Origin of the sequence: Kutzneria sp. NPDC052558, from assembly GCF_044547355.1 — a bacterium.
Lineage (GTDB): Bacteria > Actinomycetota > Actinomycetes > Mycobacteriales > Pseudonocardiaceae > Kutzneria.
The window spans coordinates 1-42932 of record NZ_JBIUAG010000019.1 but is presented as its reverse complement, the minus strand read 5'-3'; the positions used below and the strand labels follow the sequence as shown (position 1 = coordinate 42932).

35 protein-coding genes are annotated in these 42932 nt (G+C 71.0%); 19 read left to right on the top strand and 16 right to left on the bottom strand.

The genetic code is table 11. The annotated features are described in order from the left end of the window. Nucleotides 1-1358 (bottom strand): MFS transporter (locus ACIG5F_RS30065; protein WP_396523194.1); only part of this gene is annotated, 1358 nt, incomplete at its 3' end. 189 nt (nucleotides 1359-1547) lie between these two features. Between ACIG5F_RS30065 and ACIG5F_RS30060 the strand changes: the two genes are divergently transcribed. Then, nucleotides 1548-2684: a Fic family protein gene (locus tag ACIG5F_RS30060; RefSeq protein ID WP_396523192.1), complete on the top strand. Its 1137-nt coding sequence runs from the start codon at nucleotides 1548-1550 to the stop codon at nucleotides 2682-2684. Here the strand turns inward: ACIG5F_RS30060 and ACIG5F_RS30055 are convergent. The 4 genes from ACIG5F_RS30055 to mraZ form a co-directional block, all read right to left on the bottom strand. Further along, entirely contained in the window at nucleotides 2672-4627 is a 1956-nt protein-coding gene (locus tag ACIG5F_RS30055; RefSeq protein WP_396523190.1) for a peptidoglycan D,D-transpeptidase FtsI family protein, read from the bottom strand. The two genes, ACIG5F_RS30060 and ACIG5F_RS30055, sit on opposite strands and share 13 nt — an antisense overlap. After that, nucleotides 4628-5269 (bottom strand): hypothetical protein, encoded by a 642-nt coding sequence (locus tag ACIG5F_RS30050; RefSeq protein WP_396523188.1) that lies wholly within the window; start codon nucleotides 5267-5269, stop codon nucleotides 4628-4630. Further along, a complete protein-coding gene (rsmH, locus tag ACIG5F_RS30045; RefSeq protein ID WP_396523380.1) occupies nucleotides 5266-6258 on the bottom strand; it encodes a 16S rRNA (cytosine(1402)-N(4))-methyltransferase RsmH in 993 nt (330 codons plus the stop codon). Before rsmH ends, ACIG5F_RS30050 begins: the two co-directional genes overlap by 4 nt. A 197-nt stretch (nucleotides 6259-6455) precedes the next feature. Then, complete coding sequence (gene mraZ / locus ACIG5F_RS30040; RefSeq protein WP_396523186.1) at nucleotides 6456-6887, bottom strand: division/cell wall cluster transcriptional repressor MraZ; 432 nt, start codon at nucleotides 6885-6887, stop codon at nucleotides 6456-6458. 402 nt (nucleotides 6888-7289) lie between these two features. Between mraZ and ACIG5F_RS30035 the strand changes: the two genes are divergently transcribed. From ACIG5F_RS30035 to ACIG5F_RS30025, 3 genes are read left to right on the top strand one after another with little or no spacing between them, the layout of a single operon-like run. Next, a complete protein-coding gene (locus tag ACIG5F_RS30035) occupies nucleotides 7290-8372 on the top strand; it encodes an AAA family ATPase (RefSeq protein ID WP_396523184.1) in 1083 nt (360 codons plus the stop codon). Then, complete coding sequence (locus ACIG5F_RS30030) at nucleotides 8369-9643, top strand: DUF58 domain-containing protein (protein WP_396523182.1); 1275 nt, start codon at nucleotides 8369-8371, stop codon at nucleotides 9641-9643. The genes ACIG5F_RS30035 and ACIG5F_RS30030 overlap by 4 nt, the downstream gene beginning before the upstream one ends. Nucleotides 9644-9648: 5 nt before the next feature. Further along, nucleotides 9649-12123, top strand: coding sequence for a transglutaminaseTgpA domain-containing protein (locus ACIG5F_RS30025; protein WP_396523180.1), 2475 nt, complete (start codon nucleotides 9649-9651; stop codon nucleotides 12121-12123). On the opposite strand, the gene ACIG5F_RS30020 is transcribed toward ACIG5F_RS30025, so the two are convergent. Next, on the bottom strand, nucleotides 12120-12890 hold the full coding sequence (locus ACIG5F_RS30020) for an SAM-dependent methyltransferase (RefSeq protein ID WP_396523178.1): 771 nt from the start codon (nucleotides 12888-12890) through the stop codon (nucleotides 12120-12122). The genes ACIG5F_RS30025 and ACIG5F_RS30020 overlap by 4 nt on opposite strands. A gap of 104 nt (nucleotides 12891-12994) precedes the next feature. Here ACIG5F_RS30020 and ACIG5F_RS30015 point away from each other — a divergent pair, with 104 nt between their 5' ends. Then, nucleotides 12995-13843, top strand: coding sequence for an SGNH/GDSL hydrolase family protein (locus tag ACIG5F_RS30015; RefSeq protein ID WP_396523176.1), 849 nt, complete (start codon nucleotides 12995-12997; stop codon nucleotides 13841-13843). Here ACIG5F_RS30015 and ACIG5F_RS30010 read toward each other — a convergent pair. The 3 genes from ACIG5F_RS30010 to ACIG5F_RS30000 form a co-directional block, all read right to left on the bottom strand. Next, nucleotides 13836-14714, bottom strand: coding sequence for an alpha/beta fold hydrolase (locus ACIG5F_RS30010; RefSeq protein ID WP_396523174.1), 879 nt, complete (start codon nucleotides 14712-14714; stop codon nucleotides 13836-13838). The genes ACIG5F_RS30015 and ACIG5F_RS30010 overlap by 8 nt on opposite strands. A gap of 173 nt (nucleotides 14715-14887) precedes the next feature. Further along, nucleotides 14888-15274, bottom strand: coding sequence for a DUF3040 domain-containing protein (locus tag ACIG5F_RS30005; protein WP_396523172.1), 387 nt, complete (start codon nucleotides 15272-15274; stop codon nucleotides 14888-14890). 157 nt (nucleotides 15275-15431) lie between these two features. After that, nucleotides 15432-15821: a hypothetical protein gene (locus tag ACIG5F_RS30000; protein ID WP_396523170.1), complete on the bottom strand. Its 390-nt coding sequence runs from the start codon at nucleotides 15819-15821 to the stop codon at nucleotides 15432-15434. Between the two features lie 231 nt (nucleotides 15822-16052). Between ACIG5F_RS30000 and ACIG5F_RS29995 the strand changes: the two genes are divergently transcribed. Further along, nucleotides 16053-17024, top strand: coding sequence for a helix-turn-helix domain-containing protein (locus ACIG5F_RS29995; protein WP_396523168.1), 972 nt, complete (start codon nucleotides 16053-16055; stop codon nucleotides 17022-17024). Nucleotides 17025-17101: 77 nt separating this feature from the next. After that, on the top strand, nucleotides 17102-17785 hold the full coding sequence (locus ACIG5F_RS29990) for a hypothetical protein (RefSeq protein ID WP_396523166.1): 684 nt from the start codon (nucleotides 17102-17104) through the stop codon (nucleotides 17783-17785). Nucleotides 17786-17835: 50 nt separating this feature from the next. On the opposite strand, the gene ACIG5F_RS29985 is transcribed toward ACIG5F_RS29990, so the two are convergent. The 3 genes from ACIG5F_RS29985 to ACIG5F_RS29975 form a co-directional block, all read right to left on the bottom strand. Then, the gene (locus ACIG5F_RS29985) at nucleotides 17836-20673 is read right to left on the bottom strand and encodes a CARDB domain-containing protein (protein ID WP_396523164.1); all 2838 of its coding nucleotides are present in this window, start codon (nucleotides 20671-20673) and stop codon (nucleotides 17836-17838) included. A 140-nt stretch (nucleotides 20674-20813) separates the two neighbouring features. Further along, the gene (locus ACIG5F_RS29980) at nucleotides 20814-23789 is read right to left on the bottom strand and encodes a glycosyl hydrolase family 95 catalytic domain-containing protein (protein ID WP_396523162.1); all 2976 of its coding nucleotides are present in this window, start codon (nucleotides 23787-23789) and stop codon (nucleotides 20814-20816) included. Between the two features lie 223 nt (nucleotides 23790-24012). Next, a complete protein-coding gene (locus ACIG5F_RS29975) occupies nucleotides 24013-24753 on the bottom strand; it encodes a FadR/GntR family transcriptional regulator (RefSeq protein ID WP_396523160.1) in 741 nt (246 codons plus the stop codon). Nucleotides 24754-24830: 77 nt separating this feature from the next. On the opposite strand from ACIG5F_RS29975, the gene ACIG5F_RS29970 reads away from it, so the two are divergent. The 7 genes from ACIG5F_RS29970 (at nucleotide 24831) to ACIG5F_RS29940 (ending at nucleotide 32141) form a co-directional block, all read left to right on the top strand. Then, complete coding sequence (locus tag ACIG5F_RS29970; RefSeq protein ID WP_396523158.1) at nucleotides 24831-25934, top strand: enolase C-terminal domain-like protein; 1104 nt, start codon at nucleotides 24831-24833, stop codon at nucleotides 25932-25934. A 6-nt stretch (nucleotides 25935-25940) separates the two neighbouring features. Continuing rightward, on the top strand, nucleotides 25941-26978 hold the full coding sequence (locus ACIG5F_RS29965; protein WP_396523156.1) for a sugar ABC transporter substrate-binding protein: 1038 nt from the start codon (nucleotides 25941-25943) through the stop codon (nucleotides 26976-26978). 2 nt (nucleotides 26979-26980) lie between these two features. After that, nucleotides 26981-28042 (top strand): ABC transporter permease, encoded by a 1062-nt coding sequence (locus tag ACIG5F_RS29960; protein ID WP_396523154.1) that lies wholly within the window; start codon nucleotides 26981-26983, stop codon nucleotides 28040-28042. Continuing rightward, complete coding sequence (locus ACIG5F_RS29955; protein WP_396523152.1) at nucleotides 28039-28995, top strand: ABC transporter permease; 957 nt, start codon at nucleotides 28039-28041, stop codon at nucleotides 28993-28995. Before ACIG5F_RS29960 ends, ACIG5F_RS29955 begins: the two co-directional genes overlap by 4 nt. Next, the gene (locus ACIG5F_RS29950; protein WP_396523150.1) at nucleotides 28992-30497 is read left to right on the top strand and encodes a sugar ABC transporter ATP-binding protein; all 1506 of its coding nucleotides are present in this window, start codon (nucleotides 28992-28994) and stop codon (nucleotides 30495-30497) included. Before ACIG5F_RS29955 ends, ACIG5F_RS29950 begins: the two co-directional genes overlap by 4 nt. A gap of 61 nt (nucleotides 30498-30558) precedes the next feature. Then, entirely contained in the window at nucleotides 30559-31797 is a 1239-nt protein-coding gene (locus ACIG5F_RS29945; RefSeq protein WP_396523148.1) for a PepSY-associated TM helix domain-containing protein, read from the top strand. After that, nucleotides 31794-32141, top strand: a complete 348-nt coding sequence (locus tag ACIG5F_RS29940) for a hypothetical protein (protein WP_396523146.1) — start codon at nucleotides 31794-31796, stop codon at nucleotides 32139-32141. The genes ACIG5F_RS29945 and ACIG5F_RS29940 overlap by 4 nt, the downstream gene beginning before the upstream one ends. Here ACIG5F_RS29940 and ACIG5F_RS29935 read toward each other — a convergent pair. After that, nucleotides 32113-33207, bottom strand: coding sequence for an acyltransferase family protein (locus ACIG5F_RS29935; protein ID WP_396523145.1), 1095 nt, complete (start codon nucleotides 33205-33207; stop codon nucleotides 32113-32115). The genes ACIG5F_RS29940 and ACIG5F_RS29935 overlap by 29 nt on opposite strands. Nucleotides 33208-33393: 186 nt before the next feature. On the opposite strand from ACIG5F_RS29935, the gene ACIG5F_RS29930 reads away from it, so the two are divergent. Continuing rightward, nucleotides 33394-34008 (top strand): DUF6328 family protein, encoded by a 615-nt coding sequence (locus ACIG5F_RS29930; protein WP_396523143.1) that lies wholly within the window; start codon nucleotides 33394-33396, stop codon nucleotides 34006-34008. A gap of 337 nt (nucleotides 34009-34345) precedes the next feature. Here the strand turns inward: ACIG5F_RS29930 and ACIG5F_RS29925 are convergent, their stop codons facing one another. Beyond that, nucleotides 34346-37036: an ATP-binding protein gene (locus tag ACIG5F_RS29925; RefSeq protein WP_396523141.1), complete on the bottom strand. Its 2691-nt coding sequence runs from the start codon at nucleotides 37034-37036 to the stop codon at nucleotides 34346-34348. Nucleotides 37037-37232: 196 nt separating this feature from the next. Between ACIG5F_RS29925 and ACIG5F_RS29920 the strand changes: the two genes are divergently transcribed. Then, on the top strand, nucleotides 37233-37364 hold the full coding sequence (locus ACIG5F_RS29920) for a hypothetical protein (protein WP_396523139.1): 132 nt from the start codon (nucleotides 37233-37235) through the stop codon (nucleotides 37362-37364). 3 nt (nucleotides 37365-37367) lie between these two features. Here the strand turns inward: ACIG5F_RS29920 and ACIG5F_RS29915 are convergent, their stop codons facing one another. After that, nucleotides 37368-38633 carry a DNA polymerase IV gene (locus ACIG5F_RS29915; protein WP_396523137.1) on the bottom strand — a complete coding sequence of 422 codons (1266 nt, stop codon included), beginning with the start codon at nucleotides 38631-38633 and terminating at the stop codon, nucleotides 37368-37370. A gap of 173 nt (nucleotides 38634-38806) precedes the next feature. Between ACIG5F_RS29915 and ACIG5F_RS29910 the strand changes: the two genes are divergently transcribed. Then, complete coding sequence (locus ACIG5F_RS29910) at nucleotides 38807-40063, top strand: peptidase S8 (protein ID WP_396523135.1); 1257 nt, start codon at nucleotides 38807-38809, stop codon at nucleotides 40061-40063. Between the two features lie 22 nt (nucleotides 40064-40085). Here the strand turns inward: ACIG5F_RS29910 and ACIG5F_RS29905 are convergent, their stop codons facing one another. Further along, nucleotides 40086-40847: an SDR family NAD(P)-dependent oxidoreductase gene (locus ACIG5F_RS29905; protein ID WP_396523133.1), complete on the bottom strand. Its 762-nt coding sequence runs from the start codon at nucleotides 40845-40847 to the stop codon at nucleotides 40086-40088. A 98-nt stretch (nucleotides 40848-40945) separates the two neighbouring features. Here ACIG5F_RS29905 and ACIG5F_RS29900 point away from each other — a divergent pair, with 98 nt between their 5' ends. Further along, nucleotides 40946-41878: a LysR family transcriptional regulator gene (locus ACIG5F_RS29900; protein ID WP_396523131.1), complete on the top strand. Its 933-nt coding sequence runs from the start codon at nucleotides 40946-40948 to the stop codon at nucleotides 41876-41878. A gap of 437 nt (nucleotides 41879-42315) precedes the next feature. Continuing rightward, nucleotides 42316-42932: DUF222 domain-containing protein (locus tag ACIG5F_RS29895; RefSeq protein ID WP_396523129.1), on the top strand; the 617-nt coding region annotated here is incomplete at its 3' end.

Sequence of the window (42932 nt, the reverse complement as noted above, 5' to 3'; positions counted from 1 at the left end):
CCCTGACCCCCGCCTTTGACGCTTGGAAGGGGGGGGGGGGGCCCCCCGCGGGGGGGGGGGGCCCCCCCCCGCCCCCCCGGGGGGGGGGGGGGGGCGGGGGGGGGGGGGGGGGGGGGGGGGGGGGGGGGGGGGGGGGGGGGGGGGGGGGGCGGCCCCCCCCCCCCCCCCCCCCCCCCCCCCCCCCCCGCGACCAGTGTGCCGGTGACACCGGCACCGGACAACACCGTCGGGGCGCCGAAGGCCTCCGCGCACACGCCCGCGAGCAGCAGGCCCGTGCCCTGGGCGGTCCGCAACGCCATCACCGCCAGGCCGAAGGCCTGGCCCCGGCCGTGATCCGGCACCGACTGCACGAACGCCGAGCGGGCGACCATGTGGTAGGCCGAGCCGATGCCGGACACGACGAGCAGCGCGATCATCAGCGGCACGGAAGGACGGAAAACCGCCAGCACCAAAGGAAGACTGGCCAGCACGGCCAGCGGTCCGAGCAGCTTGAGCCGGCGGCCCGGCAGCAGGCGGCTGATCGCCCACATGCCGACGATCGCGCCCGCCGGGCCGGCGGCCAGCAGCAGGCCGACCGCGTCGTCGGTGCCGGTGACAGCCACCGAGTACGGGACCGCCAGCGCCTCGATCGTCACGTAGAAGCCGGCGACGCAGGCCAGCAGCACCAGCGCCCGCAGCTTCGGCGTGGTCCAGACGGTCACCGCGCCCGTCACCAGCGACGGCCACCACGGCTGCACCGGGTCCCGCACGGTCGGGAACGCCGGCACCGGGCGGTCGTGCACGCCGAAGCGGACGATCACCGCCGACACCAGGAAGGTCGCCGCGTCGATCTGGAGGCCCGGCCCCGGGCCGGTGGCCACGATCACCAGGCCGCCGACCGCGAACCCCAGCACCTGGGCCAGCTGGTCCACCATGTCCGCCGCGCCCGTGCCCAGCACGTAGCGGTCGCCGCGCAGCACCTGGGCCAGCGTCGCCGCCCGGGCCGCGCTGAACGGCGATCCCAGCGCGTGCACGCCCACCAGGAGGGCGCACAGCACCGGCAGCGGCACTCCCGGGAACGCCATCAGCGCCACCAGGATCGCGCGGGCCAGATCCGTCGCCACCATCACCGTGCGGCGGGGGTAGCGGTCCGCGATGCCGGCCAGCAGCGGCCCCGCGAACAGGTCCGGCAGGTAGGTCAGCGCGTAGGCCAGCGCCGTCAGTCCCGGCGACTGCGTGCGGTCGAACACCAGCACCGACAGCGCCACCCGGGCGAACTGGTCGCCCAGCACCGACAGCAGCTGGGCCACGAACAGCGCCCGGAACTCCCGTAGCGCGAAGACATCCGAATAGCGGGCCGCTTGCTGCTCGCAGACCATTCGCACCTCCCCGACTCCGGCAGTTCCTTCTACCTGACGCCGCGTCAACGGGCCGACCCCCATCACCCGAAGAGCCGAGCCCGGAGCAGCCGCGACTAGCCCGAAAGCCGCAGTCAACTAGGCCGTCCCACGGATTGCCGCAGGCCGGTCCCCCGGCCGTTATTGCTACGTCTTTGGTAGCATCGAAGGATGCTGGTAGCCACGCCCGGACTGACCGAGGACGACCGTCGAGTGCTGGCGGAGATCGACGACTATCGGCAGAAGCTGCGGTTCCAGGTGCGAGAGCACCGCCGGTGGGAGGGCCGCCTGCGGCGGGACCTGGAGGCCGGGGCGATCCGCGGCTCCAACTCCATCGAGGGCATCCACGTCAGCACCGAGGACGCCGCGGCGCTGGTCGAGGGCGAGGCCATGTCCGCGACCGTCGACGACGCGACCAGGCTGGCGGTCACCGGCTACCGCGACGCGCTGACCTGGGTGCAGCAGTCGGCCCACATGAAGAACTTCAGCTATCAGGACATGATGCTCAGCGCGCTGCACTTCATGATCCAGAAGTACGACCTGGGCAAGTGGCCCGGCCGCTACCGCGCCGGCGGAATCTACGTGACCGGCCAGGATCCCCTGCGCCCGGCCTACACCGGCCCCGACGCGGAGATCGTGCCCGGGCTGATGGCCGAGCTGGTGGAGTGGCTCAACACCGGCGACACCGACCAGCCGGCCCTGGTGCGCGCGGCGATGGCGCACGCGAACCTGGTCAAGATCCACCCGTGGCGGGACGGCAACGGCCGGACCTCCCGCTGCCTGCACACGCTCGTGCTGGCCCAGGACAAGGTGCTCGCGCCGGAGTTCTCCTCGATCGAGGAATGGCTGGGCGACCCGCACAACACCTTTCGCTACTACGACGCCCTGGCCACGCTGGGCCCGGTATGGAATCCCCAGCGGGCCGACGCCCACCAGTGGGTCCGGTTCTGCCTGCGGGCCCATCACCTCCAGGCGCAGATCGTGCAGCGGCGGGTGGACCGCGCCGCCCAGCTCTGGGCCGCGCTGGAAAGCGTTGTCGTGGAACACGAACTCCACGAGCGCATGGTCTCCGGCCTGTACGCCGCCGCCGTCGGCGAGCTGCGCCGATCCACCTACGCCAAGGACGAGGACCTGACCCGAGACCAGTCCGTGCGCGACCTTCAGCAGCTCCGGCAGCACGGCCTGATCAAGTCGATCGGGCACGCCCGCACCCAGCGCTACGTCGCCGACGGCGAGATCGCCGAGATCAACGGGGCGATCGTCGACCTGCTGCGCGCCCAGCCGTTCCGGGAGCCCTACGGGAGCTGAAGCTGGACGACGGGGGACGGGGTCGCCGACATCGGGATCTGGAAGTGCTGCACCAGGTAGGTGCCGAACTGGTGGAACAGCGGCGCGGCCGAGGTGCCGGCCTGCAGGCCGTAGGTGGGCTTGTCCAGCATGATGCCGACGACCAGGCGCGGGTTGTCGGCGGGCAGGATGCCGGCGAAGGTGATCCAGTACTTGGTCTGGCTGTATTTGCCGCCCAGCGCCGGGTCGGGCTGCTGCGCGGTGCCGGTCTTGCCGGACAGCTGGTAGCCGGCCAGCGCGGCCGGGTAGCCGGTGCCGTTCTGCAGGTAGTCCTTGGGGTCCTTCTGCATGACGGCCCGCATCATGTCCCGCACGGTCTTCGCCGTCTGGGGGCTGACCACGCGGACGGGGTCGGGCTTGGGCGTGGGCACGACGGCGCCGTCGGCCTTGGTCACCGACTTGATGATCCGCGGCGGCACCCGCAGCCCGTCGTTGGCGATGGCCTGGTACATGCCGGCCATCTGCAGCAGGGTCATGGACAGGCCCTGGCCGATGGGCAGGTTGGCGAAGGTGGAGCCGGACCAGGTGCTGCGCGGCGGCACCGAGCCGGCGCTCTCGCCGGGCAGCCCGATGCCGGTCTTCTGCCCGAGCCCGAACTTGGTCAGCAGGTCGACGAAGCGGTCCTGCCCGATCTTCTGGGCCACCTCCAGCGTGCCGATGTTGGAGGACTTGGCGATCACGCCGGCCATGGTCATCTGCACGTCGCCGTGCGACCAGGCGTCGGTGACGGTGCGGTCGGCCAGCTTGAACGACGAGGGCACGTCGATGACGCTGTCGGGCTGCTCGATGCCGTACTCGATGGCCCCGGCGGCGGTGACGACCTTGCCGACCGAGCCGGGCTCGAACGGCGTGCTGACGGCGGAGTTGCCGAGCTGGTCGTTGGACGTGACCTCGTTGAACTTGTTGGGGTTGAAGCCGTTGGTGACGGCCATCGCGTAGACCTCGCCGGTCTTGGCGTCCATCACGACCATGCTGCCGTCGGCGGCCCCGCTCTGCTTCTGGTAGGCCTCCAGCATCTGCTGGGCCTGGTACTGCACGTCGGCGTCGATGGTCAGCTGCACGTTCGACCCGGGCACGGCCGGCGTGCTGTCCCGGATGGTGCCGGGCAGCTCCAGGTCGTCGTTGCCGTTGGCGGTGTCGACGGTGGTGGTGCCGTTGACGCCCTTGAGGGTGTCGTCGAGCGAGTTCTCCAGCCCGGTCAGGCCGACCGGCGTCTTGGCGTCCACGCCCCACTGGGCGTAGCCGACGAGGTTGGACCCGACCGAGCCGTCCGGGTACACCCGCAGCTGCCGGGCGCTGGGGGCGATCTCGGCGTAGCGCTTGATGATCGCGGTGGCCTTGACCGGGTCGGCGTCCTTCACCAGCTCCACGTACGTCTTGTCGGACCGGATGGCGGTCAGCAGGTCGGCCGTCTTCACCTGGTCGCCGAGCTGCTGGTGGATGAAGTCGGCCATGCCCTGGGTGTAGGCGTCGTAGGTGTCGCCGTGGTCGAGGTCCTTGTAGACGGCGAGGTTCTTGGGGTCGGCCCAGCTGGCCTTGAGCTGCTTGGGGTTCATCGACAGCAGCCGGGTCTCCACGCTGAACGCCAGCTGCGTGTTGTTGCGGTCCAGGATCTGGCCCCGCAGCGCCTGCTGCACGGTCTGGGTGGCCCGCTGCTGCTCGGCCCGGGCCGACAGCTCCTCGGCCTGCACACCCTGCACGAAGACCAGCCGCACGGCCGCGATCACCAGCACGGCCACCATCACCATCCGGCTGACCACGATCCGCCGGGGGTGGTTGCCGACGCCGGCCGCCGCGCCGCGGCGGGGCTTGCGGCCGGCCGGCCGGGGAGCGGGGCCCCCGCTCCGGACGACGGGACGGGGACGCGTGGCCGGACGCCCGCCTGCGGTGCGGTTGGCGGGCATCTAGTGGCCTCCTCCGGAAGCGGGCGGCTGGCTGGTGGACGAGTTGGTCGAGCTGGTGGCCGGGGGTGGCGCGGAGGTGGACGACGAGGAGGGCGGCGGCGTGGTGGTCGTGGTCGCCGCGGTGGGGCTGCCGGTGAGGCTGACCGAGCCGTCCGGGTTGACCTTGAGCCGCCCCGGGTCCGGGGCCGGCACCATGCCCAGCTTGCGAGCCTGGTCGTAGAGCACCTCGGGCGACTCGCCCTTGGCCACGTCGGCCTTGAGCTGCTCCACCCGGCTGGTCAGGTCGGTGGTCTTCTTCTTGGCGTCCTCGAGCCGGTACGAGTCGGCGACCGCGGACAGCGACAGGAACAGCGTCACCATCACGCCCGCGGCCAGCAGCCCCATCACCAGCAGCACGAACGGGGTGCGGGAGGCGACCTTGAGCCCGGCGGCCTGCTTGGCCCAGGGCCAGCGCTGCTTGCGGCTGGCCTTGCGGGCGTAGGCGCGCTGGGCGGCGGTGGTCCGGCCGCGGGTGGCCCGGGTGCCGGGCTGGGCCGGATCGCGCTCGATCTTGCGTTCGCTGACCCGACTGCGGCGACGGGTGGCCGGAGTGGGCGACGGGGTGCCGGGCGTCTGGGCGCCCACACGTGCGGGTGCGCTCATGACGCCCTCCGGATCCGTTCCGCGGCACGCAGCCGCACGGACGCCGACCGCGGGTTGTCGGCGATCTCCTGCTCATCCGCCTGCTCGGCGCCGCGGGTGACCAGCTTCAGCTGCGGGCCGTGCCCGGGCAGCTCCACCGGCAGGTCCAGCGGGCTGGTGGACACCGACAGCTCGGTGAGCGCCCGCTTCACCAGCCGGTCCTCCAGCGAGTGGTACGACTCGACGACGATGCGGCCGCCGACGGCCAGCGCCGACAGCGCGGCCGGGATGGCCCGCCGCAGCACCTCCAGCTCGCCGTTGACCTCGATGCGCAGCGCCTGGAAGGTGCGCTTGGCCGGGTGCCCGCCGGTGCGCTTGCTGGCCGCCGGGATCACGTCGTGCAGCAGCTGCACCAGCCGCGGGCTGGTGGTGAACGGCTCCTTGGCCCGCTCGGCCACGATGGCCTTGGCGATCTTGCCGGCGAACCGCTCCTCGCCGTACTCGCGCAGGATCCGGGCCAGGTCGGCGAACGGGTAGTTGTTGAGCACGTCGGCCGCGGTCTGCCCGGTGGTCGGGTCCATGCGCATGTCCAGCGGCGCGTCCTGGGCGTAGGCGAAGCCGCGCTCGGCGACGTCCAGTTGCAGCGAGGAGACGCCGAGGTCGAACAGCACGCCCTGCACCTCGGGCAGGCCCTGCTGAACCAAGACCCGTGGCAACTCGTCGTACACGGCATGGACAAGACGCACCCGGTCGCCGAACTCGGCCAGGTGCCGCCCGGCCAGCGACAGCGCCTCGGGATCGCGGTCCAGCCCGATCAGCGTGAGCTGGGGATAGGCGGACAGCAGCGCGTGCGAGTGGCCGCCAAGGCCCAGGGTGCAGTCGACCAGGAAGGCCGGGCGGTCGGACAGGGCGGGAGCGAACAGCTCCACGATGCGGTCGAGCAGGACGGGCACGTGCCTGGCCCTGTGCTGGTCGAACTCGGGCTGGCCGAACTCGGGCTGGTCGGACATGTCGGTCACGGCCAACCCCCTTCCGCACGCGGTTGCCGCTCACTCCCCTTTCTCTGGTTGTGGTTCGAGCCTTGCCGGCTTCGGATGCGGTCAGGTCCCCGCCCGCCCGTCGAACCTGGCGCCGGGGAAGGTGCGCCAGGGCCGATAGCCGAGCGGACCGAGGCCAAACGGCACCCGGGTCGGTCATGACCCCTGTCTCAGAACAGTCCGGGAAGAACCTCCTCCCGAGCCTGGGCGTAGTCGTCCTCGTGCTCGTCCAGGTAGCGCTGCCAGGCCTGCGCGTCCCAGATCTCCAGGCGGGTGATCGCGCCGATCACCACGCAGTCCTTGGCCAGCCCGGCGTAGCGGCGCAGTTCGGGAACGATGGTGACGCGCCCCTGGCTGTCCGGCCGTTGCTCGTCGGTGCCCGCGAACAGGTAGCGCTGGTATGCCCGGACCGCCTCATTGGTCAGGGGAGCCTCCGCCACCTTGCGGGCCATCTGCTCGAACTCCGCGCGAGGGAACACGTAGAGGCAGTGGTCCTGGCCCTTGGTGACCATGAGACCCCCTGCGAGCGCGTCCCGAAACTTCGCCGGCAGCGTCAGCCGACCCTTGTCGTCCAGCTTGGGGGTGTGCGTGCCGAGGAACACCTCACGCCCACCTCCAACCCGAACCAAGTCCCCGGGCAGGGACCGGACCGGCGATGGGACCCCCGTTCGCCCCACCGGCCGCCACACTACCCCACTTTCCGCCACAGTCAACGCCGACAGGCCCGCCCCGACCCGTTTTTCTCGACGGTTTTCGCAGGTAGGAGGGGTAGGGGGCGGAGTGGGGCGGGATCGGCCTCACTCCACTCGGCGACAGCCCCGATGATCGACAGAACCCCCTGCCGGGGCCCGCGCGTCGGGTCGGGTGGGGCGCAGTGGGGGAAACCGGGGAGCGGGTGCGGAGGTGAATGCGCGGATCCCTTGGGACGCTTCGCCGCGATTTGACACACTGCAAAGAACGCTGATGCCACGCGAGACCCTCGCGTTGGCCTTTGGAGGGCGAAGTTGACGTCGAGTACCCCGCCTACCACGCAGGCCCCCGGCCCCGCCGCCGGCGCGCCGGAGCAGCCGCAGTCGGCGCTCGGCCGGCTGCACGACACCGCGCAGCGGATCGCGGCCAACGTCGAACACGTGCTGGTGGGCAAACCCGAGGTGGTGCGGGTCGCGCTGGTCACCCTGCTCGCCGAGGGCCACCTGCTGGTCGAGGACGTGCCCGGCGTGGGCAAGACCTCGCTGGCCAAGGCCCTGGCCCGGTCCATCGACTGCACGGTCAGCCGCGTGCAGTTCACGCCGGACCTGCTGCCCAGCGACATCACCGGCGTCTCCATCTTCAACCGCAACACCAGCGACTTCGAGTTCCGCCCGGGTCCGGTGTTCGCCAACATCGTGGTCGGCGACGAGATCAACCGCGCCTCCCCCAAGACCCAGTCGGCGCTGCTGGAGTGCATGGAGGAGCACCAGGTCACCATCGACGGGCAGACCTACGCGCTGGGCTCCCCGTTCATGGTCATCGCCACCCAGAACCCGATCGAGATGGAAGGCACCTACGCCCTGCCCGAGGCCCAGCGGGACCGCTTCACCTGCCGGGTCTCCATCGGCTACCCGGACCCGCAGGCCGAGCTGGCGATGGTCGACGAGCACGCCGGCCGGGACCCGCTGGAGGACCTGCGCCCGGTGTCGGACGCCGAGCAGATCAAGCAGCTGGTGGCGGCGGTCCGCACGGTGCACCTGTCGCCGGAGATCAAGCGCTACGCCGTCGAGCTGGTCTCGGCCACGCGCCGGCTGCCGGAGCTGCGGCTGGGCGCCTCGCCGCGGTCGACGCTGCACCTGGTGCGGGCCGCGCGGGCGCAGGCGGCGCTGGCCGGCCGCGAGTTCGTGGTGCCGGACGACGTGCACGCGGTCGCGGTGCCGGTGCTGGCCCACCGCTTGGTGCTGACCGCCGAGGCGCTGGCCGCGCGGCGCTCGCCGGCCGACCTGATCCGCAGTGTGCTGCAACGCGTCGTGATCCCCCACGGCGGCAACGGGCAGGTGGCCCAACCCGTGTCCGGCCCGAACGGCCGTCGGCTCGGGATGCGGCAAGGGCATTGATGAAGGTGCTGGCCGGACTGACGACCCGCGGACGCTGCCTGATGGCGGCGGGACTGGCGGCGGGCGTCTGCTCCCTCGTGCTCAACGAACGCGACCTGCTGCGTATCGCGGTGTTCGTGGTGGCGCTGCCGGTGCTGGCGGCGGTGCTCACGTCCCGGTCCCGGGTGGGCCTGTCGGCCACCCGGCAGGTCGCGCCCGAGCGCATCCCGGTCGGCGGCACCGCCGAGGTCCGCGTGGACATCCGCAGCGAAGGCCGGCTGCCGACCGGCGGCCTGCTGCTGGAGGACGGCGTGCCGTACGCGCTGGGCAGCCGGCCCCGCTTCGTGCTGGAGCGGCTGCCGCGCCACCACCGCATCCCGCTGCGCTACCAGCTGCGGCCGGTGCTGCGCGGGGTCCAGCACGTGGGCCCGCTGCTGGGCCGCATCACCGACCCGTTCGGCATGGCCGAGTTCGACCGTGAGCTGGCCGGCAGCACCCGCCTGGTCGTGGTGCCCCGCGTGCACAGCCTGACCGGGCTGCCCGGCGGCGCCGGCATGGGCGCGGGCGAGGAGGGCGCGGTGCGGCTGCGCTCCGGCCAGGGCGAGGACGACGCGGTGGTGCGGCAGTACCGGCACGGCGACGACCTGCGCAAGGTGCACTGGCGGTCCTCGGCCCGCCGGGACGAGCTGATGGTGCGCCTGGAGGAGAAGCCGTGGCGCGGCGGCACGACCGTGCTGCTCGACCACCGCTCGGCCGCGCACCGCGGCGCCGGCCCGACCAGCAGCCTGGAGTGGGCCATCTCGATGGCCGCCAGCGTCTGCCTGCACCTGCACCGGCACGGCCACCAGGTGCGGCTGGTCACCGAGGACGGCAAGGTGCTCGCCGGCGGCTACGCCGACGCCGGGCACAGCGACGTGGTGGTGCTGGACGCGCTGGCCGCGCTGCACGCCTCGCACCAGCGGGACCTGGTGTGCGGCGGCGACCCCGGCAACGGGCAGGAGCTGATCGCCGTGCTCGGCGCGGCCAACCCGGTGGCCGCCACCGAGCTGATGCGACACCGTCCGCGCGTCACGCGCAGCATGGCGGTGCTGCTGGACGTCACCGCCTGGGCCCCGGGCGCGGACGCCACCACGGCGACCGAGCTGGCCGACGCGGTCCGGCTGCTGCGCGGCTCCGGCTGGGGCGTGGTGGTCGCCAAGCCGGACATGCCGGTCAGCGTGGTGTGGACCGAGCTGTGCCGGGCCGGCACCCGTGGCGGCGCGGTCGCCGTGGGCGAAGGGGGTATCGCCTGATGACCATGTCGGACGTGCGGACGCCGCGGCACCGGGCGCCGGTGCCGCCGCCCGAGCCGGCCTGGACGCTGCCGACCACGCCGATCGCCGCCGGCTTCGCCGTGCTGTGCGCGGCGACGGCGCTCTCGGGCGTGGTCCAGGGCACGCTGTGGCTGTTCTACCTGCTGATCGCCATCAGCATGATCGTCGGCACCGGCATACTGCTGCGGCAGCTGCGCGCGCAGCCGCCGGTGGTCGCGCTGGGCGAGCTGTTCGTGCTGCTGTGTCTGCTGACGATGTCGTTCAGCACCAACGGGATCCTGCTCATCCTGCCCGGGCCGGCGGCCCTGCGGGACCTGGCCGACGTGCTGGGCCGGTCGGTCACCGCGGTGCAGACCGAGGTCCCGCCGGTGCCGGCCGACGCGCCCATCCTGTGCCTGATCGTGGTGGCCATCGGCCTGGTCGCGGTGGTCGTGGACATGCTGGCCATCGAGGCCAAGGCGCCGGCCGCGTCCGGGCTGGTGCTGCTGTGCGTGTACGCGGTGCCGGCCTCGCTGGCCGACGAGATGCTGCCGTGGTGGAGCTTCGTGCTCGGCTCGGCCGCGTTCGCCGCGCTGCTGGCCATCGACGGCCGGCAGAAGCACAAGGCGTGGCGGGGCCGGCGCAGCGGGGCCACCGGCTCCAGCCAGAGCCAGCCCAGCCACGAGGCCAGCGGCGTGGTGGCGGTGTCGATCATCCTGGCGCTGGTGGTCGGCGGCAGCTTCACCGTGATCGGCACGGTCGGCCGGCTGCCCGGCGGCGGGGCCGGCGGCGCCGACGGCGGGCCGTTCGGGCTCAAGCCGTACACCAAGCTCCAGGGCCTGCTGACCAGCCAGAGCAACCAGGAGCTGTTCCGGGTCAACGGCCTGAAGGACAGCGACTACCTGCGGCTGGTCACGCTGGACAAGTACGTCGACAACGAGGGCTGGCAGGTCGGCGCGCCCATCTCCGGCGGCGACCAGATCGGCCGGCGCGACCTGGACACCGACAGCGCCGTCGGCGGCCCGGTGACCACGATCAACATCGCGCCCAACCAGTTCAGCGACCAGTGGGCCCCGGTGTTCGGCCGGCCGGTGGCGGTGACCGGGCTGGGCTCGGACTGGCGCTGGGACCCGACCGCGCAGACCCTCTGGGCCCCGGGCGCCCAGCAGTTCGGCGCCTACGTGGAGCGGGCCCAGCTGACCCTGCCCACCCAGGAGCAGCTGCGCTCCGAGGGCGTCGTCGACGACACCCGGGTCGACTCCCGCTATCGGGCGCCGATCCAGGTCGACCAGCGGGTCAGGAACCTGATCAACCAGGTGACCGGCCGGCTGACCACCACCTTCGACAAGGTGCGGGCGCTGACCCAGTACCTCAACAGCGGCGAGAACGGCTTCAGCTACAGCCTGGACGCCACGCCCCAGGACCCGAACGCGCCCAAGCTGGACGACTTCCTGTTCAACACCAGGAAGGGGTTCTGCGAGCAGTACGCGTCGGCGCTGGCCGCGATGACCCGCTCGATGGGCATCCCGACCCGGGTGGCGATCGGCTTCACCCCGGGCGTGTCGGTCAACGGCGACGCCACCCAGCGCACGATCACCGGCGGGGACGCGCACGCCTGGGTCGAGATCCACTTCCCGGACTACGGCTGGGTGCGGTTCGACCCGACGCCGGCCGGCAGCCGGGTGGTGCCGCCGCCGTACATGTCGGACACCAGCCCGTCCGACAGCAACGACAACGGGCCCAGCACCTCCGGCTCCACCGGGCCGAGTGTCACCACCGCCCCGCACGCCTCCTCGTCGGCGGCGGCCGTTCCGGCCGACACCCGCGACGACGCGAACACGTCGGTGCTCGACCTGTCCTCGCCGCAGGTGTGGGCGATGGCGCTGCTGCTCCTGGTCGCGCTGGTGGTGTCCGTGCTGCTGGGCCTGTTCGGGGGGAAGCGGCCCGACGACGGCACGCGGGCCAAGCTGAAGCTGCCGCGCTGGCTGCCGTCCCAGTGGCTGCTGCCGGCGGCGGTCGTGGCCTGGTCGCTGGTGGTGCTGGCGCTGGCCTCGTACCTGTCGTGGTGGCTGTCCGGGTTCCTGGCCGTGGTGCTGATCGCCGTGTCACCGGCGGCGATCCGGGCCTGGCGGCGGCGGGTCCGGCTCCGGCAGATCGCCGCGCTCGGCTCCGAGGCCGCCGAGGCCGCGTGGGCCGAGGTGCTGGCCGAGTCCGTGGACCGCGGCTCGGTGGTGTCGATGACCGAGACCGTGCGGGCGACCGGGCGGCGGCTGGCCCGTGAGCACGAGCTGGACGAGCCCGGCCGGGAGGCGTTGCGCCAGGTCATCACCGCTGTCGAGGGCTCGTGGTACGGCGGCCGGGAGTCGGTCGACCCGTCGCTGGTGTCGGCGGTGTCCGAGCTGCGGGCCAGCCTGCACCGGACCGCGCCGCTCGCGTTCACCGCCCGGGTGCTGCCCCGCTCGGTGGTCAACCGGCGCTAGCGCCTGCGTCCCAAGCCCGCGTAGATGGCCTCGGATCCGGGGCCGTCCACCGGGTCGGGCCAGTGCGAGGCCAGCACCAGGCCCGGCGGGGCCACCTCGAAGCCGTCGAAGAGGGCGAGCACGTCGGCGTGCGGGCGGGCCTGGAACGGCGAGCCGATGCCGGCCATGTGCTTGGCGAAGGCCGCCACCTCCTCCGGGCGCTTGTCCTCGGTGAGGTGGGTCAACGCGAGCATGCTGCCGGGGACCACCGCGTCCCGGTAGCCGCGGATGACCGCGGCCGGGTTCTGCTCGTCCAGGATGAAGTGCGGCAATGCTGTCATCAGCACGCCGACGGGGCGGGTCAGGTCCAGGATTTCGCGCACGGCTGGGGAAGTGAGCACCCGGTGCACGTGGCACACGTCCGCGGTGAGCACCCGCACCCCGGGCCGGCCGCGCAGGGTGAGCTCGCAGTGCGCGGTGGCCACGTCGTCCTTGTCCACGTAGACCACGCGGCTGTCCGGGGCCAGCTCGTGCACGCTGCCGGCGGCGAGCAGCCCGCAGCCGAGGTCGAGGAACTGGTCGATGCCGTGGCGGAGCATGTGCAGGGTGGCCTCGCGTAGGAACCGACGGCTGGCGATGGCCGCGGCCCGCACGCACGGCGCGTCGCGCAGCACTTCGTCGGCCAGGGCCCGGTCGGCCTGGAAGTTGTTGCCGCCACCGAGCATCACGTCGTACAGCCGGGCGTCGGAGGGCCGTTCCGGCCCCGGCCGTCGCGCCGAATTGGTCACCGCGTCCCCCGAGTTCTAGCGAATTGCTCAGAATACGGCCGCTACCGCCGGCGCCGGCCGCCTGTCACCGTATCGGGACCGGACGGAGAGAGGGGACCCGTGCCATGGCGGTTCAGCGGTGGGTGGGGGCGGGCGTGATCCTCGGGGCCGCGATGGGCGCGATGCTGGCCTTGCAACCGGCCAAGGCGCAGGCGGCCGAGTTGATCCCGCCCGGCGCGAGGTACGTGGCCCTGGGCAGTTCCTTCGCCGCCGGGCCGGGCATCCCGCCGGCCGAACCCGGCGGTCCCGCCGCCTGCGGTCGTTCCTCCCGCAACTACGCCAACCTGGTCGCCGGGAAGCTGGGCCTGGCCCTGACCGACGCCACGTGCAGCGGCGCCACCACCGCCAACGTGCTCACCACCTCGCAGGCCGGGCAGCCGCCGCAGATCCAGGCGGTCACCGCGGACACCCGGCTCGTGACCATGACCATCGGCGGCAACGACGTGAACTACCTGGGCAGCCTCGGCAGCTACTCGTGCCAGGACAGCGGCGGCTCCTCGTGCGGCGCCGTCGACCAGGCCGCGATCACCGCCGGGCTCAAGACCGTCGGCTCCCGCATCGCCGCCGTGATCGACGCCGTGCGGGCGCGGGCCCCGCAGGCGCGCGTGGTTGTCGTGGACTACCAGACGATCCTGCCCGTCGCCGGGCCGCTGTGCGACGGCGTCCCGATGTCCGACGCGCACCTGGCGTTCGAGCGCGGTTTGCGAGTCCAGCTCGACGCCGCCACCCGGGCGGCCGCCGCCGACCGCCACGCCACCCTGGTCGACGTGGCGACGGCGAGCCTGTCTCACAACGCCTGCTCGGCCGAGCCGTGGATCGAGAAGTACGTGGTGCCGGCGGGCATTTCCGCGTACCACCCCAAGCCGGCCGGCATGGCCGCCATCGCCGCGATGGTCGAGGACCGGCTCAGCTAGCGGCGATGTGGTCGGCGATCCGCTGGGCCAACTCCGCCGCCAGCTGGCGGGGAACGCTGTGCCCCATGCCCTTGACGATCACGAGCTCGGCCCCGGGGATGGCCGCCGCGACCGCCCGGCCGCCGCTGACGTCGCACATCCGGTCGGCGTCGCCGTGGATCACCAGCGTCGGCACGGCCAGGTCGCGCAGTCGTGCCGTGATGTCGCCGGCGGCCACCTGGGCCACGGCGTGGCGCATCATCGCCTCCGGGTCGTAGCCCCGGTCGTGGTACCGGCCGGCCATCTTCGCGACCTCGACCGGATCCTGGGGGAAGGCCGCCGAGCCGAAGACCGGCAGGGCCCTGACGTACCAGTCGACGTAGCCGGCCCGGTCCCGCGGCTGCGGCCCCATCTCCCGGAACAGGGCCATGTCGGCCTGGCCCACGGTCGGGTCGCCGGTGCTCGTCATCATCACCGTCAGGGAGCGGACCCGCTCCGGATGCCCGAGCGCCGCCAGCTGCCCGATGAAGCCGCCCATCGAGGCGCCGACGATGTGCGCGGCGTCGACGCCCAGCACGTCCAGCAGGCCGAAGGTGTCGGCCACCATGTCGTCCAGGGTGTAGGAGGCGCTGCTGAAGTCGCCATTCAACGCGGCCATCACGTCGGCCTTGGGCCCGTCGTGGAAGTGCGTGGACCGGCCGGCGTCCCGGTTGTCGAACCGGATCACCTGCACCCCGTGGCCGGCCAGCTCCCGGCAGAAGACCTCCGGCCAGCTGATCATCTGGGCGTTGGCCCCCATGATCAGCAGCACCGCCGGGTCCCCCGGGTCGCCGAACCGCTCGTAGCAGACCTCGATCCGGTCCGGCCCGACCTCCGACGCCAGCTCCTCCACCGCCACCTCCACGAGTCGCGCTCCGGGACAGGGCGACTGTAGGTCGGCGGCACGGTCGAATGCCGCCTGCGCGTCGTACGTGCCCCTAAAGGGCGCCTGCTGGCAACGCTAAAGGGCCCCCTCAGCGGAGGAGGCCCTTGGAGCGGGTGGAGCGTCGAAGGGATGTGTCGGGGTCACTCCTCTTCGAAGCGCTTGCGGAAACGATCTTCCATGCGCTGCGCGAAGCCGGAGCGGTGCGGGGTGCCGCCGGATTGCCCGGAACCCTCGGCGGAGGCGCCGCCCTTGGTCAGTGTTGTCAGCGTCAGCAGAGCACCGACGAACATGACCAGGAAGCCAAGCACGCTGACAATGGGGATGCTGGCGAGCTTGAGCGGCACGATCACACCGAATACGAGCAAAGCCACACCAACAAGGAAGGCGACGATGCCGTAGAGCCGACGCCGTCGGGACGGCCGCCGGAGACGAGCACCACGCACAGTGGAGGCGAACTTCGGGTCCTCAGCGTAGAGCGCACGCTCGATCTGGTCGAGCAGTCGCTGCTCGTGCTCGGAGAGTGGCATGACTCCTCCTCCGGCACAGTGGGGTCGCGGGCGCCAGGGTCTCGGTTGCCGCCGAACCCGGCGGACACCCGCTTTGGGGCGTCACCGTCCAGGATACGATCCGCGAGGCTTGTCCACTAGCCGGTCCGCCCGCCAGAACCGGTGGTCTCACGCACGATCATCCACTAGGGGTAGCGCAGCGCCGTTCGGCGGACGCCCCGGACGGCGGTTCGGCGGCCCGCAGCCAGCGCGGCGCGACCATCAGCGCACCCGCTCCCACCAGCGCCAACACCGCCAGCAGCACGATCATGCCCGGGCTGGGCGGGGCGGGATCGCCGGTCGGCGGCGGATCCTCGCGACCGGAATAGCTGGCGTGCACATCGGCGCCCGGGTTTGGCGATCCGGGCAGTCTCAGGAGGTATCTCTGCGTCACCGCGACCGGCAGCGCGCCGGCACCCTTCCGCCCTTCGAGGGATTGTTGGCTGGGCCGGGCGGGGTGTAGCGCCGGCGCGGCGGCCGGCGCTGCCACCAGCGCCGCCGCGACGGCGGTGGCCGCGAGTGCGTGCACGGGGCCTCGACCTCCTGGCGGGGAGACAACCTTCGGTGGCGCGCCGGTCGCGGGGTGCAGGGCACCGCGACCGGCGGCTGCGATGACTGTGCGTGACCTCACAGTGGCGGACAAGAGTGTCCGGTGACCGAGCGGAGCGTTCCCCGCCGATCAGGGCCTTCCGCCGCGGAGCGTGGCCACCTACGGTGAACGTTCACACGCCGTTCACACCCTGCGAACGCCCCTGGACGGATGAGCACCGAGCCGACAACCCCCGTTGGGCCCTCCGGGTCAGAACTCGACGCGAACCTCGTCGAGGCCCTGCGCTACGGCCCGTTCCCGCGCGCCCTGCGCACCGCCATCGCCCACCGCGGCCTGTCGCTGGCCCGGCTCGGCGCGCACCTGGACCGGATGGGTGTGCACGTCGGGCAGTCCACCCTCAGCTACTGGCAGCGCGGCCTGCGCCATCCCGAGGTGCCGCGCGCCCTGACCGCCTTACGCGCCCTGGAGCGGGTCCTGGCGCTGCCGCCCGATTCGCTCGTGGTGCTGGTGGGCCCGCGCACCCGGCCGACCCCCGACCGCCAGCCGGTCGGCTCCTTCATCGAGCTGACCTCGTTCTGGTCCGGCTCCGCCGCGCTGCTGAGCGAACTGGACGTGTCGGAGGAGGCCACCCAGTGCAACGGGGAGCTGGGCACGCTCTCCGTGCACGACATGATCACCATCGACCAGCGCCGCTCGCAGCGCTCGTCCACCACCCGGATGGTCGTGCAGGCCACCACCGCCGGGCCGGACCGGTACATCGCGATGTACCACGCCGACGACGGCAGTTCGGTCGAGGACTGCGTGATCCGAACGGCCGAGGGCTGCCGGACCGGGCGGATCAGGCGACATGCGCAATCCTCGACGATGGTCGCCGAGCTGCTGTTCGACCGCCGGCTGACCGAGGGCGAGCGGCACGTGTTCTGCTTCAGCCTGCACAGCGAGCCGGCGCGGCCCACGCCCGGCACCAACCGCACCTTCCGTGAGCCCTCCGGCGAGTACCTGTTGCAGATCGCCTTTCACCGCAAGGCGATGCCGGCCCGCTGCACCAGCTACTTCCGCACCCGGGAGGACTCCGAGCCGACGCTGTCCGAGGACCTGGTGTGCGGCATCGGCGGCGTGGCCAGCGCCTACTTCTCCTGCGTCGGGCGGGGACTCGCGGGCATCGCCGTCGACTGGGACTAGGGACCTTGGACCCTTGACGGTGATCATCCGGCCGATAGGTTCCGGGCACAACCGTTGACCGTCAAGGACATTCACACATGCGGACGAGAGTTCTCGCCGGGGCGGCCGGCGTCGCCGCCCTGGCCGTTTTCGGCGCGGCCGTGGTCGTGTCCGCCCCGCCGCAGCGCATCGCCGGCGTGTCCATCGCCGGGGCGGCCGGGCCTCCGATCATCGGCGGCGCAACCTACGTGACCACCACGACCGCCCCCGCGCCCTCCACCACCCAGGCCCTCACCGCGCCCACTGTCACCACCTCCGCGGCCAAGCCCACCACCACCGCACCCGCCGCTCCCTCCCCCACCAGCACAACATCGCCGCCAGGCCAGGACACCTCCGGCCAGATCACCTTCTACGGCGCGGCCGACAACGATCCCCCCGGCAGCCGCGAGATCGCGTACCCCGACGTGCGGCACGGCCAGGCCGGCGGCTCCGGCACGTTCGACGACCCCACCACCTTCGCCGCCCAGCCGGGTCGTTTCGCCCCCGGCACCAGGATCTACGTGCCCGACGTCCGGCGCTACTTCATCCTCGAGGACAGCTGCGCCGGCTGCACCGGCTCCCACATCGACCTGTGGACCGGCGCCGCCACCGACCGCGGCCTGCAACGCTGCGAGGAATCCTTGACCCGCAACGGTTCCCGCCCCTACACGGTCAACCCGCCCGCCGGTCTGCCGGTCTCGGCGGGCGAGCTCTACCACAACGGCCGCTGCTACCGGGGCTGACAAAACGTGGGGCCGGCCGAATCGGCCGGCCCCACGCTTCCGGTGAGGCCTTACTCCACGGTGATCGTGAACGTGCTCGTGGTGTTCTTGACGTCCTGGGCGTTGTCGCACAGGCGCAGGTCGTGGAACGTCACGGAGCCGACGGCCGGGCCCTGGCCCGGTTCGGGGAACTCGTTGGCCCACAGGCCGAATCCGGACTTCGCCTCGAAGGCGTCGCCGGACAGCCGGGCGCCGCTGATCGAGACCCGGTCGAACTCGGTGTCGGTGATCGGGTAGGCCGGCTGGCCGTTGATGTAGTCGGTCTGGAACATCACGCCGCTGTATGTCGGCTCGGTGATGTCCACATCGGACACCCGAATCGCCTGGAACTTGTTGGTGGCGGAGAACACCCAGATCGCCGGGAAGGTCTGCCCGCCCCAGAAGTGCCCGCCGGAGCGCACGACCGAGAAGTTGTGCAGCGCGGTGGTGTCCGGCCCGAAGTCCCGCATGGTGACGCCGAAGTTCAGCGAGCTGATGGTCACGCCGCTGCCGGCCAGGGTGTCGGCCACGACGACGTCCTGGAAGGAGTTGGCCTGCCCGCCGTAGACGGCGACACCGGCGGCCCGCCACGGGGTGAGCGCGGTGAGGTGCTCGAACAGGTTGTCGCGCTGGTCGCCGTCGTGCAGGTCGGTGGCGGCCCACAGCGCGAAGCTGTCGTCACCGGTGCTGCGCGCCTCGTTGTTGACAACGTGGTTGCCGGTGCTGCCGTTGGTCAGGTTGACGCCGTCGGCCATCAGGTCCCGCGCCCGTGAGTTGGACACCGTCAGGTTGTGCACATTGGTGCCCCACACCATGACCACGGAGTGCTCGACCCACACGTTGTCGATGCTCAGGTCCGACACTCCTGCCAGGTCGAAGACGCGGCCCTGGCCGTCCAAGCGGGTGTCGTAGTCGCCGAAGTAGGAGAAGCCGGCGAAGCTGGAACCGTTGGCGGAGCTGTCGATCCGGAAGCCGACGTCGACGTTCTTCTTGTCCTGCGGGGCCAGGAAGCGGGTGAACCACGGGCCGGCGCCGACGATCTTCACCGCGGTGCCGGTGACGGTGAACTTCTCGGTGGTCTGGTAGTTCCCGGCCGGCAGGTAGACGCCGGTGTAGGCGCCGGTGATGTCGGTGCGCACCTTGTCCAGCGCGGCCTGCACGTCCTGCTGGCTGAAGCCGGCGGGGGTGACGAAGTGGGCCGGGTCGGGGTTGGCGACCGGGGTGGCCTGCTCCAGGCTGACGAAGTCGATGGCGAAGGAGCCGGTGTTGGCGGCGTCCTTCTGCAACCGGATCTTGCTGCCGGCCGGCACGGTGGCGCCCAGCAACAGGTTGGCCTCGTCGTAGATGTGCCGGGCCGGGCCGGCGGCCGGGTCGTTGCTCGGCGACGCCTCCGGGCCGTACAGCCAGACGTACTCGGGGTCCAAGGTGATCGGCTTGAGGAACTTGCCGTTCACGTAGACGTCCAAAGTGGACGCCGTGCCGTCGGGCACGGAGAACCGGGTGACCAGGGTGTTGGTCGGCTCCTTGGTGGTGAACTCCACCGAGGCCCCGGTCTGGTTCAGGGTCACGGCCTCGCGGCCCGACGCCTCGCCGGCCAGGTCGCCGATCGTCCGATTGGGACCGACAACGGCGGCCCCGCCGGACAGCACACCGTTCTCCGCCTCATACGTGCGGTACGGCATCGCCGCGCCGCGGCCGACGTAGAGGTCCTGACTGCTCACGTTGTTGGTCCGCTTGATGGCGACTTCGTTGCCGTCAGTGGAAAGTTCGGCCTTGACGGTGTAGCGGCCGTCGGCAGCCGGCGCCCAGACGCCGAGCTTGACCGTGGTCGACGCGCCGGGCGCGAGGACGCCGACCTGGGCGCCGCCGAGGATGGTCTGGAGCCGGCCGGTGTTGGTGTCGGTGATCGTGACCTTCACCGTGTGAGCGCCGGCCGCGGACGGCTTCGTGCCCTGATTGCGCAGCGTGGCAACGAAGTTCACCGGATCGCCGGCCGAGGGCTGGTCCGGCGTCGGGCTGACCGTGGCGACCAGGTCGGAGCTGGCCACCGGGGCGATCGCCAGCGGCGTCGGGTCGGCGAAGGCGTTGTTGGACTCGTCGGACTCGATGATCCGGTTGGCCTCGTCGACCTTGGCGGTCAGCCGGTACGACCCGGCGTCGTGCCGGCCGATCCCGGCCGAGACGGTGGCGGTCGCGCCGACGGCCATGGGTCCGACCTGGGTGGTGCCGACCTTGGTCGTGCCCAGGTAGAAGCTGACGTTGGTGGTGGCGGAAGTGGCCAGCTGCCCGATGTTCCTGACAGTCGCGGCGGCGGTGACGTCGTCGGTCTCGGACGGCGTGCCCGGTGTCCAGGCCGCGTCGGTGACGGTCAGGTCGGGGTTGGGCGACGGGGTGCCGTAGACGCCGAACTCGGAGATCTGGCCGCCGCCGGAGCCGGTGTTGCCGGTGATCCTCAGCTGCACGTCGGCCACGCGGGCGGTCACCGGGATGGTCACGGTGTTGCCGGTCGCCGGGTCGAAGACGTAGGGGGCGCTGGCGACGAGGCTGGTGAAGGCGGTGGCGTCCTGGTCGCGGCCGAGCACCTCGATGGTCTGGGTGCGCGCGCCCCAGTCGGTGGAGGGGTTGAGGCGCAACACGATTGACGTCACGTCAGCGTTGGAGCCGAGCGAAACCGCCAGCGTGTTGGGAAAACTGTTGCCGGCGGCCTCCCAGTAGGTCGTCGGGTCGCCGTCGTCGGCGTTGCTGGCGGCGAAGTTGCCGACCACCGAGGACGCGGTGATCGGCTTGCCGAGAGCGAGGTTGGTGGCGTCGGCCGCGTGCGCGACCACGGCCGGACCGCTCGCGAGGAGCAGTCCGGCCGCGGTCACCACGGGCAGTACTCTGCTGAGGAGCATCGGGGGTGCCAATCTGCTGAATTTGCGCCCTATCAGCGGCAATTCTGCGTCATGGCGTCCAGATTTTGCGGGTCTGAGGACCCTTCACCGGCAGGGTGTGCACCTTTGACCACCGCTCAGCCCCTGGCCATGGCGAACACGTGCAGCGACGGGGTGCCGGCGGTCGCGGCCCCGCTCACCGCCGGCAGCCGCACCGTGGCCGCGGTCTTGCCGGCCTGGAGCGGCACGCCGACGTAGTAGACCACGGCGTTGGCCTGGAAGGTCGTGTTGCCGGCCCGGTTCTGGTACGTCCCGGTGATCGCCGCGTCTCCGCTGCCGCCCCACCAGTCGGAGCTGGACACCGTGAAGTCCTGGGTGCTGCCATCGGTGTAGGTGACGGTCCCGGTGCCGCTGGCCGGGCCGTAGGTGGCGGTCACCAGGAAGCCCAGCGTGTTGCCGCTGCCGGTCAGCGCGATCGTCTGTCCATTGGAGACGGTGTTGTCCGCCGTGCCGGTGCCGGCCTGCGACGGCCAGGTGAAGGTGAGGCCGGCATGGCTGACCGTGCCGCCCGGCCGCGCGCCGGCGTTGGCCATCGCGGTCGCCGACATGCTGGCGCCGCCGCCGTCGATGTTGCCGGGATTGGTGTTGTTGTCCGCGGTGACGCCGACATTGTTGTACGTGGCGGACAACGACGACGCCACGACCGCCTTGTCCAACCCGATCTGCACCGGCCCGAGGTGCTTGGCCGAGGTCGCCGCCGTGCCGGTGACCTGTGCGAACGGCAACTGCGTGAACGGCGCGGCGGTCTTCTCGATCAGGTACTTGTGCCCCTGGGCGGTGTTGACCGTGAACTGCCCGGCCGTGGTCGGCGCGACCACGGTCGCCCCGGTGTTGGCGTCGATCACCTCCACCGACTGCCCCGACCACGGGCTGCGCACCGCCATCGCGGCATTGCCGCCGGCCTCCAGCACCACCGTCACCGGCACGCCGCCGCGCACCTGCACGTCGACCTTGCTGTTGTTCTGCACCGAAACCGTGCCGTCGCCGTCCCAGTCCGACGGCCAGGCCGGGGCGATCCGCAGCAGACCGTCGTAGTCCTGCGCCAGCGCCTCGTTCATGCTGGCCGCGACGATGCCGGTCTCCTCGTTGTAGAACTCGTCGCCGACCGAGCCGAACAGGCTGGCCATGCCGTTCGGGTACAGCTGGTACTTCTTGACGTTGTTGACGAGGTTGGTCTTCACTTCGCTGGCCAGGTCCAGCCGGGCCGCGTAGAGGGCGTCATAGTCCCAGTCCGCGTTGTTCTGGAACAGCCGCGAGTTGTAGGAACGCTTGGCCAGATCGGTCAGCGAGCCGGAGTTGTCGCCGATCACGCCGTAGGAGAAGGTCGACTCCAGGTCCAGGTTCTCGCCGTTGTTGAGCTGGGCCGCCGGCTGCGTGGAGAAGGCGATCACGTCCTGGCCGCCGGCGTCGTCCGCCGCGGTGAGCACCTGCTTGTGCGTGGCCGCGTCGGTGCGCGGCAGCGGCGGGATCTTCGGCAGCGCCGCCTGGAGCTGGCTGACCAGGGCCGGGTCGGCGTTCAGCGTCTGCGCCGCCGAGATGACCACCGGGAACAGCGCCTGCATGGCCAGGATGTCGGTGACCGGGTCGGTCACGTTCCACTGCGTCTCATGGGCGTTGGCCGTGGTGTGCAGCTTGCCGTCGCTGCCGGTCTTGGCGATGGACAGCAGGAACTGCGCGGCCGCCTTCATCAGCGGATAGCCGCTCTGCAGGAACGACTGGCTGCGGTTCTGGAGGTAGGTCTGCCAGATCCACAGGCTCACCTCGGCCCCGGTGGAGTAGTTCATCGAGTTGTACGAGGGCGCGATCGTCGAGTCGCAGGAGGCGTTGCTGGCCGCGCTGCCGCCGCCGTAGTAGCCGTTTCCGTTGAAGCGCATGGTTTCCGGCACGCACGCGCCGGTCGAGCCCGGCACGTGGGCCTGCGTCCAGGCCTGGATGTTGGCCAGGTTCGACGTGTACAGGCTGAAGTAGCTGGTGTTCAGCGCCGGCGCCCCCGAGCTGAGGTTGGCCGCCAGCTGCATGCGCAGGTTCCAGAACCAGTAGTCGGCCGGCACCCAGTCCTGCGTGTCCTTGGAGAACGCGAACAGGTCGGCCACGCCGGCCTGCGTGCCCGGGTACTGGCCGCGGTTGAGGCTGGCCTCCTGGTAGAGGTAGATCGTCCGCAGGTTCTCCAGGTACTGGCCCGATCCGTCGGCCGAGTTGGCCTCGATCAGGTTGGCGCCGGTCCAGAAGTCGTGCCACCAGTTCAGGTGATTGGTGTCCACTGTGGACGCCGTCGCGTCGGCGCCGAGCAGGGCCGAGGCCGTGCTCTGGGCGTTGCCGCCGGTCCAGTGCGGCACGCCGACGACCACCCGGAAGGTGCCGTTCGCGTTGGGGTTGAAGGTGGTCCGCACGGTCTGGCCGTCCACCACCGTGGCGCTGACGTTGCGACCGCCGGCCGTCACCGCGAGCAGGCTGCCGAAGGTCTGGCCGGTGCCGCCGGTCGGGTTGTCCACCCACGTCTCGGCCAAGGTGCCGATCGCCCCCGACGCCTGGGCCTGCGGCGACCGACCCGACCACAGGTAACCCTGGGCCGTCTGCGTGCTGTTCGGATCCGCGCCGGCCACGTCGACCACCAGCTCGTCCTTGTCGGCGCGCAGGTAGACGCGGGCCGTCAGGCCGCCGCCGGTCTCGGTGAGCACGCCGTCGTAGAGGTCGAGGTGGGCCGCGAAGTCCGCCGCCGAGGTCAGCTTGGCCAGGCCCGGGATCGTCACCTGGCCCGGCGACTTGCGGTCCGGGAACGTGTCGTCCCGGTTGAGCTGCGCCGTGAACCCGTTGGCCGCCCACACCGCCGCCCCCGCCACGCCGTTGCCCAGCGGCAGGGACTGGGTGGCGGCCGTGTTCGGCGCGCCGAGCACAATGTTCGAGCGGCTGACGACCGCGTGGCGGTCGAGCTGGAAGGCCCCGTTCTGCCACGCTGTGGTGAGCGTGGCCGCGTCGGCGGCTGGAGTTGCGAGGCCCGCTACGGTCAGGGTGGTCGCCACGAAGGCGACTCGTAAGCGGCTGCTGGTTGACACCGTGTCTCCCTTGACAGGTGGGGACAGCATTCATCCGAGGTATGATGTTACCTCGCAAATAGTGGACAACATCCCGCAAGGACCTGTCAACGACAGAATCCCCCCACCCCCCGCCCGGCCCCGCCCCGCCTCTTCCGCTTGGAAGGGGGCTTTCCTCCACTCGGAGTGGAGGAAAGCCCCCTTCCAAGCGCCGACGGGTGGTCAGCCAAGCGCCGACGGGTGGTCAGCGCTTGCGGGGGCGGCGCTTCTGCCAGCTTTGGCCGATGTGGTCGTTCATCGCGCGGGCGGCGCCGTCGGGGTCCTGGGCGATGAGGCGCTCGTAGATGGCCCGGTGCTCGCGGTTGGACTGCTCGAAGTCGGCCAGGGTGGGCTCGCCGATGTAGCGCAGGCTGCGGAACGCCTCCTCGTTCACGGTGCGGATCACGGCGCGGGCCAGGCGGTTGCCGGAGGCGGCCATGATCTCGTCGTGGAACTCGAGGTCGGCGCGGTAGAAGCGGGAGGCGTCGGCGGTCTCGTCGGTGACGTGCCGCAGGGCGGTGCCGATCCGGCGCAGCTGCTCGGCGTCGGCCCGCTCGGCGGCCTGGCCGGCCATCTGCGACTCCAGCGCCCGCCGCACGTCGACCAGGTCGGACAGGATGGCCAGCTCGGCGTCGTGCCGGATGCTGGCGGCCAGCACGGCCGGGTCGAGCAGGTCCCAGTCCTCGGTGTCGCGCACGGTGGTGCCCTGCCCCTGCTGCACCTTGACCAGCCGCATGCCCTCCAGCGACTTGACGGCCTCGCGGATCACGGTGCGGCTGACCGAGAACATCTCGCACAGCACCGGCTCGATCGGCAGCGCGCTGCCGGGGGAGATCTCGCCGCCGACGATGCGGTCGACCAGGTCCTCGACCACGGCGGTGGCCAGTCGTCGGGGCCGGCGCGGCCACCCCGGCAGCGGTTGCGCCGCCTGCTCGTCCAGGCTCACAGGAGTCCGTTTCGTCCGCGGGCTGTCCCGCTGATCCTACCCTTGACGACATTCATAGTACGAATTATGTTGCGGCCGTGCGCATCACCGACGTGGCGTCGTTCCGCATCCCGCTGCCGGGCGCGAAGCCCGCCTTCGTGTGGCGGAAGGGCCTGCTGGGCTCCAGCCCGGACGGCGAGGCGGCGGTGCTGCGCATCGGCACTGACGAAGGCGTCGCCGGCGTGGCCCTGGCGACCCGGCCGGGCATGGCCGCGGCGGTCGAGGACATCGTGACGCGGGTGCTGCGGGACGCCCTGATCGGCCAGGATCCGTTGCAGCGCGAGAAGTTGTGGCACCTGGTGTGGGAGCTGGACCGCACCGAGGAGTTCCCGCTGCCGGTGCTCGGGCTGGTCGACACCGCGCTGTGGGATCTGGCCGGCCGGCTGGTCGACCAGCCGGTGTGGCAAGTCCTCGGAGGTTTCCGGACCCAGATCCCGGCCTACGCCTCGACCGTCACCTTCCGCGACGTCGACGAGTACCTGGACGTCGCCACCCAGTGCCTGGAACTGGGCTACCAGGCGATCAAGCTGCACGCCTGGGGCGACGCCCGCAAGGACGCCGACCTCGGCCACAAGCTGCGCGCGCACGTCGGCGACGACGTGCCGCTGATGTACGACGGCTCGGCCGGCTTCGACCTGCCGGACGCCACCTACCTCGGCCAGGCCCTGCACGACGCCGGATTCCTCTGGTACGAGGAGCCGATGCGCGAGTTCAGCGTGACGGCGTACGGGCACCTGGCCCGCTCGGTGCGGATTCCCTTGCTGGTGGCCGAAACCTCCGACGGCGCGCACATGAACACCGCCGACTTCATCGCCGCCGGCGCGGCCACCTTCGGCGTGCGGGCCAGCGCGACGATGCGCGGCGGCATCACCGGGGCGATGCGGACCGCGCACCTGGCCGACGCGTTCCGGCTGCGGGCCGAGGTGCTCGGCGACGAGATGCCGAGCCGACACCTGACCATGGCCATCGCCAACACCACCTACTACGAGTCGCTGATCACCGCGAATCCGGTGCGCCCCAAGGCAGAAGTCGACGCCGAGGGATTCGTGCACGCCCCGACCGAGCCGGGCATCGCCCTGCCGGCCGGGCTGGACTACCCGGCCGTCCTGGAGCCGTACGTCGAGGTGCTTACAGAGAGGTAAGACCCCATGCGCCGTTCACCTCTTGCCGTCGCGATAGTGGTGCTCGCGCTGTCCGTGGTCGGCTGCAGCCGCAACACCGCGCACAGCGACCAGTCGACACTCCAACCGGGGCAGGTGAAGGTCGCACTGGTGCCGGGCGGCCCGCACCCGTACTTCCAGCCGTGGAAAACCGCGCTGAACCAGGCCAAGACCGACTTCAAGCTCGGCGACACCACGTTCAACGAGACCTCGGCCTGGAACCAGACCACCCAGAACTCGGTGCTGAAGTCGTTGGCGGCGCAGGGTTTCAACGCGTTCGGCGTGTTCGGGGTGTCGCCCGACACGATCAACTCGACCTTCAGCGACCTCAAGAAGCAGGGCTTCCACCTGGCCTCGCTGGGCTCCTGCCCGGCCGGCGACACCGACAACGCCGACTTCTGCCTGGCCACCGACGTTCAGCAGGCCGCGTACAAGGCGGCCAAGTCGGCGATCGAGGCCATGGGCGGCAGCGGCAACCTGGTGCACCTGACCGGGAACAAGACCGACTCCAACACCACCCGGCGGATCCAGGGCGTGCAGCAGGCCGTGGACGAGGCCGGCGGCAAGGTCACGCTGATCCAGACCGTCACCGACATCGACACCGACCTACAGACCGCGCAGAAGGCGGTCGCCGACCTGATCGCGGCCAAGGGCTCGCAGATCAACGGCATCGTCACCACCGCGTACAACCCGGCGGTGGCCTCGGCCGCCGCGGTCAAGGCGGCCGGGCTGCCGGTGAAGGTGGTGGCCATCGACGACGACCCGACCATTCTCGGCGACATCAAGGACGGCTCGGTCACCGCGTCGGTGGTGCAGAATCCGGTCGGCCAGGCCTATATCGGCTCCTACGCACTGTCCAAACTGGCCGGTGGCTGCGCCATGAAGACCCCGGGCCAGGTGGTGGACTCGGGCTCGTTCGTGGTCACCAAGGACAACGTGGCCAGCTACGACACGCAGCGCCAGCAGGAGACATCCCAGCTGCGCAAGGACTTCGACGACAAGTACCTCACCTGCCCCAAGGCGTGACCATGAGGCGTGTCATTCCCGTCTGGGCCAATCCCCGCATCGGCCTGCTGGTCGTGATCGTCGTGCTGGTCGCGGTGTTCACCGCGCTGCGGCCGGCGTTCCTCGACATCGACCTGACCCTCGTGCCCATGCAGTCCGACCTGACGGTGTTCGTCGTGGTCGGGCTGGCCCAGCTCGCGGTGTTGTCGCTGGGGCACATGAACCTGGCCGTGGGGCGGATGGCCGCGGTGTCGGCCTTCGCCTCCGGCTGGGCCTACGACAAGCTCGACGTTCCCCTGCCGGTCGGGCTGCTCATCGGGCTGGCCGTCGGGGCTCTCGTCGGCGCGGCCGCCGGCTGGACCATCGCCGCCACCGGCGTGAACTCGTTCGTGGTCACCCTGGCTCTCGACTTCGCCCTGATCGGCCTGGTTTCCTTGCTGTACAGCACGTTCAGCGACGGCGTCGCGTTCCATGTCGCCCCGGCCGGCCTGGACATCCTGCGCGGCGACACGTTCGCCGACTACTGCGTGGGCGACCTGTGCGGGCCGCCCGTTCCCCTGGTGGCGCCGATCGGGCTGGTGGCGGCGATCGCCGTCGGCGTCTTCTTCCGGAATTCCCGGCTGGGCCGGGAGATCCTGATGACCGGCGCCAACATCCAGGCGGCCAGGCTGTCCGGCATCCCCACCAACCGGCGGATCATCCAGGCCCACATGCTCTCCGGCCTGCTGGCCGCGCTGGCCGGATTCCTGTTGGCCGTCAACAACGGCGCGTTCTCGGCCGATATCGGCGGCTCGTTCCTGCTGCCCTCGTTCCTCGGGCCGGTGCTGGGCGGCACCCTGCTGGCCGGCGGCGCGGTGAGCGTGCTCGGCGCCGTCTTCGGCGCGGCGCTGACCGAGGTGATCCAGACCGGGTTGAACCTGCTCCAGTTCGAGGTGGAGAAGTTCAAGATATACATCGGGATCGTGCTGCTGGTGGCGCTGTCGCTGGACCGCCTGCGGCACGTGCTGGCCGAGCGGCGGAGCACGGTCGCGCCCGCGGCGGCCGGCCGACCCGAGCCGGCCGAGCAGCGGGAAGGTGCGGCATGACTGTCCTTCGTCCGAAAATCTCCTTCCGTTCCACCGAGTTCACCCTCGCCGTGCTGGCCGTCGCCGCCTTCGCCGTGCTGGCGCTGACCACCCACGGCAGCGTCCTGCACGCCGACACCCTGACCGCGATCTTCCAGTTCCTGGCCGTGCCCATGGTGATCGGCCTGGCCCAGATGGTGGTGCTGGGCGTGGGCCAGATGAACCTCAGCGTCGGCGTGCTGACCGGGTTCTGCGCGATGGTCACGGCCTGGCTAATGGTGGAGGTGGGCCTGCCGGCGTGGCTGGCGCTGGTGGCGGGCATCGCGACCGGCGCGGGAATCGGCCTGGTGAACGGGTTGCTCGTGGTGCTGACCAGGATCAACGGCTTCATCGTCACGCTGGCGACCATGACCGTCATCGACGGTCTGCGCTACGGCGTGCACGGAACCGCCACGTACCAAGGGTATTCGCCGGGTTTGGTGCGGTTGGGGCAGGCCTCGGTGCTGGGCGTGCCGACGGTGTTCCTGTTCGCGGTGCTGGTGGCGATCGCGGTGGCGGTGTTCTTCCGGCGTATGACCGTCGGCCGCCAGTTGCTGGCCAGCGGCGGAAACCCCTTGGCGGCACGGCTTTCCGGAGTGTCGAACGACCGGTCGCTGGTGCTGGCCCACCTGCTGTCGGGACTGCTGGCCGGGGTTGCCGGCGTGATCGTGGTGGCGCTGAGCGGATCGGTGAACGCGACCATCGGCGACGACCTGCTGCTGCCGAGCTTCGCGGCCCCGATCATCGGCGGCGTGGCGCTGGCCGGCGGCGTGGTGAGCGTGGTCGGCACCTGCCTGGCCGCGCTGATCGTGCGGCTGGTGGACGTGGCCCAGGCCCAGTACTCGATCAACCCGGACTGGGTGGACCTGATCGTCGGCGCGGTGGTGCTGGGCGCCGTGCTGATCACGCAACTCCGTGGGAGGGCGGCGAAATGACCGTGACCGCGGAGAAACTGGTCAAGGTGTTCCCGGGCGTGCGCGCCCTGGACGAGGCGACGCTGCGGCTGGCGCCCGGCACCGTGCACGCGCTGCTCGGCGAGAACGGGGCCGGCAAGAGCACCCTGATCAAGATCATGACCGGCGTGCTGCGACCGGACGGCGGCCGGATCGTGCTGGCCGACGGGTCGCAGGCGCACTTCGGCGGCCCGCACGACGCCCAGCGGGCCGGAATCGGTGTGGTGCACCAGGAACGCAACCTGATCCCGGCGTTCTCGGTGGCCGAGAACATCGCCTTGTCGGCCACGCCGCGGCGATTCGGCTTCGTCGACCGGAAAGCCGTGCGCGCGCTGGCCGAACGCTGCCTGGCGCAACTCGACGTGCGGCTCGATGTCGACCGGCCGGTGTCCTCGCTGTCGGTGGCGCAGATGCAGTTGGTGGAGATCACCAAGGCGCTGGCGGTGGATTCCCAGGTGCTGCTGCTCGACGAGCCGACGGCCTCGCTCACCTCGGACGAGGCCGAGCGGCTGTTCGCGGTGATGCGGGCGCTGCGGGACCGGGGCCACGCCATCGTGCTGGTCAGCCACAAACTCGACGAGGTCTTCGCCATCGCCGACACGGTGACCGTGCTCCGCGACGGCCGCAGCGTGGCCGAAGCCCAGCCGCTGGCCGACTTCCGGACCGAGGAGATCGTCGACCTCATGGTCGGCCGCGCGCACGCCGTGCTGGAGCTGGACCGCAAGCCGGTCGACCGGAACGCCGCCCCGGCGCTGGAACTCGACCACATCAGCACCGCCGAGGGCCATCACGACGTGTCGCTGACCGTGCGGCCGGGCGAGATCGTCGGCCTGTACGGGCTGGTCGGCGCCGGCCGCAGCGAGCTGGCCCGGGCCGTGCTGGGCCTGGACAAGATCACCGGCGGCTCGATCCGCGTCCACGGCGAACCGGCCCGGATCCGCGACGTCGGCGAGGCGCTGCGCCGCTACCGCATGGGCTACGTCACCGAGAACCGCAAGGAGGAGGGCGTCTTCCTGGAACAGCCGGTCAGCCGCAACATCGCCGTGACGGTGTGGCGGCGGCTGGCCCGCCTCGGCCTGGTCCGCGCCGGCGACGAGAACGCGCTGGTCGCGACCTACCAGGAGCGGCTGGGCATGCGGCTGTCCGGGCCCGGGCAGCTGGCCGGGCAGCTCTCCGGCGGCAACCAGCAGAAGGTCAGCCTGGCCAAGTGGCTGGCCGCCGACTGCGACATCCTCGTCATCGACGAGCCGACCGTGGGCATCGACGTGCGCACCAAGGCCGCCTTCCACGAGCTGATCGTCGGGCTGGCCGGCGACGGCCTGGCCATCCTGCTGATCTCCTCCGACCTGCCGGAGATGGTCACGCTGGCCGACCGCGTGCTGGTGATGCGCGAGCACCGGCTGGTCGGCGAGATCGACAACGACCACAGCTATGAGCGCACGTCACAGGCGGTGGGCCGGTTGTTGCACACGACTGGACGCTGAAGTTAAGTAAGGCTAACCTCACCCCGAGCGAACGTTGGTCGCATGATCAGGGGGTGGGTCGTTGAGCGACACTCTCACCCGCACCGAGGCGGCGCGGGTGTCAGTGGCGCGCGGCAGCAGGCTGCGGCGCTGGTCACGCCGGCGGCCGGTGCGACGCGCCCTGGTGCTCACGCACCGCTGGACGTCGTTGGTGCTCGGGCTGTTCCTCGTCATCGAGACGACCACCGGCACGATCCTGTTGTACCGGGCCGAATACTTCCGGGCCACGCACGCGCAGCTGTACCAGCACACCGACAGCGCCACCCCGATCGGCCTGAGCCAGGCCCGGGACATCGTGCGGCAGGCGCACCCGGACTTCGCGGCCGCCTGGGTCAGCAACGACGCCGGCGTCATCGCCGTCGGCGACCCCGCATTCAGCCACGTCTACGCGGTCGATCCCGGCACCGGGCACATCAACGGCTACGCCGGCATCGACGACGGCTTCATGGGCCTGATGGCCAACATCCACGACTGCGCGCTGACCTGCCCGACCGAGACCGGTTACGTGGCCTGGCTGGCCACCCCGGTCTTCGGCCAACCGCTGGGCGGCATCGTGCTGATTGTGTTGGGGCTGCTGATGGTTCTGCTGGCGATCACCGGCCTCATCACGTGGTGGCCCGGCATCCGGCGGATGTCGCACGGCTTGCGCGTACGCCTCAGGCGGGGTCGGTTCGCCCGGGACTACGACCTGCACAACGTGATCGGCCTGGTGGCGGTGCCGTTTGTGCTGATGTGGGGCGTCACCGGGGCCGCGTTCGAGTTGCCGGCCGTGGCGAACGCGTGGCTGGCCATCACCGGCGGCACGTCCGTCGATCCCGACCGGTTCACGTTCACGCCCAACCAGTCCCCCACCGGCGATGTCGGGCTCGACCAGGCCGTTTCCGTTGCGCTGCAACACCATCCCGGCGACATCCGCTACGTGAGCCTGCCCACCGACGACGCCGCCTACTACGGCGTGTCCATTTCCGGCTCGTACGCGCCGTACAACGCCCGAGCCTTCTTCGGCGGCGACGTCTTCGTCTACGTCGACGCGCACGACGCCGGCCATGTGTCCGTTGTGGACGGTAGTGAGGCCAGGCCGCTGGCCAACACGTTCTACGAGAAGGTGTTCGAGCCGGCGCACTTCGGCTGGCTGGTCAACGGCTGGTGGCGGATCATCTGGGTGGTGCTGGGCCTGACCCCGCTGGCGCTGATGATCACCGGCCTGTCGACCTGGCTGTACCGCGCCGGGACCAGGCGTCGCCGCCGGGCCAGGGCGTGATCGAGCCGCTGGCCTTCGCCACCACCGCCGTGTGCGCGCTGCTGGCGTTGGCCTGCCTGGTGTTCGCCGCCCGCTACGACTTCGCCCGAGTGCTGCCTTTTCTGGCCGGCATCGAGGTCGCCATGGTCGTGCAGACGATCGCCATCGTGATCGCCCGTCTCGGCGGCCACCAGCCGCGGGAATCCGGCGAGAACTGGGCGTACGTGGCGACTTCGCTGGTAGTCCTGCCGCTGGTCGCCCCGCTGGCGCGGCGATCCCGCTGGTGGGCGGCGGTGATTCTGGCCGCGGCGCTGGCGGTCGAGGCGATCGTCGTGATCAGACTGCAGACGACATGGCGGGCGTGACGACTTTCCGTCGCGGTCGGGTCAGGAAGCGTCGGCACGGCGTCTCCACGTACTCGTAGAGCACCCAGGCCAATCCCAGCGACGCCGCGAAGATCCCGGCCACCACCAGCATTTCGGCGGTGCTGCCCCGTTGCACCAGCCCCGGGAAGACGCGGCGCGCCACCCTGATCACCATCAGATGGACCATGTAGAAGGAGAACGAGAGCTCCCCGAGCCGGACCATCGTGCGGGACCTCCAGAACGACGCGTCCCCGCGCAGGTCGGCCACGGCCGCGGCCGGGATGAGCACGCCGATGCCGACCAGCGTGGCCACCGAATAGCCGTACTGGCCGGGCCACACCGGCACCAGGAAGTAGCTGATCAGCATCACCGCCACCGCGATGTCCAGCCGGGGGCCGCGCCAGCGGTCGAGGGCCACCAGGCGGGCCAGGGCGATGCCGAGCATGAACTCGCCGAGCCGAGCCGCGGGCAGGGTCTGCAACACCGGCCACGACGGCTCCGCCATCGCCGGCAGCACCACCAGCACCACGCTGGCCAGCGCGAACACCGTCGTGCCACGGGCCTTCAGCCGCCGGATCAGCAGGCCCCACAACGGGAACGTGACGTAGAAGAACGCCTCGCAGGCCAGCGTCCAGCTGACCGTGTTGAGTGACTGGTTCTGGCCGGGGATCCAGGAGTGCACCAGGAAGACGTTGGCCAGGAAACTGCCGATGCCCGGCACGCCGTAGAAGTTGTCCGGGCGGACCAACTGCCCGAGTGTCACGCCGAGCACGAGCGCGAGCAGGGCCGTGACCAGGTGGACCGGGTAGATCCGGGCGAACCGGCGTCGCCAGAACCGCAGCGGGCTGTCCCCGGGCCGGGCCGACCACATCAGCACGAAGCCGGACAGCACGAAGAAGAACGAGACTCCTACGTCACCCGCGCTGAACAGCAGCGACGCGATCTTCGAGCCGGCGGCGACCGGCGAGAGCATCGAGGTGACCACGATGTGCAGGCAGAACACCAGAAACGCGGCGGCCCAGCGCATTCCGGTCAGGGACGGAAGATCGGCTCGGGTAGCGGTCACGGGCGTGCGTAGGCCTCTCTAACGGGTGACGGGGTCCCGCCAACATACGTCACGTCTCCGATGACTCATCACGGACCGTGCGCGATGGTTGAACTCCCGGTGTCCCCTCGTTGAACGGATCGCGACATGACCCACAGCTCGGCTACCGCCCGTAGCCCATATGAGAGCCATGACCAGTGGAACCTCATGGCCCGCGGGGAGACGCCGACCCAGCGGCTCGACCGCAACTACGCCGAGCTGCTCCAGGAGATCCGGGTCGCCCAGACCGGCGTGCAGCTGCTGCTGGCGTTCCTGCTGTCGCTGGCCTTCACTCCCCGCTTCGCCTCCCTCGGCGAGTTCGACCGCTCCGCCTTCGTCGCCAGCCTCGTCCTCGGCGCCGCCGCCACCGCCCTGCTCATCGCCCCCGCCCCCGTGCACCGCCTGGTGTTCCAGCACCGCCTCAAGCGCCAGCTCGTCCACCTGACCAGCGGCCTCGCCCTGTCCGGCCTGGTCCTGCTGATGCTGTCCCTCTCATCGGCCCTCATGCTGATCCTCGACGTCGTGCTGGGCCAGGAATGGGCCGGCATGCTCACCGCCGGCATCGTCAGCTGGTTCTCCCTGTGGTGGTACATCGTTCCGCTGTGGCTGCGCTGGTGCCGGGGCCAGTCCCCTCGGGTTCGCAAGCGCCCCGTCCACGCCGGCCGGCCCCATCCCGACGGCACCCGCCCCGAGATCAGCCCCGGCCCTCGCCCCCGTGACGCCGGTCCCGTCCCCCGCCCGCGCAGCCACGATGACCGCCGGCCCGGCAACCGCTCCGCTTGAAATCCCCCACCCACCTCGGGGGGCGTCCCAGGTCCAGTATATCGGCCGAGGGGCCGGCGGAAGCCCGCGAAGCGGACCCTGTGGATTGCCACGGAGTTGTCCACAGGTCGCATCGGGGCACTTGACAATCTGAATTCCGTTGCCCGAAAACCCCGACCCGCGCGGCGGCCTCGGCCTCCGGCGCGATGTTCGGGCAGCGGAGCCGGGGGGGGGGGGGGGGGGCCCCCCCCCCCGCCCCCCCCCCCGGGGGGGGCGGGGGGGCGGGGGGGGGGGGGGGGGGGGGGGCCGGGGGCCCCCCCCCCCCCCCCCCCCCCCCCCGCGGCCCTGTGTCCGGCCCTCAGCCCGAGGCGGCCTGGCGCAGGCCGGCCTCGCGGGCGATGTCGGTGCGGGTGCGGACCTGGAGCTTGGCCAGGATGTGCGAGACGTGCGTGGTCACGGTGCGCCGGGACACGAACAGCCGCTCGGCGATCTGCGGATTGGACAGCCCGGCCACCACCAGCTGCGCCACCGTCGCCTCGGCCGGCGTGAGGCTGTCCCATCCGGTCTTGGCCCGCCGGTGCTTGACCTTCGGCCCCCGCCGCAGCCCCAGCCCCCGCAACGCCGCCTGCGCCCGCGCCAGCTGCCACTCGGCCCCCAGCTCGGCGTACAGATCCAACGCCCGCGAGGCCGCCGCCCGCGCCGAGCTCGACTGTCCGTTGTGGACAAACGCGACGGCGGCCGCCTCCAGGGCCTTGGCCCTGGGCAGCGGCAAGCCGCACTCGCGGTAGGCAGTGGCCGCCCGCAGCAACTCCTCGCCGTCGCCGTCGACCAGTCCACGGCAGTACGCGGCGGCGGCGATCCGGTGCCGGACCTCGGAATCCGAGGCCAGCTCGACGACCCGCTCGGTGGTCTCCCGCGCGGTGTGGAGATCACCGGCAGCCACCGCGAGCCGCACGATCTCCGGCAACACGTCATCGAAGTCGGCGGAGGTGCGCAGCGCCGCCAGCGCCTCGTCCAGCCGACCGGCCTGTTCCAACTCCAGGCTGGTGACCAGCGCGAGATGCAGCACGGACCGGCCGCCGATCTTCGCCGACCGCGCGATGTCCAGATGCCGCCCAGCGGCAACGTGATCGCCACGGTGCAGGTGGATCAGCGCGGCGATGCTGTGATCGCACGCGGCCACGGTCGCGTCCTTGAGCTCGTCGGCGACGAGGTCGACGTCCACCAGCACGTCGTCCCAGCGTCCGCAGTCGTACGTGACCTGCACGAGGGCGCTCTGCGCCTGCGCCATCCGGACGGTGTTGCCGACCCGCTCGGCCAGTTGCCGCACCTCCAGCGCGGCAGCCACGGCTTCATCGGTGCGGTCGACGCAGCACAGCGCCACCGCCCGGTTGACCCGCATCAGCAGGCTCAGTTCCGCGGTCGCGCCGTCCCGGCCGATCACCCGCACCGCGTGGTCGAGCAGATCCAACGCGTCGGTCATGTGGCCACGTTGAATGAGCACGATGCTGCGCACGTGCAGCGACCAGCCGACCACCCACTCATCGGTGGGCGCGGCGTCGACGGCGTCGAGTGCGGCTTTCTCAGCGGCGTCGGGATCGCCGTGGTTGAAGTGCGCTCGTGCGGTCAGCGCCAGCAACCTGGCACGCATACGGCCGGTGGTCTCGGGGTCGGACAGCGCGCGGTCGAGTTCGACCAGCGACTGCGCGTTCCGGCCGCCGATGTTGCGACACTGCCACAGCACATGGTGCAGCCACACGATCTGGACCGGGTCGGTGGACAGCGCGAGCGCGCGAATGCCGACCTGCTCGGCCTCGTCGAAATCGCCGGTGCGATACAACGCGTCGGCGAACCGGCTGGCCAGCGACAGCCGCCGAGCATCCCAACGCGGTACGGCGAGCACCCGGCGGAGCAGGTCCACGGCCGCGGACGGCGACTGGCCGATCAGCGCGCCCGCGTTGTCACACAACCAGTCCACGGTCCACTCGTCGGCGTCGGAGGCGACCAGCAGCTGCTTGGCCACGCGCTCGACCGGCGAACCGGCATCGGACAGCAGCCGGGCCGCCTCCAGGTGCCAGGCCGCTCGGACCGGTTGCGACATCCGTTCGTACAAGGCGGATCGCACGAGAGCGTGCCGGAACGACAGACCGTCGCCGGATTCGACCAACACCCCGGCCGCCGACGCCTGGTCGAGCGCGGGCAACAGGTCGACGATCGAGCGGCCGAGCACCACGCCCAGGTCGGCGACGGAGAACACGACCCCGAGCAGGGTCGCGGCCCGCAGCACGTGCCTGGTCTGCTCGGACAGGAAGTCCAGGCGATGGTCGATCGCCGCGGCCAGCGAACCCGGGCGGGCCGCGCCTTCGGCCACCGCGGTGACAAGTTCCGTTGTGTACAAAGGGTTTCCGGCCGCGCCTTCGGCGTGCCGGAGCAGCTCGGCCGAGGGCGGCGAGCCGACCAGGCGAGCGACGAGCTCACCGATCGCCTCCGCCGGCAGGGGCTCGAGGCTGATCTGGCCGTCAACGCCGAGCTGCCGCCACAACAGCGACAGGTCGTCCCGGACCGGCACCGGCCGCAGCGTGCCGATCAACAGCAACGGCAACTGGTCCACCAGCTTCACCAGCCGACTGAACACCGCGACGGTGACCTTGTCCGCCCACTGGAGATCGTCGATCGCGAGCACCACCGGCCCGTCGGCGCACAGCTCCTCGACCATGCCCAGCACGCGTTCCGCCGCGACGGCGGACGGGTCGACGACGGTCGGGACCTCGCCGCGCAACAGGCGCAACACCGACTGTCCCTCTTCGGAACGCTCCGCGCTCAGGGCCTCCAGCAGAGGCAACAGCGGCAACAGTTGACCGAGTTCGTCGCCTGCGCCCCAACGCACGCGGCAGCCCTTTTCCGCGGCGGCGTCGCACACGGCGTGAAGCAACGTGGTCTTGCCGATGCCGGGTTCGCCGTCGACGAGCGCCACGCCACCCCGACCACCGGCGAGTTCACGGACTCGGACGGTCAGCCGGGCCAGCTCGCGACTCCGCCCGATCAGCATGCACGGCAGAATACAACAAAAACAAGAGTTGAACAAGACATTTCATTTACCCGAACCATACGAGGTAAACGGGGAGCGACATAATTTCTCCCCACTGTTCATTCACCGCTGGTTCGAGCGTCACACTCCGACTGCCACCCTAGGCGTTGAATCGCGCACCACCTGTGTACTGATGCGTAATCATCACGGAGGAACAATGCGCTTCACCATGGCCGTCGTGGCGCTCGCGCTCGCCATCGCCGCAGGTACCGGCATTGTCGCCGTCGCAGCGGCGCCGACCCAGACCACCGGTTCCGTGGCGCCCGCCGCTGGCATGCCGTACGAATAACCGTCAATCAACCCCCCGTTCTTTCTGAGTTGTTCGTCCCAGCAACGAGGCTGGGCGCACGGCCGCGCCGCCGAATCGGGAACGTGCCGAGTCGGCGGCCTGGTCGGCTTCCCGCCAGCCGCGCTCCGGGGCGTCCATGAACAGCTGCTCGCCGATCTCGGACGCCTGCGCCAATTGCTCAACACGTACACCGATCAGCCGAACGGCGCCATACGGAACGTTCTCGGTCAGCAGTTTCGCGGCGGCTTGATAGACCTCTCGGGTGACATCGGTGGCCACCGGCAGGGTCCTCGATCGGGTGATGGTGGTGAAATCCTCGAACCGCACCTTGATCGACACGGTTCGGCCCCGCAGGCCCCGCGCCCGCAGCGAGGCGGCGGTGCGCTCGGACAGCCGCAGCAGCTCCCGCTTCAGCAGCTCCCGGTCGTGGTGGTCGACCTCGAACGTCTCCTCGGCGCCGATGGACTTCTCCGCCGACTCCGGCACGACCGGTCGCGAGTCGAGCCCCTTGGCCAACGCGTACAGGTGATCGGCGGCGGCGTTGCCGACCACGCGCCGAAGCCGAGCCGGCGGGGCCGCCGCCACGTCGCCGACGGTACGCATGTCGATGCGCTCCAACGCTTCCGCGGTGCGGCCGCCGACGCCCCACAGCGCCGACACCGGCAGCGGATGCAGGAACTCCAGCGAAAGTTCCTTGGGCACCACCACCATGCCGTCAGGTTTGGCCAGACCCGAGGCCAGCTTGGCGATGAACTTGGTGGACGCCACGCCGACCGAGCAGTTCACCCCGGTGCGCTCCAGCACGTCCGCACGCAGCTGGGCGCCGATTCGGGACGGCGTGGTGCGCAGCCGCCGCAGCGCGCCGGACACATCCAGGAACGCCTCGTCCAGGCTGAGCGGCTCGACCAGCGGCGTGAGCTCCCGGAACAGGTTCATCACGGCCCGGGACGCCTCGGTGTAGAGGGCGAAGGTGGGCGGGATGAACACGGCGTGCGGGCACAGCCGGCGGGCCCGGGTGGTCGGCATCGCCGAGCGCACCCCGAAGCCGCGGGCGATGTAGTTGGCCGAGGACACCACGCCCCGGTTGCCGGTGCCGCCCACGATCACCGGCTTGTCCTTCAGCTCCGGCCGCTCCCGGATCTCCACCGACGCGTAGAAGGCGTCCATGTCGACGTGCAGGATCGGGCAGCCGGTGTCGTCGGGCCACACGGTGTCCGACACCCGGAACCGCTCCACCAGGCCACGGGGCAGGTTGCCGCTGCGCCCCATGCGTCCCCCTCGATCACACGTTCGACTTGGTCAGGCCGAGTCTAGCGCCGGGGACTGACAAAACCGCAGCTCGTAACTGTGAGTGCGGCCAGTCGTTTGGCGGAGTGTCACCCGTGAGGGCGGCACGAGACGATCCAGTCCCGGAATGTGACGCGAGTCACCTAGGAGGCGGAATGTCACCCTGCGGCAGATCCCGATTCCTCGCAGTTCTCGCGCTGGCCGCCGCCGCGCTCGTACCCCTGTCCTTCGCGGCGCCTGTCGCCCAGGCCGCCCCGCTGCTGTCGACCCCATTGCTGTCAGGGGGCCTGGTCGACCTGGGCTGCGCCACCAGCCAGGCCCACTTCCACTGCCTGGGCAAGGCGATCAAGTCCCCCAACGGCCCCGGCCCGATGACCGTCACCAACCCGGTGGGCCTCGCGCCCGCCGACATCCAGGCCGCGTACGGGCTGACCGGCAAGACGTCCGGCGGCCGCACCGTGGCCATCGTGGACGCCATGGACGCGCCGACGGCCGAGGCCGACCTGGCCGTGTTCCGCAGCAAGCGCGGCCTCGCGCCGTGCACCACAGCCAACGGCTGCTTCAAGAAGGTCAACCAGAACGGGGCGACCAGCCCGCTGCCGGCCGGCGACTACGGCTGGGCCGAGGAGATCAGCCTCGACCTCGACACCGTCTCCGCCGCGTGCCCCGACTGCCACATCCTGTTGGTGGAAGCCAATTCCCCGGACACCGACCCGCTGATGACCGCCGTGGACACCGCGGCCGCGACGCCGGGCGTGGTGGCGATCTCCAACAGCTACGGCGGCGCCGAGGACGGCACCATCACCGCGGCCGACGCGCACCTCAACCACCCGGGCATCGCCGTCACCGCGGCCTCCGGCGACTCCGGCTACGGCGTCAGCTGGCCGGCATCCTCGCCGTACGTCACCGCCGTCGGCGGCACCACGCTCACCAAGGCCGCCGGCACGCCGCGCGGCTGGACCGAGAAGACGTGGTCGGGCGCCGGCAGCGGCTGCTCGGCGATCGAGCCCAAACCCACCTGGCAGCACGACACCGCGTGCGCCATGCGGACCGTCGCCGACGTCTCCGCCGACGCCGACCCGGCGTCCGGCCTGGGCATCTACGACACGTACAACAGCTGCGGCACGAGCTCGTTCTGCGACTTCCTGATCGCGCTGGGCCTGGCCCAGGGCGCGGACGGCTGGGTGCAGGTGGGCGGCACCAGCCTGTCCTCGCCGATCATCGCCAGCGTCTACGCGCTGGCCGGGAACTCGGTGACCTCGGGCTCGTACCCGTACGCGCACACGTCCGGGCTGAACGACGTGACCACCGGCTCCAACGGCAGCTGCGGCGGCACCTACCTGTGCACCGCCGGGCCCGGCTACGACGGGCCGACCGGGCTGGGCACCCCGAACGGGGTCACCGGCTTCTGATTTCCCTTGGGCGGCGGGATGTTCAGCGCATCCCGCCGTCCACGGCCAGCGTCCGGCCCGTCACGTACGAGCCGTCGGCAGAGACCAGGAAGGCCACCGCGGCGGCGATCTCCTCGGGCCGGGCCATCCGGCCGAGCGGCATCATCGCCTTGATCTCCGCGGCCAGATCCAGGTTGTCGCGGCCGCGGAAGTACTCCGGCGCCGCGCTTTCAGCCATGTCCGTCGCGGTGCCGCCCGGCGCGATGGCGTTGATCGTGATACCGCGGGCGCCCAGCTCCGGCGCCAGGTTCAGCACCATCGACTCCACCGCCGCCTTGCTCGACGCGTACAGCGTGTGGTGCAGGAACGACCGGTGCGCGCTGACCGAGGAGGTCAGCACGATCCGCCCGCCCTCGGTCAGGTGACGGGCCGCGTGCTTGGCCGCGAACAGCTGGCCGCGCACGTTCGTGTGATAGATCCGGTCGAAGTCCTCGGGCGTGATCGTCTCCAGCGCGCCGAAGTGCTCGATGCCGGCGTTGCTGACGAGAATGTCCAGGCCCTTCAACCGTTCCACGGTTTCGTCGACCAGCCGTGCGATCTGCTCCGGGTCGGCGACGTCGGCCTGGATGGCCACCGCGTCGCCGCCGGCGTCGGCGATCTCCTTGACCAGAGCGTGGGCCTGGTCCGCGTTGGCGCGGTAGTTGATAGCCACCGCCGCGCCGTCGCCGGCCAGCCGGCGCACTACCGCCGCGCCGATGCCGCGCGAGCCGCCCGTGACCAGCGCGATCTTTCCCTTGAGGCTCATCGCCTTCTCCTTCTCTTTGACACCTCTATTGCACTGCGCTGGGATATTCGTGGGAAGCGACAAAAGCAGCTATCGGTTATCGCGATCGGAGATGACGAGTGGAGCTGCGGGAACTGGCCGTGTTCGTGGCCGTGGCCGAGGAGATGAGCTTCACCCGGGCGGCCGAGCGGCAACACGTCGTGCAGTCGGCCGTGTCGGCCACCCTGCGCAACCTGGAGCGTGAACTCGGCGTTGAGCTGGTTTCCCGGACCACCCATCAGGTTTCGCTGACCGACGCCGGGCGGCTGTTCCTGCCCGAGGCCCAGCGCACCCTCGCCGCGGCGCGGGAGGCTCGGCACGTGCTGGAGCAGGTACGTGACGGGCTTCGCGGCACCCTGCGCCTCGGCGTCATGCTCGCCGCCAGCCCCGGTTCTCCCACGCCAGCATCGCTGATCTCCGCCTTCACCGCCGCGCACCCCGGCATCGAGGTCAGCGTCCGGGTCGGCGTCAGCGGCGATCACGCCGAGGACCTCCGCCGCGGCCGTCTCGACCTGGCCTTCATCGCCCTGCCGCCCGAGGACGTCAGCGGCGTTCGCCTGCACCGCCTCGTCAGCACGCGGATGGGGCTCGTCGTGCGCCCCGACCACCCCTTGGCCGGCCGGGACCGGGTCGAGCTCACCGAACTCACCGCCGAGCCCTTCGTCGAGACCACCCCCGGCTGGGGCACCCGCATCGCCGCCGACCGCGCCTTCCTCCGCGCCGGCATCGGCCGGGTGATCCGCTACGAGCTCGGCGACGGCGTCGGCGTGCTCGACTTCGTCCGCCACGGCCTCGGCGTCGCCCTCAGCCCGCCCATGATCGTTCCCGCCGACCTCGTCTGCGTGCCCATCGGCCGACACGCCCCCCGCTTCGTCGTCTCCCTCGCCGCCGCCGACCGGGAACCCAGCACTCCCGTCCGGGAAATGCTCCGCATCGCCGCCAAGTTGTCCACAGGGGCCAAGTTGTCCACAGGGGCCGCTTCGCGGCCGGGTTCCGGGCGGTGTCCCGAATAGACTGGCTGCGGGGGAAGCCCCCAGGGTTGGGTGGGCAATGGGGTTGGGATGGGTTTCGGCGATGTTCGAGGTGTGGTGGTGTGGTTGTGATTCGGGTGCCCGCGCCGCGCGGTTGCCGGAGGTGGGGTTTGCGGTGAGCGGTGGGGATGTTGTTCGGCTGGGGGTGGGGGGCGTTATCCAGGCTACTCCGGGTGGATTTTGCGCGGAGACCTCTGGGCGATGGCGTATCAAGGCGCTATCGGGCAGGCTCCGCCTGCCTCGATACGCAACAAGCTTATGCCATCGCCCCCCTCCGCGCAAAATCCACCCTCCGGAGCCTGAAGGTGTAGATCATTGTCGCGGTGGTGCTATGGGTGGGGTCGTCGCGATTATGCATGAAACGGGATTTCACCCGTTAGTGATTCGATTTGGATCTTCAATAGGGGTATCGTTGGGGTATGGAAGAAATCACCCGAGAGCTGGAATCCGCTGAGCCTTCGGGAGCGATGCTGGACCTGCTCCTCGGCGCGGATCTCTCCACCCTCACACCCGAGCAACAAGTCACCGCATTCGTCATGGCCCGCAAGATCACAGCGGTAGCCGACCACGCTCGGCTGTGCATTCTCCGGAATTTCGACGACCTAGCCGAGATGTCCATGGCCACCCACGAGTCCGAACAGTCCCTGTTCCGCCAACAGGAGCGCGCCCAGGTCCTGGACCGGCTGCCTCGGCTGTGTGAGCAGCTACGACGCGGGGAGATCGACCTACGCCGGCTGGAGACCGTCGACGAGCGGGTGGTCCACCTCGACCCCGCCACGATCCCCCAGATCGAAGACCAACTGGTCGAAGTCGCCGCCGAGCTCACCCGCACCCAACTCGCGCGCCGCACCACCAAGCTGGTCGCCGAGGCCGACCCGCTGGGCTACGAGCAGCGCCGCCAGAAGGCCCGCGACAAGGAGCGGCGGATCGAGTTCTACCCGCTGCCCAACGGCATGGCCGAACTCCGCATCCGCATGTCCGCGATCGACGCCCGGCAGTGCTACGACATCGCCACCGCCGACGCCCGCGCCCTGTG

Excerpts from the sequence above, each read along its gene's own strand:
- ACIG5F_RS30060 (WP_396523192.1), top strand. The coding sequence starts at position 1,548 with ATGCTGGTAGCCACGCCCGGACTGACCGAGGACGACCGTCGAGTGCTG.
- ACIG5F_RS30050 (WP_396523188.1), bottom strand. The coding sequence starts at position 5,269 with ATGAGCGCACCCGCACGTGTGGGCGCCCAGACGCCCGGCACCCCGTCG.
- ACIG5F_RS29995 (WP_396523168.1), top strand. The coding sequence starts at position 16,053 with ATGAGCACCGAGCCGACAACCCCCGTTGGGCCCTCCGGGTCAGAACTC.
- rsmH (WP_396523380.1), bottom strand. The coding sequence starts at position 6,258 with ATGTCCGACCAGCCCGAGTTCGGCCAGCCCGAGTTCGACCAGCACAGG.
- ACIG5F_RS29960 (WP_396523154.1), top strand. The coding sequence starts at position 26,981 with ATGAGGCGTGTCATTCCCGTCTGGGCCAATCCCCGCATCGGCCTGCTG.
- ACIG5F_RS29925 (WP_396523141.1), bottom strand. The coding sequence starts at position 37,036 with ATGCTGATCGGGCGGAGTCGCGAGCTGGCCCGGCTGACCGTCCGAGTC.
- ACIG5F_RS29955 (WP_396523152.1), top strand. The coding sequence starts at position 28,039 with ATGACTGTCCTTCGTCCGAAAATCTCCTTCCGTTCCACCGAGTTCACC.
- ACIG5F_RS30055 (WP_396523190.1), bottom strand. The coding sequence starts at position 4,627 with ATGCCCGCCAACCGCACCGCAGGCGGGCGTCCGGCCACGCGTCCCCGT.
- ACIG5F_RS29930 (WP_396523143.1), top strand. The coding sequence starts at position 33,394 with ATGGCCCGCGGGGAGACGCCGACCCAGCGGCTCGACCGCAACTACGCC.
- ACIG5F_RS30015 (WP_396523176.1), top strand. The coding sequence starts at position 12,995 with ATGGCGGTTCAGCGGTGGGTGGGGGCGGGCGTGATCCTCGGGGCCGCG.
- ACIG5F_RS29950 (WP_396523150.1), top strand. The coding sequence starts at position 28,992 with ATGACCGTGACCGCGGAGAAACTGGTCAAGGTGTTCCCGGGCGTGCGC.
- ACIG5F_RS29965 (WP_396523156.1), top strand. The coding sequence starts at position 25,941 with ATGCGCCGTTCACCTCTTGCCGTCGCGATAGTGGTGCTCGCGCTGTCC.
- ACIG5F_RS29905 (WP_396523133.1), bottom strand. The coding sequence starts at position 40,847 with ATGAGCCTCAAGGGAAAGATCGCGCTGGTCACGGGCGGCTCGCGCGGC.
- ACIG5F_RS30025 (WP_396523180.1), top strand. The coding sequence starts at position 9,649 with ATGTCGGACGTGCGGACGCCGCGGCACCGGGCGCCGGTGCCGCCGCCC.
- ACIG5F_RS29910 (WP_396523135.1), top strand. The coding sequence starts at position 38,807 with ATGTCACCCTGCGGCAGATCCCGATTCCTCGCAGTTCTCGCGCTGGCC.
- ACIG5F_RS29920 (WP_396523139.1), top strand. The coding sequence starts at position 37,233 with ATGCGCTTCACCATGGCCGTCGTGGCGCTCGCGCTCGCCATCGCCGCA.
- ACIG5F_RS29915 (WP_396523137.1), bottom strand. The coding sequence starts at position 38,633 with ATGGGGCGCAGCGGCAACCTGCCCCGTGGCCTGGTGGAGCGGTTCCGG.
- ACIG5F_RS30005 (WP_396523172.1), bottom strand. The coding sequence starts at position 15,274 with ATGCCACTCTCCGAGCACGAGCAGCGACTGCTCGACCAGATCGAGCGT.
- ACIG5F_RS29990 (WP_396523166.1), top strand. The coding sequence starts at position 17,102 with ATGCGGACGAGAGTTCTCGCCGGGGCGGCCGGCGTCGCCGCCCTGGCC.